Raw genomic sequence first — 57671 nt, 5'->3', positions numbered from 1 at the left:
TTTACCAATCAGTTGTGCCGTAGGATCCAGTCTGTTTTGAAGAAATGCTTTTACATAATCTTTGAAATCTACTTTTGCTTCACCAGAATAATCTTTACGATCTGGGTATTCAAAAAGTGATGCTTTATTTTTAATGCCTTTCAATAAGAATCTGTGACTTAAACTTTTATCTTCAATTTTAAGAATTAATCCGGGCAAACCATAAAATTTATAAGGCCCATCCTGAATCGGGATGTCTTTTGCAAACCATGCCGTCCAAGTTCTTCCGCCAAATTTGGTGGTGGCTTTTTGAACTTTATGATTTAATATTTCGTCAAATTCATTGATCAGATTCCATTTCAAATTTACATTTTGATTGACATTGTATCTCGAATATGCAACTTTCGTTTCAAATGTAACTTTCCTTTCAGCAGGAACTTTGTAAATGATTTCGTTAATCATTTGCTTGTTTGGTGGCATTGTCATCAACCCTTTTTTGGAGTCGGCAATTAGTGTAGAATCTGAAATGTATTTGTCTAAACTGTAGTAATGAGACTTTTTATTACCGATATTCAGAATCATGATTTCGGTATTTATACTTTTCTGGTTTGTAGAATCAGGAATGAATTGATACTCATAAATAAATTCTTTATTTTGAGCAGAAAGTAAAACGGAACATAAAATGAAAAGGATATTTAAATATAATTTCATGAGCTAAATTTTATCATAATTTAGAGGCTGTTTAAATTTGATATTTATTTTTAACATTAAGAAATTAAGATTATCGCCTTAAAAAACTTAATACAAAATCAACGTGTTGATTTCTTAATCATTTTCTGCTTAAATCAATAAATGCCTTAATGTTAAAATTAGAATAAACAAAGTTTATTTTAATTTAGAAATCGAAGATTATCTCCTTTCAGTCGATGAATGCTATTTCGACGTAGTCAAAATTAAGACAAAAGGAAATAGAAAAACATTTAATAAAAATTTAAACACGTTCTTAGTGAATTTTTTAAACATGGCATATTTTAGTTATTATCTTTTAACGAAAATTGTTTGTTATTCACTATTTATGCAACTCGTTCCGAATTGTAATTTTTCATACAAACCAGACAGTACAAATCTTCCCGCCAAATTCGGTTAACTCTATAATTTAATACCGTATTAATTTCCTGCACGATATTAATATTTTGTGCGATTTTAGATTTTTCGGTGTTTGATTTTTTATCTGATGAGTTTTTTTTATCAATATTCGCAATCATATTTTTAGAAAAATTATTCTGAATATTTGTTGAATCTTGTTTGAGTTTTTCATTTTGAGCAAAAATGAAGTGAGAGGCAAACAAAAAAATAAGATATAGAAATGATTTCATCGATGATTATTTGTAAAACTAAGGTAAGAAAAATAGATTTACTTTTCTCGTATTTGTGATTATTAAATTTATGGGATTATAATTTTGTACCGTAAATTCCGGTTGCGCAACCGTAGAAATAATTTTCTGAGTTTACATTCAGATTATATTTGCTAAATATTTCTTTTACACCGTCGCAGTTTCCAAAATTCTCAGTGTAGATCCAAAGCATTTTATAGTCACTCGGATTTCCTAAAAATAATTTACCCAAAATAGGAATGATCTTACTTAAATACAGTTTGTAAGGATAATACAAAAACTTGTTTTTAGGTTTTGAAACTTCTACAAAACTAAATTTACCATTCGGTTTAAGAATTCTGGAAATTTCTTTTGCTAAAACTTCCAATTGCTCTTCGTTAAACGTTTTCAAACCATAAGCACAGGAAATGATATCGAAAGAATTTGTTTCTAAATTACTCTGTAAAATATCTTCACAAAGAAGATTCAGTTGATTTTTAAAGACTTTATTTCCTTTGTTTTTTGATTGTGAAATCATTTCTTCAGAAAAATCTAAAGCCGAAAAACTAGAGTTGGGGAAATTTTGTTTTAGATAAGTCCAGTTTTCACCTAATCCGGAAAGCAGATCAATTACATTTAAATTTTCATCAGATTTCCCCAGTTTGTTTAAAAATTGTTTTCTCCACCGAATTGAAAAGCCAAACGAAGTAATGTAGTTCATCCTTTCATACGAACCAGACATTTGATTGAATAGCTGTTTTACAAATTTTGGTTCGTAGATATTGTTCATTGTTAGAGAAATTTAGAATAATAATTTAGTTCATTTATTTGATAATTAGGCTTTTCAGAAATAATAAAACTTGTGATGAACCATCCAATGTTTCGGTAATAATCCCATTCTCATCGATTAAATAAAGAATGGGATAACCATTAATTCCAAATTGTTTTTCAAGGTCTTTTCGGTCGGAAATTATAGTAAATCTGACTTCTTTATTGACGAAGTATTTCTTTACATTTACTTTAGAATCTGAACCGAAGATATTAACGAGTTCAATTTTTGGATTTAAATTAAAACCTGAATTTAGAACATAATCAGAAATCATTTTTGAATAGCCACAATTGGTCGAAGAAAAGAGTAGAAGAGTTTGCTTTTCTTTTTTTTGATTGAAAGAAAATTCATGACCGTTAATATCGATTGCTTCAAAAGGTTGAACTACAGTGTTTTTTGCTAAAGGTTGTAAAGAATCTTGTCTTTCGTAATATTTTAAAGCGTAATTTTTAGGAAGAAGTACTTTAAAATTGGTTGTTTTATCAAGGAAAATATAATTACTAAATAAATAGGTTACAGTTTGTCCCAATTTCCCATCGACAAAACTTTTTCTTTCAAATTTTGAAATCGTAAAATTTCCTGAAATATAAATGTGAAATTCTACTTTTATTTCTTTTCCTTCGTAATGACTGATGCTCTCAATATTTGAATAATGACTGTGAATTTTCCCGTCGATTTGGGTTTCATCAATAAAGCTCCATTTCTGTTTTAGCAATGTGGTTGGTCCAAATTGTCTGAGCCGGGAAGATGTAATTGCAACGTTTTGATTTTCTTTATTTTCGTATTCGTATATGGTTTTTTCGGCGTGATTGACTTCGTAATAAAAATTGTTTTTGTAAAATTCTTCCGAAGTTTCGTTCTTGCTGTAGAATTCAAAATCTTTATTTTGAGGTTTATAAACTGTGTATAAAACACTGAAAGCAGAAGTTGCACCCGTTTCAGGATTAGGATAATAAGCGGTGGTTTTATAGCTGATTACATTGGCTTGAAAATATTTTCGTTTTGCCTTTTCTAAATCAGGAACTTGTGCGCAAAGTTGTACGATGCTAAACAGCAATACAACAATGCTTATAATCTTCTTCATTTTTATTACAGATGACATTTGTTTTTTTGTATTACTTAAATTTATTCTTCAAAGAGTTCCTCGACATTATAAAGCACTTAACAGTCGCAAAAACCACCGTTTTCTTTTAACCAATTTATAACTACTTCTATGTTCTGAATTTTGCAGGATTCTAGGAATTGTTTTGTTAATTTTAAACTGTCATCACAATGATTTTTCTTGAGTTTTTCATCCAAAAAATCAAACAAATTTTGAAAGAGTTCGCGGGAAGTCGGAAGGCTTTGTTCGAATTTAATTCGTGCTTTTTCCTGTAATTCTCTTTGGATTTGTTTGCGTCTTGCTTTTTCTGTTTTGTCGGGCATATTTGACTGATTTATTAGATTGTTTAAAAGATTAGTTGTAAACTTTTGCAATTATTTTTGTTGCCTCATTCTTCGCTTGTTCAATATTTTCAAAATTAAGTGAATAAAAATAAAATAGCGCAACCTCAAATTTTGGCAATTCAATAAAAATAAAATCATTTATATTATGGAAAAAATGAAAACTTTTATTTTTAGTTTTAAAAATTACTAAAGAATTTAAGTTCTTAATTTTAGATTTTATAGTAACTCTTTTTTGTGCATTTCTCAGTTGAGTAATTGCTTTTACAGGAGAAAATTCGATTTCTTCTCTCATTATTGCTAGAGGAATATCTTTTAAAAATTCAATAAATTCAGCTGATTTTGCTTTCTTAAAGATTCTTCTAAACTCTAAAAGTTGGAATTTATATTCAATAATTTCTAGCCAGCGAATTATGTTTTGTATTTGTTCTAAACTATAAAATGAATCAGCTAAATTAGTATTAGTTAGAATGGAATTAATTTCATTTTCTATGTTAGCTAATAGATTATTATTGCAATTTGCACAAGCTGGAATAGTTGTTTTATTATAAGTCTGTTCAATGCCATTCATGTTGGTTATAAAGAATTTCTTAGTACAGTTTTCAAATACCCAACGTGGAATTACATGTTCTTTAGTTAAATTTAATATTGTCCCACAAAAAACACATATTTCTTTTTTAAATTTAATGTTGTCTCGACTTCTCGAAACATTACGATTTATAACATCATTGATAATATTCTTTGAGTTACGTCTTAATTGAACGCGTAGATTCTTTAGTTTTACATCAATTTCCATAATAGTAAATTTGTTTTTCACCCAATTCGTTTTGATAAACTCCAGAGATTTTATGTTGGGAAAATGAATGTATTGAAAGCAAAAAGAAAAATAGATAGTAGGTTTTTCTCACAATAAATTGTTTTTTTATTATCAAAATCAATTGAAATTAATACTCTAAATCTTCCAAAAACATCTGCAATTCGAGTGTTCTGCTTTTTACAATTTCCTTTTTCTTATTTTCGGCGATGATGTACCACATTGTTCCCTCTTTTACTTCATAATAAAGTTTAGAAATAAATTTGAATTCTTTATCCCGGTAAATAATCCATTCTTTTTGAGACGTTTTCAGGATTTCAAAAGCGTCTTTTGGAAGTTTGGATGCAAGAAGATTGTAATATTTATTCAGTTCTTTGTCCCAAGATTGTCCAGCTTTTATACTGCATTCTAACATTTGAGCATTCGAAATTTCTTTTTTGTCAAGACATTTTGATTCTTCAATATCTATAAAATGAGTTTCCTGAGAAAAAATAAATACTGAGAAGAAAACGAAAATCAAAACTATTATTTTTTTCATGATTTAGTTTCTTTTATAAAGATCAATACTTAAACAGGTTTATCATTTAACACTAACATTTTTGAGGGGAGTTCTTCAAGGTTTACTAAAATTCCATCCTCAAATAATTTATCAATTGTTTCATAGAACATTTTTTCTGAAGTGAAAATTTTTAAAATATGCTTTAAAGATTCTGTTGTTTGTACAAATTTATACAGATAAAAATAGTCGATTACCTCATAAATACATCTCGTAATATTTACATGAAGGTACTGTTTAGAGTTGATATTTTCAAACTCGCAATGCCCTCCGTGAAACCAATACTTCCATTCTTTATTTACATTTCCACGCCACAAATCATTACTTCTTGTTAAGAGTTTTGTAAATGGTGTAGAAGAGTTTAGATCTAGATTATATTTTTCTGCTAAAAGTTCAATCAGTTCTTTGGCTGTTTTGTTAAATAAAATAATAGCTTCTACTAATAATTCTTTTTGCATTATATTTTTATTTATTCTTTACTTAAAAACAATCCTCCCATCAACTTCTTTTAAAAAAACTTTTCCAATCAAATCTTCCACACAAAATTTCACCACTGCATCAATCTGAGAACCCACTTTTGCAAAACCAAAAGTTTTACAAACCGCACGAATCAATTCATCTTTATTTAAACTCAAACTCGAATGCATCAATTCCATAATAGCAACCGAAATTTCTTCAGGAGCAATCTCATCAATCAGTCTTTTTTCTACAGAATTGTCTCGGTAAACATCAAGATTTTGAGGCTGTAAATTTTCGCTCCAGTAAAATTTCTGATAACTTTCTGTGGTTTGTAAATTCGGGATAGAATTCAAAGTTTCCAAAAGATAGTTGTTCATTTTTGTACCTGCTCTTGAAGTATTCCAAAGCTTAAGGATCTTCCTGAATAAAGCATTCTGACTAATCGGTGATTCGGTATCAATAATCGTTTTAATCTGATTTAGAAGAACGGATTTATTTTCAAAAAGATAAATCGATTCTGAGTTGGCATTAATTTCCGGACTCAATTCTGCTGCAACATAAGGAATCATTTTCGAAGATATTTCAGTTTTCGAAACTTCACTCAGGTAGACTTTCTCAGAAGTTTTTAGTTCAATGATTTCTTCCTTTTTTTCTTTTACCTTAACTTTTATTTTCTCAATTTCAGCCTGAATTTTTTCAATAATTTTTTCTTTGTTTTTAATCCAATCCAGAGTCCAGATTCTGAAAACATTCCAGCCCAAACCTTTCAAAACATTCGGAACAAGCAATTCTCGGTCATTGGTCGTATTGATATTGAAATAATTTTCACTATCCAGCAAAACCGCCATCAGATATTCGCTTTCATTTTCAGGATCAATCACACCGATATCAATTTTATATTCTGAAGTTCCAATATTGGTTTTTATTTTCAGACCGCTTTCCTCCAAATGTTTCGCAATCGAATTCACCATCACTTTCTGCTGATTCTGTGTTGGATTTGAATTGTGATAAATCAAACCTTTTTCAGAAAAATTCAAAAAGTTTTTTAACCCTAAAACACCTTCCGAACTCGTTCTGTTCATATCGATTTGGTCGCCTTTTAAAGAAGAAAAAACTTTCATTTCGTAACGCGCTCTTGTTACGGCAACATTCAATCTTCTCCAACCTCCATCACGGTTGAGCGGACCAAAATTCATCGAAACTTTACCGTCTTCATCAGGACCGTAACCAATCGAAAACAGGATAATATCTCTTTCGTCGCCCTGTACATTTTCAAGATTTTTAATGAAAATAGGCTCTTCAGAATTGATAGCGAATTCTTCCAAATGCGGGTTTTCCTGAAATAATTTCTGCAGTAAATCTTCAATCAGACTTTGTTGAGTCTGGCTGAAAGTCACCACACCAATCGATTTTTTATTTTTATTTTCGAGGTGAATTCTGATGTATTCAATGATTGCTTCAGCTTCATTTTTATTGGTTCTCGTTTTTCCTTTATCGTAAAACCCATCAATAAATTCGAACGTTACTTTTCTGTTTAAATCATCCGGAGACGGGAAAGTAAGAAGTTTATTATCGTAAAAATGAGCGTTTGAGAAAGAAATCAAACTTTCATGCTTGCTTCGGTAATGTCTTAATAAATAATTTGAAGGAATTGAAAGCGCCAAACAATCATCCAAAATACTTTCCAGATCTTCCAATTCAAAATTTTCTTCATCCACTTTTTGGGAAGCAAAAAAGCTTGTCGGTGGCATTTGTTTCGGATCTCCAACAATAATCGCCTGTTTTGCTCTCGCCAAAGCACTTACTGCTTCAGAAGTCGGCAATTGCGAAGCTTCATCGAAGATCACAATGTCAAAATGCTCTTCATTCACATCAAAATACTGAGCTACCGAAATCGGGCTCATCAACATACAAGGTTTCAGCCTCGGAATTAAAGTTGGAATCTGATCAAATAGTTTTCTGATCGACAAACCACGTCCTTTATTTCTAATTGCTTTTTGCAGAATCCCGATTTCTGAACTTTGAACAGCTTCCTGAGAAAAATTCGGAATTCTATCACTGAGTTTCATCGTCAGCTGATTTTTGGTCAGTTCAGTAAATTCTTTGTGAAGATTTTTATATTGTTGGATCTGAGATTCGTAAATATTCGCATCAAAACCATTCAAAGTTCCCGAGCTGTAAATGGTTTTAATAAATAAATTCAGATGAATGATTTTTTCAAATTCAAGCTCAATAGATTCTGTATCGAGCCAGCCTTTTTCAAGGAAATTGATAAACCAGTTTAGGTTTAAGTCTTGTGCTTTTTCCTTTAAAACATTAAAATTGATCCAGTCTTCCAACTGATGAATATTTTGTACAACAGTTTGCAGTTCTGTATCGTTTGGAATTTCATCCACATATTCCAAAAGTTGAATTTCTGCATTATGGAAATCTTTCAAAGTTTCCAGAACTTCAGAAATGTGCTGACTATTATTTTGTTTTGATGAAATATCTTTTAACCATTCCGGGAAATTTGGAATTGAAATTTTTTGTGCTAAATCTTTTGCATTTTCAATGGTTTTTAAATCTTTCTCAATCGCCGAAATATCAAATGAATTTCCATTAAAATAAAGATTCGTAACCGAAGAAAGTGCATTGTAATGCAGATTGTTTAATTGATTTTTAAGTTGCTGATAATTTTCGAGCTTTTCAAAAAGTCCGTCAATCTGCACATCAGATTCTATTCCTGATTTTGCATAACCGTTCAGTTGTTGCTTTACTTTTCTTTGTTTAAACCATTTCGGAATAAACCAGGTATGTTTCGCCTGATTCCACAACAATTTTAATGAGGCGAAATCTACATTTAAAATAGAAGAATTAAAACTTGAAGTAATTTGATTTTCAATTTGTTGAAACTGCGTTTGCTGAGTCATCCAGTTTTTAAATAAATTCAACTGACCTTCATTGAAAACAAGGTCGACCAAACCAGCTTTTACCGGATTTTCTTTTAAATATTCAAGAATTTCAATGCTGTCAGAATTGGAAACTTCATCCAATTTGAACTGGCTTTTTACTTGTTCAGCCGAATTTTTCTTTTCATTAAATTGAGAAATTGCCGAAAGAATCAGATTTTTATTTTCAAACTGATGGCTTGATGTTTTAATTGGTCTTAAAGCATGAAGCGAAGGTTGTCCGATTTTCTGCACAATTGAAGCAAAAGGGATCAACCAGTCTTTCCACTGATTCCAATTGAAAACATCGGCGCTTTCCAAAGGAAAATTGATATGAAAACGTTCATCAGGTTGTACATGATTGGTTTCCAAAAAGGCAATGGTATCAAATAAACTCCAACCGATCGGGAATTTTTTGTGCAATTCATTTACATATTTCCCAAGTTCTTTTCTGCGTTCGTCGAGACGTTTTGCCTCTTCGTGATAATCGGCATTGATTTTATATTTCGGAACTTCAAGTGTTCTTTCAAATTGTTTTAAAACATCCGATTTTTTAGATTTATTAGAATGCAATTCGAGACAAAATGCACCCAAACCAATGTTTTCCAATCGGTGATGAACCACGTCCAAAGCTGCTTTTTTCGCTGCAACAAAAAGTACTTTTTTATCATTCGCCAAAGCATCGGCAATAATGTTGGTAATTGTCTGCGACTTTCCCGTTCCTGGAGGTCCATGAAGAATAAAACTTTTATTGAGATTGGCATTTTTCACTGCATTCAGCTGAGAATTGTCAGTTGAAATTGGCAATACCAATTCTGAAGCTGAAATATTTTCTAAACTTTGAGCGTCATTTTCTACGCTTTCCAAAGTTCCCGTAAGTTTGCCGTCAATCAGACTTTTTACAATCGAACTTTTCTGAATTTCTTCCGAATATTTTGAAATATCCTGCCAAAGGATCAATTTATTAAAGGAAAAAATTCCCAAAACCAATTGTTCCAAAACATCCCAACCTTCAAGATTGAGAACTGCATTTCTGATGATTGCCAAAACTTTCGGAACATCAACGCCCGATTCGTCCATCGGAAGATTTTCGAGACTGTTGATGTTGAGTTTGAATTCCTGTTTTAGATATTCAAGCAAGGTAATGTTGATCATTGTTTCTTCTTCACGGCTTCGAAGCGTAAATTTAGAATTCACAGATCTTCTCAACAGTTCGACCGGAATCAATAAAATCGGAGCCAGTCTTGGAACTTCTTTATTTTTTGGTTCAAACCATTTCAATAACCCGATTCCTAAATACAATGTACTTTTTCCGTTTTCTTCTTCGGCTAATTTTGCACTTCTGTAAAGATTGGTAAGAATATTATCGAGGTCGTTCTGATGATAATACGTTAAAAGTCTGTTGTATTTAAACTCATCTTCCGCCAGTTTGAAAAGCGGTTGCGACTGATGTAAAGGCTCACCGTAAAGATTATATTTTCTGAGAATAGTCTGATTATTGTCGGGAAGAATTGTAAATGATTTTCCGTCGGCTAAACTGTCTTCAAGCACATTAATTTTAGAATCAACCAACTGAAGCATACTTTTGGTAAACCGCAGATTCAGAAGATTATTTCTAAGCGAAAGATCGAGCAGTTTTCTTTCCCAGACTTTCTGTTTGGTGAGATTTGAAAAATCGGTCAGCTCGAGATCATCATATTGTGTTCCCAAATCAAAATATTGATCAAATTTTGCAGAGTTTTGAACAGGTTTTAAATCTTCTGTCAAATTATTTTCATTTTTCAAAAGTGGGAGAGGAGAAACTCCAGCCGATCTTGCATTTTTGATGTCTAATGAAAGCAGAAATTTTGAAGAATCCATCAATTGAGTTTCTGCAGAATTCATTGCATCTTTGAATGAAATGTTGCTTCCTTTGCACAGATTGGTCGATTCAATTAAGGCAATTTCTTTAATTCCGGAGGCAATTCTTTTAGAAATTGCAGCCTGATCAAAATTGACCATTCCATCAAATCTATGATCATCCAACCAAACTCCTACGAAAGCATGACCTTCCGTTACAACAATCAACGGATTTAAATCAATTGCTTCAAGACACGCTGCAAAAAGCAGAGAAATATCGATGCAGTTTCCAAACTTTGTTTCTAAAACCGTGTCTATAAGCCTGATTCTTTGTCCGTTTTTTTCAAAACTTGGTGGCATTGCGCTGTAAATCAGTTCCAGATTTTGGATAGATTTGTAAATGGCCGAAACCATCTGCAAAACTCTTTCCTTGCTTTTGTGCTGATATCCTTCAAACGAAGGCGTAAGTTTATTTCTCGCTAAAATATCGATCGCATCAGCTTTGATTTTGTATAAAGAAGTATTGTTTGAAAGAACATACGAAGCCAAAAGTTGCGGATACGATTGCAATCCGCCAAAATAATCCATCGGGAGAACTTCTATGCTGAAACTTTTTTCGTAAATAGATTCTCCGTCTTTAAAAACCTGAATTTTTATCTGGTCTAAATCTTTTTCCGTAAGCCTTTTCAACAAAGCATTATTAAAAACAAAGTTGAAAAGAGAAATTTTATACAGTGCATTTTGCCTTATTTTATCAATATAGATATCGTATTTTTCAAATAAACCCAAAGATGAGGTAATCTGAAGATTGAGATTTTCAAAATCTTCACTTACTTCTCTGAAAGCAATGCTTTGCAGAAAAGGATATTGGTTTAAACAAAAAGTATAATTGAAATAAGGATTGTGCTGTATCTGTAATTCAAACGGAATAATCTGCTCCATAAATGTTTTTTGTGATTGTCACTCTCTTTTTCGGGAGATAATGCAATTTAAAAATAAAACAGATAATCACAAAACAGTTTAGCTTATAGAAATAGATTTAAGATGAAATATAAATAGCGGGTTAAAAATTAATCTTCTCTCTTCTGCAAAATTCTTCCTTGCGCATCAAAAATTACTTTCCATTCCTGAGAATAATTTTTCAATTCTACGTTGTAAATTACTTTTCCACCCTCTGTAATTTTTTTAATATCATCTGTTCTGTAGCCATTAAATGATCTTTTAATTGAAGCTAAAATCGTTTTTGGAAGATTACTTTTTGAGATTTCTTCTTCATGTCTTACCAGTTTTCCGTCTTTGGAATACAAAACTTTATGGTCATCACCTAAAAGCCCGGTTTCAAATTCTACTTCATAAAGGTTGCCTTTAATTTCCCAGTCGATATCGGCTGCTTTTGGAAATGATTTTTGGAAATGATTTAAAATCACCGAAGGAACTTCGCTCTGATGAATATCCTGCGCTGAAATATTGGTAATACTTAAACCTAAAATGCTGATTGTTAAAATTAAATTTTTCATAATGTAAATATTTATACTGCTAATTTCCGACACGATTCTGGAAACATTTGGGAATAAAACTAAAGTGAATCTAGATTTTTAATCATTAAGATTTATTAAGTTGTTAAGTCGAGTTTAGGAAAATAAGCTTCTTGATAATTTATCTCTCGCTGATTAAGCAGATTAATAAAATCCGTTTTATCAGCAAAATCTGCGAGAGTTAATATTTTATCTTTGATAAAATTCTTGCGCCTTAAAGTTTGAATTGATAAAGAAAATTTTTGCGACTTTGCGTCTAAGCAATTTTTTTCATATCATTACAGAATATGGAAAGATTAAAATTTATTACAGCAATATTGGTTTGTATTCTGTTTCAACAGATTGTAGTCGCTCAAAAAACTAAAGAACCTATCAATTATACCATTGAAAATTGTGTCAACGAATTTGATGTATCGAAAGCTACAAAGACAAAAGTTGGTTATCAATATTATTTTGGAGATAAAAATTTCACGGAAGAAAATACTTTAAAAATGAGTATTGTAGAACCGGGAAAATCTACACATGCTCCCCACCGTCACCCCGAAGAAGAATTTTTCTATATTCTCGAAGGAAAAGCAGCTTTCTATCTTGATGGAAAAACAAAAACAGTCGGTCCAAATACGAGTTTGTATTGTCCGCCAAATTCAGAGCATGGAATCAGCAATGCCGGAACGACTGATTTAAAATATTTGGTTATTAAAAAGGATTTGCGATAATCTCTCGTGCGGATTATTTGCAAAATCTACGAGAGTTTAAACTTGATTTTTTGATAAAATTCTTACGAATTATAAGGCTGAAGTTATAAAATTAAAGTTCATAAACCAATCTGAAAAACGAAGAAATATTTTCTTTATCATGAGAAACAGGAATTCCCGTCACGATTCCTACAGCAAAATGAGAATCAAGCTTAATTTTGACTTGCGGACGAAGCGTTACCAACATTTTTCCGTGACTGATTTCTTTATTGACCTCCATCCCAATAAAATAACCTGAATTGGGTAAAGAATACATCACCGAACTATTGATCTGCCAATCGACCGGAGTGCTATTTTCTCCCATTTGATGCTGAATCATCGGATAGGTGTAAACCAAAGTGTGAATATGAGAACCCCACTTTTTAGCTGCTATAAAAAACGGACTGTACACTAAACCTGTAATAAATTTCCCTTTTCCATAATTTTTGAAATCTGTAAATTCGATAACCTGAGTATATCCTAAAGCTAAAGAAGTCTGAGATTTTTCCGAAACAAAAAAAGTGTACTGCGCAGAAAGTCGGAGCCCGTCTAATCGGTTTCCTGGAATTTGTTCTTTGGTTGCATTGTTTTTAGGACTGAAAAAAGAGAAATCAGTTTCTACTTCTAAACCTAATCTGTTCATCGGTGCAAACTCATATTCGGCTAAATATCCGTTTTCTCTGTAATTTTTTCCACTTGAAAAATCAGCTCCTAAATTAAATTCTTTTTCGCCTTTTCTTGCACCAAGGTCTCTCACCAAATCCTGAAAAATAGGTTCAGCATGAGATACTTTTACAGGTTTAGACTGTGTTTGTGCGAATGCTGAAAAGCATCCTAAAATATTTAAAATTCCTACTGCTAAAATTAGTTTTGTTGTTTTCATACAGCAAATCAACGGTACGAATTGGGAAAATTTTGGGAAGAAATCTGGAAAGAAATGGGAATTTTTTTATAATTAAAAATTAAAAATTAAAAATTAAAAATTAAAAATTAAAAATTAAAAATTAAAAATTAAAAATTAATTTTTTGCTAGCTTTAAATTTATTCTCTCGCAGATTTACAAAGATTTAGCAGATTTAATTGATCTGCGTAATTTGCAAAATCTGCGAGAGCTAAAATACTTTGAGAAATGAAACTTGAATTTTGCTCCGTAGGAGCAAAACCTTTGTAGAAAAGATATTATAAAAAAATGCGCTCCGTAGGAGCGCTATCTTTATAAAAAATGATAAAATTTAAACGAATATTTAGAATAGAAATACTTTATAAAAATCTAAAAATTCACCGAAAATTCATGCATTCCATTTTTAAAATCATAAAAAACTGAAAAATCATACAATTCTACAATGGCTTTTACAATCGCCAATCCCAAACCGCTTCCTGATTGATGTTGCTCAGATTTCTGAAAACGTGTAAATATCTTTTCATGGTTTAAAGAATGATCTGTTCCGGTATTGAGAACACATAATTTTTTAGCCTCAATTTTCACCTCCACTTTTCCGGATTTTATATTGTGGAAAATAGCATTTCGCAATAAATTAGAAACGATAATGTTAATCAATGCGGCATCAGCTTTTACCAAAAGTTCGCTGTTTTCAGAAAAAATGATTTCGACTTCTTTAAACTCAGCAATATCACTAAGATCTTCTATATTTTTTTCAATAATATCATTGACTTTAATTTCGTGATTGTCAAAAAACTGTTTGTTTTCAATTTTTGTAAGCAAAAGAAGCGATTTATTGAGACGAACCAATCTTTCGATAATTTCCATAACCTCGGCAATTTTTTCTGCCTGATTTTCTGTGAAATTTTCTTTTTCAATCAACAGCTCAAGCTTACTGATAGCAATTGCTAAAGGGGTCTGAAGTTCGTGAGAAGCATTTCCGATAAATTCTTTTTGCTGTTCATAACTTTTTTCACTGTATTGTAGTAGCGTAGTCACAGCATCCTGCAAATCACTGAATTCTTTAGTTTTTGTTTCAACATTCGGAAGACTTTTGCTGATTCCTAAACGGTAATTTTTAAGCTCATCAAGAAGTTCATAAAAAGGCTTCCAAAGTCTTTGTAATACAATATTGTTAATCATCAAAATACTGAAAATCAAAAGAACGTATAATCCTGCAGCATCCCAAAGCAATTCTTTTACAAGATCGTCTTCCTCAACCATATTGTTGAAGATCTTAAGTTGATAAAAGCTTCCATTTTGTTCAAAAACAGTAGTTAAAATTCTTACGGGTTCTAATTCCGGAGCTTCGTCGTCGGCATCCTGTGCATAGATTTCAGTGTCTTCATAAGTATCTTTAAAATTAAGAGCTTCTTCTTCACTTATTTTATTAACGGAAAAAAAACCTTCGTCAAAAGTTTTTTGCTGCAAAATCGTAGTATCTTTTTCTGCCTTAAAAACAATCTGTCTTTTATAGTTTTCTAATTCTTCATCTACACTTCCTTTGATTTCATCGAGCATATTGAAATAAAAAATCACTGACCATAAACTTACGATCAGCAAAAGATAGGTCATCAGATGAAGAATAGATTTATTGAGCAGTTTCATTTTTCTATCAATTTGTAACCGATTCCGTAGACTGCTTCGATCTCAATTTCGGCATTCGATTGCTGTAGTTTTTTTCTTAAATTTTTAATCTGATAATAAATAAAATCAAAATTATCTGCCTGATCAATATGATCTCCCCAAACATGTTCTGCCAAAGCTGTTTTGGTTACTAAACGTTTTTTATTAAGCAGAAAAAAATGAAGAATATCAAACTCTTTTCGGTTAAGGGTAATATTTTCCCCATCCACAATAAAAGTTCGTTCCGTAAGATCCAGCTCAATATTGGCAATCTCAATACTGTTTTTACCTTCCTGATTTTTTCTTCGGAGAACAGCTTTTATTCTGGCGTTGAGCTCGGCATTATGAAAAGGTTTGGTTAAATAATCATCGGCTCCGAGTTCCAATCCTGTCAGTTTATCGTCGAGAGAATCTTTTGCTGAAATAATGATCACATTTTCCGATTTTCCCATGTCTTTAAGTTGTTGAAGAAGTTGCAGACCATTTCCGCCCGGAAGCATTATATCCAGTAGAATACAATCGTAAGTGTATAAAGCAATTTTTTCGCTCGCTGAATGATAATTTTCTGCGGTCTCAATAAGAAACTGCTCCTGAATCAAAGAATCATGAATGGATCTTAAAAGTTCTTTTTCATCTTCTACAACAAGGATTTTCATACAACAAAGGTAGATAATGATTCTGGAAAGAGTTGGGAATTACATTTTTTTTGAATTTTCTAAATACAGCTTCAATTCATTTTGTTTCTGCGTTCCAATCAAAACCTTTTTCTCATCATTTAAAATAATTTGCAAACCCTGATTTCCTTTTACATTATAAGCTTTTCCTTTTCCGAAAAGACCTTGTCGCAATCCCCAACCTCCGTATTCTGTTAATGGTGAATATTTTCTGACATAAGCTTTTTTAATATTCCTCCAAGGATAATATCTGAATGTAATTTGAAACGGAAAAAATCGCACAGAAATTCCCTGTGCATCAATCTTGGTTTCTAATCTGATAACAAGAAATAAAATGATGACAAGAGTTGGGATAACAAATGATAAGGCTAATTCAAGGTTAGAAAAATATAGACGTTCCTCAATAAAATTATAAATGGTGTAAATCATTACTGCGGAAAGTAATAACCAAAGCCACCATTGAGTAAATCTTTGCCTTTCGGTAAATTCAAATTTGTTTTCCATGTGTTTGAAGAAAATCTAATTTACAAAATTTTCAGAGATTAAAAATCAATTTTCATCTTTTAAGAAAGTTTTAAGGTGAATAATGATTTGCATTTAGTGATTTATTTTTACTTTTGATAAAATAACATTTCATGTTTATGAATAAAAAAGGAATAATCGGATTAAGTTGTGCAATCGTTTGCATTTGTACAAATTTCATGAATGCACAAACTTTAATTCAGGTTAAAAATACTCAGGATTTTGCTCGAAATGAAATTGTTTCTCTTTCAATTGATCAGCTGAAGGTATTTTTAGGGAAAAACAAGGCAGAAGATTTAAGGATTAAAGATGCTCAAAATAATTATCTTACCATTCAGTGGATTGATAATGATGGAGACGGAAAAAACGATGAGGTTCTTTTTCAGGCAAAAGTAGATGCGAAGAAAACAAATTCTTATAAAATTATTGCTGATCCTAAAACAGCAGTTCCTGAAAGTAAATTAACTACTTATTCAAGATTGGTTCCTGAAAGAGTTGATGATTATACCTGGGAAAACGATAAAATTGCATTCAGAGTTTACGGCCCGAAAGGTCAGGCTGAAGCTTTAGCGGGAGTAAAAGGAAGCACGCTTTCGAGCGGAGTCGATATTTGGTTTAAAAGAACTGAAAAATCAGTTATCAACGAATGGTACAAAGGTTATCTTACAGATCCTATGTATTATCACAGAGATACGAGAGGAGAAGGTTACGATCCTTATCACGTTGGAGACAGCCGTGGAACAGGAGGAATCGGAATCTGGAAAGATGAAAAACTGCAGGTTTCAAAAAATTTCACAAGTTCTAAAACAATTGCTGAAGGTCCGTTGAGAACTATTTTCGAATTGACGTATGCACCGTGGAGCGATTTTGATGTAAAAGAAACGAAACGAATTTCTCTCGATTTGGGTTCTAATTTTTCTAAGTTTGAATCTATTTTTGAAACAGAAAAACAAGTTCCAAATTACACAATTGGAATTACATTACATAAAAATGAAGGCGAATCTAAACTGAATGATAAAAACGGATATTATCTTCACTGGGAAAAAATAGATGATGCTTTTGTTGGTGAAGGAATTGTAGTAAATCCTGAAATTGTAGAAAAATCTGTAGCTTTTAAATCTGAAACGCCGGATCAGAGTAATCTGTTGGTGGTTACAAAACCACAGAAAAAACTGACGTATTATGCGGGTTTTGCATGGCAGAAAAGCGGACAGATCCAAACTCAGAAAGATTGGGAAAACATTTTGCAGAAGCAATCTAAAATAGTTGCCAATCCATTACTAATTACCGTTAAATAAATTTAAAAATGATTAAATCAAAACTTTCAGTTGCTGTTTTTTGTTTGGCATTTTCAGGGATTTCGGCGCAGGTAAAAGATACTTTGGCGGAAAAAATGATGATCTATCAGCTTCCAAACGGTGGTTGGGGAAAACATAGGAGCGATAAAAAAAATGTAGACTATACTCAAAAAATAGATACTCAGCTTTTAAAAATAATTAAAGCAGGAAATAATGATCTTGCAACAATCGACAACAATGCAACGTCGAAAGAGATCAATGGATTGATAAAAGCATACAGTACAACAAAAAATCCTGCATATCTGAAATCTGCTGAAAAAGGAATCGAATATTTGCTGTCGATGCAATATCAGAATGGTGGTTTTCCACAGTATTTCCCAAACTCTGCGATTTATAGGAAGCAGGTGACCTACAATGATAATGCAATGATTAACGTTTTAACGGTTTTATATAATATTTCTGAAGGCAAAGAAGGTTTTGATGCCGTAAATTATCAGTTGAAAGATAAGTCGAAAGCGGCTTTGCAAAAGGGAATTGCCTGTATTTTGAAAACTCAGGTTCTGCAAAACGGAAAATTGTCAATCTGGGCTGATCAGTACAACGAAGTTACTTTAAAACCGGAAAAAGCAAGAGCTTTTGAACCGATGTCATTGGCAAGTGGAGAATCGGTAAACATTGTGAAGTTTCTAATGATGCAACCTTTAACTCCGGAGATTGAAAAATCAATTAAATCGGCAATACAATGGTTTAAAGAAAGTAAAATCGACGGCTATACTTACAATGTTTCCAGAGATGGTGGAAATGCTGTACGTGTTTTATCTAAAAAAGAAGGTTCGGCGGTTTGGGCAAGATTTTATGATATTCCGACCAATAAACCAATTTTTGGTGACCGTGACGGAAGCGTAAAATTCAATTATGAAGAAGTTTCTGAAGAGCGTAGAATGGGGTACAGTTGGTACAACGAAGCCGGAACCAAGCTGATTGAAAATGATTTTCCGAAATGGCTGAAAAAGAATAAAATTTCCGAATAAAAACAAAATCCTGATGCACAAAACATCAGGATTTTTTCATTAATAAAAGTACTATTTAGAACTTAGTAGCTCTCACAGATATTTCCTGATAAAGTGGCTCCTGCATTAGCAGTAACATCAGATTTTACTGAAGAAAGCGACAAAGTAGGAATAGAATATGGTGGGGTAAATGCAGTTCCACTTCCTGTTTTATTACCCGTAACATTCGTAAATGTATTGTTTGAAGTAACGGTTACCGCAGTATATCCGCTCATTAAATTGATAGGTTCTTTTACATTTTCAAATACATTTCCATCTACACGAATATTTGCCTGAACTCCCGCTGCAATACATTTGTTGCTCACAGAACTGTTAAAATAACTGTTTAGGATATGGATTTTACCAAATCTTACCCTTGGCATACGCTCTCTGCATCCCGGAGCCCACCAGCAACGTACAAAAGTTACATTTAGTTTTCCTGCATCGGCTGTTGCACCGTCGCTGGAACCAATTAAATTAGAAAATCTGTGATCATCAGTTCCACCAGAACCACCCGCTTTTGGAGTTTTTAAATAATGGAATTTGGTATAAGAAACCGTAATATAATCTGATTTGTTTTTGATGTCGAAGTTTCCATCTACACCATCTCTGAATTCGCAGTGGTCAATCCAGACATTTCGGCAATCATCCAGAATGGCATTATCCCAACCATCGGTGTCGTAAGCTCCCGGACCTTCAAAAATCAGGTTTCTAACGATAATATTGTTACATCTTTTAATGTTGATAATTCCAGAACCGTCTTTGGTCTGATTGGTTGAAACAAGTTTTGCACCGCTTATTCCGTAGATTGTTTTTCCGGTTTGATCCTGAAGAGATAATCGGGTGGTGATGGTGATAGTTCCTGTAACTTTGATGACCTTCACGGCAGTGTTCTCAATTGCCGATTTTAGCTGAGCGTAAGTTGTTACGGTAGTTTCAGCAGCAGTTCCGCCTCCTGTGGTTCCGCCATTCTGAGAAGCCCATCCCGGAGCAACACAGTTCGCAAGAGGAACGACGGTTTTCGCTGCAAATGCATTTTCAATACTGTTTTGATTAGGATTTTCAGAGAACTCACTTTTGATGTCGTCATGTCTACATCCGATTAATGCAAAAGCTGTACTGAGAGCAACTATAGATATAGTTGCCTTGAAATTGATTTTCATAGTTAAAAGTTTTGTTTATTTAGTGGTGTAAAATTATAAATATTTATTTAAAAACCAAATTTATTGATTAAAAAATATCCATAAATATTATTTGTTAAATATTAATTTAATTCAACCGATTGCGCATTGATTATAAATTAATTTTATGAAAATGATAAACGTTATTTTTTAATGTTTTGCATTCGTGGCAAAAATTACTTCACTTCAAAAATGTAAACTCCTCCTTTTTTCGTTTTAAAATCAAATATTTCCGTATCCGGAACAGCAAAACCTTTTAATTCTGATGTATTTGATTTTAAAGGAATTTTAATAGAATTTACCTGATAATATTCATTTGAATTTTCTCCTTTTGCTGCGGCAACTTTTGTTTTAGATTTTAAATTTAAATCTTTCGCCACTCTTATTCTCGCATTTCCACCTAAAGTCGATCTTACAGTTAGTTTTGTTAGTTTAGAATTTTTCCAATCCATATCAATTTCAAAACCACCTTTTCCTTTTAATCCTTTCACCGAACCATTGGGTAAAGCATCGGGAAGCGCAGGTAATAGGTAAATATAACCGTCATAACTTTGAAGTAACATTTCAGCGATTCCTGAAGTACATCCAAAATTTCCGTCGATTTGGAACGGCGGATGCGCATCCAAAAGATTGGGATAAGTTCCTCCCGATTGACCTTTAATTTCCATCGGAGCAGGACTTAATTGATCTGAAATTAATTTAAAAGCCCGATTTCCATCCAATAATCTTGCCCACCAATTGACTTTCCAACCCATCGACCAACCTGTAGATTTGTCGCCACGATAGATCATTGAATTTTTGGCTGCTTCTGCCAAATCAGGGTTTCTGAAAGGAGAAATCTGCCCCGAAGGAAACAATCCGTATAAATGCGAAATATGTCTGTGTTTGTCATCGGTTCTGTCCATATCGGCCAACCATTCCTGTAATTGAACGTGTTGCCCGATCTGCATTGGCGGAAGTTTAGATAAAGCAATTTTTATTTCCTCCGAAAGATTTGTATCCTGATTTAAAATTTTTGAAGCATTAATGAAATTATTAAATACATCAAAAACCAATTGATTATCCATCGTTGTTCCAGCCGTGATGCTTACATTTTTAAAGTATTTATTTTCAGGCGACATTGATGGTGAAATCACCAAATATTTTTTAGATGGGTCTTGCTGAAGAACATCTAAGTAGAACAATGCACAACCTTTCAAAACTTCATAGTTTTTCTTTAAAAATTCTTTATCTCCGGTATACAAATAATGATTCCAAACATGTTGTGTAAGCCAAGCTCCTCCCATTGGCCACATTCCGTAGAAACCGCCGTCAACAATACCGGTAATTCTCCACAGATCGGTATTGTGATGCATATTCCAGCCTCTTGCTTTATACATTTCTTTGGCAGATTCTTGTCCTGTGACCGACAAATCCTGAATCATATCAAACAAAGGCTCGTGCATTTCGCTGAGGTTGGTATTTTCTGCAGGCCAATAATTCATTTCGGTATTGATGTTCACCGTGTATTTGCTGTCCCAAGCTGGATTCAGCTGATAATTCCAGATTCCTTGTAAGTTGGCAGGTTGTGTTCCCTGTTGCGAAGAAGAAATCAAAAGATAGCGTCCAAACTGAAAATATAAAGCCACCAAATCGGGGTCATTCGAAGTTCCGAATTCCTTAATTCTTACTTCTGTTGTTTTCTTAGCCTGTTCGGTTGTTCCTAAATTTAAGCTTACCCGTTTAAAATACTTCTGATATTTTTCGACATGAGCTTTTAATTCATCATTATATTTTTTGCTTAAAGCTTTATTTAAATAGTCTGAAACTCTTGCGTCTGGATTTCCCGAAAGGTCATTGTATTTTTTGAAATTGGTTGCAATTGAAACATAAATTACCACCTCATCAGCTCCTGAAATTTCAAGTTTATCTTTGGTTGAGGTTAATTTTCCACCTTTTAAAACAGGAAAAGCGACTGTTTTAAAGTTGATCTTTCCGACTTTATTGTCTACCGAACCACTCGTTCCGTTAATAACCAATTGGTTTTTCTCTGTAAAAATTGAATTGATTTTGTGTGGAGTTGATGCATTGATAGAAAAATTTAAACTTCCTTTTTTATTTGAAGATAGCTTAATTATTATCACATTATCAGCAAAAGAAGAGAAGATTTCACGTTTGAAAACAACGTTATTCACTTCATAAGAAACGTTGCTGATTGCTTTTTCGATATCTAAAGTTCGGGTATAATTTTTGAAATTTTCGTGACCTTTAAAATCTAAAAATAAATCGCCCATCGTTTGATAAGGCATTCCGTAATTCAGGTTTTTCGGAGCTTGTCGGGGATAAGTTTTATTGGTTAAATCCTGTGCTTTTTCAAACTGATTTTCGTTAATCAATCTACGCACTTTCTGAATGCTGTCAAATGTATTTTTCGGAACATTATTTCCCGGTTCACCCGCCCAAATTGTTTCTTCATTCAACTGAAGATGTTCCTTAATAGCGCCTCCAAAAACCATTGCACCCAATCTTCCGTTTCCGATGGGCAAAGCTTCGTTCCAGTTTTCTGCGGGTTTATTATAAGTTAATTTTAAATTTTGCTGAGCCTGAACGGAAATTGAAACCAAAGTTCCGAAAGCTAAAAGCAAGATTTTATATTGAATGTTTTTTAACATTTTATAAATTTTGATAATAATTTGATTCGATTTTTTTTAACGCAAAGATTTTGTTTTGAGATGTGTTATTTAAGGAGCAAAGGATAATCAATGAATTGATTTTTAAGCTGATGTTTTAATTTTAATTTCAATTGCTTAAACCGGATATATTTTCAAGCTTCATCAGCGACTTGTCGCAACCTTTGCTCCTTAAATTACAAGAGGTTTAAATAAAAACCTTTGCGTTAAATTTTAATATTACTCATTACCGATTACTTATTACCCATCTCATCAAGCCAGTTCGTACACAGTTTTTTCCAATTATCCGTCAGTTCAGTTTTATTTGAAATTCCAATATTGTGTTCACCTTTTGGGAAAATAAACATTGCGCCTATCACTTTATTTTTAATCATCGCTTCGTAATACAAAATACTGTTGATTACGGGAACGGCATTGTCATTTTGAGCATGAAATAAAATTGTAGGAGGAGTTTTTTCAGTCACTCTGTTTTGCATAGAATATTCTGAAATCAATTGCTGCGAAGCATTTTGACCTAATAAATTGTCTCGGCTTCCTTTGTGTGCAAATTCTCCCAAATCAATCACCGGAGAAACCAGAATCACAAAATTGGGAACTGTAGAAATAGTTGACCAATCACCTTTCAATTCGGTGTAATCTGTAGAAATATTACTTGCCATTGCGGCTAAATGTCCACCTGCGGAAGTTCCTAAAACTCCAATCTGGTCGGGCGAAATTCCGTATTGAGCAGCGTTTTTTCTTATTAATTTTATCGCAGCCTGAATATCCTGAAGTGGACCAAGTTCTCTTTGCTTTAAATCTGGAGAAGTGGGCAAACGGTAATTCAAAACAAAAGCCGAGATTCCTAAAGTGTTGAGCCATTTTGCATAAGAATAACCACCCAAATCATACGTTAAATGTCTGTAACCACCTCCAGGAATTACAATGACAGCCATTGATTTTCTTTCTTCTTTTGCAGGCAAAAAAGCAAATAGTTCAGCTTCCTGAATTTGGGTGATTCTGCCTTCTTTTTCCTCAATGATATTTAATTTTAAACCTTTAGAATTGGGCATTTCTCCTTTTTGCCAAACCGTAATTTTCTGTTGAGCTGAAATTTGAATTCCAAGAAAAATGCTGAATACAAGGATGAATTTTTTCATTGGTAATTTTTTAAATCTGAATGATTGATACTCTTTTAATTGATGATAAATTTTGTTTTGAAGACAAATCTGCAGCCCGACTTGAACGGAGCTCTTTTTGTGAGGAACCATTGGACTTAGCTTGGGATGTGACGAACAAAAAAGCGGGAGTGGAAGGCGGAACAGCTGCCCAAATCAGTTCCTTCCAAATCTTTTTATCACCCATTACTTATTACCAATGCCCGCAAGCCAGTCTGCGTACAATTTTTTCCAATTTTCGCTCAGTGCATTTTTATCGGTAACAAAAAAACGATGACCACCTTTAGGAAAAATAAATAAAGAACCTTTCACTTTATATTTTGTCATGGCTTTATAATATAAAATACTGTTCATTGCCGGAACTGCGGTATCATCCTGATTATGGAACAAAATTGTTGGTGGTGTTTTTTCGGTCACACGATTCTGCATGGAATATTCTGTGATTTTTTCCTCTGAAGCATTTTCTCCAAGCAAACTGTTGCGACTTCCTTTGTGAGCAAATTCACCCAAATCGATGACCGGACAAAACAAAACGGCAAAGTCAGGAATAGTGGAAATATTTGCTAAATCGCCTTTTAATCCGGTGTAATCTGTACTGATATTACTGACCGAAGTCGCCAAATGTCCACCTGCAGAAGTTCCCACAACACCTATAAGATTGGGTGAAATCTTCCATTGTTCAGCATTTTTTCTAATATATTTGATAGCAGCTTGAACGTCCTGAAGCGGAGCAATTTCTCTTTGAATTAAATCTGTAGAAGTTGGTAATCTGTAGTTGAGAACAAAAGCGGAGATTCCCAAAGTATTCATCCATTTTGCGATTTGAAAAGCACCTTCGTCATAAGTGAGTTTTGAATAACCACCACCGGGAATAATGATGACCGACTTTTGATTTCTTTCTTTTATTGGAGGCAGGAAAGCAAAAAGCTCAGGTTCTTTCAATTCTGCTAAAACCTTTTTCTTTTTTGTTTTAGAAGCTAAAATTTTGGAATTGGGCATTTCGCCTTTTGGCCAGAATAGTATTTTTTCCTGTGCAAAAGTTTGTGTAAAAAGAAAAATAATGAAGAGGAAAAAGGTTTTTTTCATGATTTTAATTTTCTACTTTAAAGTGTATTAAAAGAAACCTAACAGGTTTTTAAAACCTGTTAGGTTTGAATGTTTGTAAATTAATCTTTCAGAAAATCCTCTCTGAATGGAGTGAAAGAATCAATCAATTGCCCTGCTTCCAAACATTTTACACCGTGAAAAATATTGGGTTGGGCAAAAAATCCGTCACCTTGTTGTAAGATTTTGGTTTCACCATCAATGGTTACTTCAAATTTTCCAGAAGCAACATACGTAATTTGAGAATGAAAATGTTGATGTAAAGCTCCAATTGCATCTTTTTCAAATTTTACAATTACCATCATTACCTGTGAATTGTATCCTACAAATTGTCTGGAAACTCCGCCTCCTAAATCTTCCCATTCAGAATTGCCGTCGAAAAATGGTTCTTTTTTGAAATTCATAATTTTATTTTTTACTATATTCTTTTGTCTTGAAACAAAAGAATCAAAAATTCAAGACTTGGAAACTTCCGCTAAAAATTTAAACTAAATCCTAAAATTTCCAAAACTCGCGCGGATTTAATATTTGTTTTGTTTTCATAATTTTTGCCGCGCTCAAACAGTGGAAATTTTTTAACGGATTGAATTTAAATTTTCTTAACGCTCCATTTTCCTATGTCGTTTTAATTATTTTATATACTTTTCTAAACCGATTTTTAAATCTTTCAGAGATTTTACAGCTAGTTTTGCTACGGTTTCTGCGCCTAATTTTGATAGATGGGTGTCGTCTGCTTTATCTTTATCATAATATGCATTTTCGCCTGCTTTGAAATGTAGATGCAACAATTTTGATTTTTCAGGACCGTAAGAAATTTCCATTTGCTCGGTCAGTAATTGCATATCAACAAAAGGAACTTTCATATCATTGGCAACCATTCTTACCACCAAAGGATATTCTTTATGGGTATCAATTAAAACTCCATTTTCGTTGAAATTTCTTCTTGTTATAGAAGTCATCAAAATCGGTGTTGCGCCTTTTGCCCTTGCTTCATTAACGTATCTTTCAAGATTGGCTCTGTACTGAGTATAAGGATTGGTAAACTTTGTAGAATCTTTTAATTTCTGGTCGTTATGTCCAAATTGGATAATTACAAAATCACCTTTTTTCAATTGTTTTTCAACTTTATCCCATCTTCCTTCTGTTCTGAAACTTTTTGAACTTCTTCCGTTCATCGCATGATTCTGAATTTCAATTCCGGTGGTCATAAATTGCCCTAAAACCTGTCCCCATCCATGTTCAGGATTTTTGTCAGGATTGTCTTTGTTTGCCATTGTAGAATCACCAATCAGAAATAGGGTTGGTTTTTTCTGAGCTAAAACTACTGTTGAAATTACAACGCTTAGAATTAAAAGTATTTTTTTCATTTTTAAAATTGATTTTTGTGAGATGCTTCGACAGGCTCAGCATGACATCTCTAATACTAACAGCTTTATATGAAAAGCACTTTTTGTTGCGGTGTCATGCTGAGCGAAGTCGAAGCATCTTTATTAGTTAAGATAATTACTCATTACCAAATTATTTATTACTCATACTCGGATTCCAGTTTCCGAAAATATTTTTGATGGTATATTTTTTAGCTTCTTTTTTTGTTAATTGATGAGACCACGCTACACGATTTTCAGTTTTTCCACCTTCACCTTTGCTTCCAAATTCTGCGTAATAAGCGGTTTTATCTTTGTCTGGAAACATTTTGTCGCCTTTCCAGGGATTCCAACCTTCGGGAACGATGTGATTTCCCATTTCTGTATTGATAAAAACTGTTTTTGCGTACGGTCTCCAAGGTCTTCCCAAGAATACTTTATTGATGCCTTCTTTCGCAATTAATTTACAGTCGAAAAATACATATCCAAACTCTTTACTTTGGTCTGTTGAAGCAGCGGTAATGTAAGAATTGGCTAAACTTTTAATCGTACAATTTTTGAACACTACAGTTGCCGAGCCAAAAAGAAAGTCGGTTGTTCCTTCAATATAACAGTTTTCATACAATTGTCTGCTGTGATTTCCGCCTGTATAAACAGTATCCTGACAACCTAAAATTTTAGAATTTTTAATGCTGAAACGGTCGCCTTCCACATGAAGAGCAACAGCTTGTCCCTTATTGCAAGAACTGTTTTGAATGGTTACATCAGAAATTTTAATATCATCAGACATAATTAAAAGCGTGTAGGAATTGAAAGTGGTCATTTTCTCATTCAAGGCATCGGTTTTTCCTGAGTAATCATCGTTGGTAATAATGGTATTTTCCTTGTTTTCGCCTTGTAAAGTGATCTTATGTTTTGAAGAAGGAATAACGATTTTTTCGTTATACGTTCCCGCTTTTATTTTAACCAAAGCTTCACCCGGACCTAAATCTCTTATAGAATTGATGGCTTTTTGAATGGAGGTGAATTGTCCGCTTCCGTCTTGTGCAACGGTGATTGTTATGTAAGGTTCATTTCCTGCCAATAAAAAATTGGTTATTGAAATGAGAAGTATTAAAAAAAGTTTTTTCATAACAAATTTTATGAGTGATTTTTAATTTTTTTTAACGCAAAGTTTTATTTTTCTTTACGCTTACTTAACGGAGCAAAGGATGCGAACAAGTCGCTTAAGCTTGAAAATATTGCAAGAGCTTAATCAAATCAATTTATTGATTCATCTTTGCTCACTAAAATTATACATCATTTAGGTTAAATCTTTGCGTTTTAATTTTGCCTAAACCTAAACCTAAACCTAAACCTAAACCTAAACTTATTTCAACGTTTTATCTAAAAAATCTACCGTCAGATTCAATGTTTCTGTGAACCAAGGTTCTGCAGACCAAAAGGAATGCGGTGTATCTTTTATTTCGTGATATTCGGTAAAGATATTATGACTTTTTAAAATCTTCATCATGTCGTCTCTTCCTGCATGAAATCGAGACTGAGAAGAATTGATGAATAGAGTAGGAGGTGTATTTTTACCCACAAATTCTAAAGGTGAAGCTTCTGTCCAGTTTTTTAAATTCACATTTCTGTCGCCATTTAACCAATAAGCTGCGTAAGTGCTTTCTTCGGCTTCGGGATGAATAAACGATACAATTCCGTCTACGTTAACGATTGCCTGGATTTTATTTTTAGCTTTTACACCTACCAATGTTGCGATTTGCGCTCCTGCAGATTCTCCTAAGATTGCCATTTTTTTTGTATTTAAAGAGTACTTTTTTTTGTTTTTCTTTAAAAATTTGACAGCATTTTCTACATCGTCAATTGCTGCAGGATATTTTGCCACTTCGCTCAAACGATAACCAACTGCAATGGCAACGTAACCTTTTGATGCCAATTCCTGAGCCATGTATTTTTCGTTTTCCTTAGATCCGGAAATCCAGCCACCACCGTGAACTAAAGCAATTCCGGAATATTTTTTAGACTGATCTTTAGGATAATAAATATCTGCTTTTAAAGATAATCCATTGATATTGGCATATTCTACATCTTTATCGATTAAAATATTCGATGGAACTGGTCTGTTTAAAGGAGTAATAAACGGATACTTTTTTTTCAGTTTTTCGTATGTTGCTTCATTCGTGTAAGGAGTAGCATTCGGCTTTGTCTGACCGAATGCTTTTGCTCCTACAAAAAAAACAAAAAGAAAATATAGTTTGTGAAAACTCATTTTTAAAATTAATTTGGTGTTTTGTTTAACCACAAAAGTCACAAAAGTTTTTTTAACACATTACAATCTTTTAAGTTTCAAACTTTGAAAATATTTAAGAACACATAAGATTAAAAATCAAAGATTTTTTCTGTGTTTAAATTCTCGAATCTCGAAACTAAAATTTAGAATTACAAAACTCTCAACACGAATCTCGAACCTCGAAACTTACTTCACTGCATTTTTAGCAACTTCTTTCGAAATATTTAATTGCTCACCTTTTACCTCTTTTGGAAGTTTTACCGCTGATGTTTTATTTCCTAAAACCTTAATTGTTGGTTTTTGAGAAGATTGTAACTGAAGGGTAGATAAATCTATATTTTTACTGTTGTAAACAACAGCTCCGGTTCCTTCGCTGTACGTAAGTTTTACGTTTTTCAATGTAATTCCGTCTGCATCTACAATCGTTAATGCTTTCTTTGTATCAAACTGAGAATCTTCAATCACGATATTTTTAATATTCATTTCAGCCAACCCATTGATGGTAATTGCTTCGTCAGAATTTACCGCATTGATGTTTTTAAAATAGATATTTCTAAAAATTGGAGTTTCCTCAGTTACCGGAAATACTTTTTCTGGAGCTTTATTACCCTCTTCTTTTTGTCCGTCTTCTAAAACAGGAGAAGCTCCTTCGTAGAACATATTAAAGCCAATCGTTTGAGTTGGAATATTAATCATATCGATGTTTTTTACATAAATATTTTCAACAATACCACCTCTTCCACGAGTTGTTTTGAAACGAAGACCGATATCAGTTCCAATAAATGTACAATCTGAAACATGAATATTTCTAGCGCCACCAGACATTTCGCTTCCGATAACGAAACCTCCGTGACCGTGATAAACCACATTATTTTTGATGATTACATTTTCAGTAGGCATTCCTCTTTTTCTTCCGTCTTCATTTTTTCCTGATTTAATGCAAATTGCATCGTCACCAACATCAAAAGTATTGTCGTAAATCAAAACATTTTTACAAGATTCCAAATCTACACCATCACCGTTTTGAGAATACCAAGGATTTCTTACCGTAAGATTTCTTAAAATCAAGTTTGAAGTCATCAATGGATGTAAGTTCCAAGCCGGAGAATTCTGGAAAGTCGGTCCATCCAATAAAACCTGGTCACAACCAACGATGCTCACCATTACCGGACGAAGAAAATCTTTTACAGATTCCAGTTCAGATTTTGAAATTTTATCAGGAACATTGAAGCTCGAGCTGCTTTCGAATCCTTTTTTATAACTTTCTGAAGGATACCAGTTTTTGCCGTCTGCAGAAAGAATTCCGCCAGATTTTACAATTTCTTTCCATTGAGATTCTGCCATTTTGCTTTTTTTAATGGCTCTCCATGCATCACCACTTCCATCGATTACCCCTTTTCCTGTAATTGCAATATTTTTAGCATTTTTTGCAGAAATAGGAGACTGACAACGAATCGTTTCCAAGCCTTCAAAACTTACATCAACTAAAGGATAATCGTTTTTATCTTTGCTGAAAACCACAAAAGCACCTTCTTCAATATGAAGATTAATGTTGCTTTGCAAAACAATTGGTCCGGTTAACCACATTCCTCTTGGAACTACAAGTTTACCACCTCCTTTTTTTACCAAAGCGTCGATTGCTTTTTTGAAAGCTTCTGTATTTTTTACCTTACCTCCTGCAACACCTCCAAAATCTTTGATAGAAACTGTATTTGCTGGAAAAGAAGTTTCTTTTACCTGCGGCATTTTAAACTCTATTCCTGTGTAAATATCTTTATTTTGAGCATACATCTGTCCCGAAAACAGCATCACTGCAGCAAGACTGATGATTTTAAACGACTTCTTCATTATATTTATTCTTTAATTTTCTGTTGATGATTTTATCAAACCTAACGGATTTAAAAAAACGTTAGGTTTCGTATTTTAAGTTCTCGCAGATTAAACAGATTACGCAGATTTTAGTTATTTTAAAATTATCTACGAAATCAGCAAAATTTGCGAGAGATTAAATTAATTTTTTGTTACTCTGAAATATTCAAAATCTGCGTAGCCACCACGGTTTGCTTTTTGTGTGCTTACAGAATATAAACCTACTTTAGCGCCAATCCATTTTCCTGGTTTAGCCTGAAATGGTTCGCCAACTTTTATGAAATTCTTACCGTTTTCGCTGTAACTGAATGTGCAAATTCCGTTCGGCTCGTTGACGTTCACTTTAAAATAAACTTCGTTTGATTTTAATTTAGTTTCAAACAACACTTTTTCTTCACCGCCTTTTTCAGCCTTTTCAGCTTTTCTTAACTGAACATAATATCCGTCAGTTTTGTTCGTAATAACAATTGATGCATGATCCATTCCCATTACTAAAAGTCCGGCAGTTTTTCCTTCTTTGGCATCTTCCGGAGTTAATTTAACTTTAGTGGAAGCCACAAAATTCGGAGCCGGGAATTTTTGGGTCAAAAGATTCGGAACATTCCAAAGGTTTTTATCATTTTCACCCATTTTCATGGAGAATAATCTCAGAAATTTCTGTCCTGGAAGTTTGGAAGACCAAACGATGTTTTCATTGGCGCTCCATTGCCATTGTAAACCTAATTTTTCACCATCAAACTCATCCGTTTCCGGCGGAGTAACGATTGGATAAGTTTTACCAACGTTTGGTTTTTTATACGTTAAAACAGGTTCACCAATTCCATTTTTATCATTGTCGATTCCCATTACAGGCCAATCTTTTTCCCATTTCATAGGTTGAAGATGCACGATTCTTCCACCTGCATCCACATCCTGAAAATGGTAGAACCAGTCTTCCCCTGAAGGTGTGTCAACCCAAGCTCCTTGATGAGGTCCGTTTATTTTTGTTTTTCCCTGTTCGAGAACTATTTTTTCTTCGTAAGGCCCGTAAATATTTTTAGACCTTAAAACCAATTGCCAACCTGTAGCAACTCCACCTGCAGGAGCGAAAATATAGTAATAACCATTTTTTTTATACATTTTCGGACCTTCTACGGTTGGATGAGCATCGTGTCCGTCAAAAATATGAACGCCTTTATCTAAAACTTTTGTTCCTTCAGCATTCATTTTATTGATGGAAAGCAAACTTTTTACTCCTGCACGACTTCCAGCCCAACCGTGAACTAAGTAAGCGCTTCCGTCTTCATCCCAAAACGGACAAGAATCAATCAAGCCTTTTCCTTCCATCACCAAAACAGGATCTTCCCATTTTCCCAATGGATATTTGGTTTTTACCATGTAAATTCCGAAATCAGGATCACCCCAATAAATGTAGAACTCACCTTGATGAAAACGGATTGCAGGAGCCCAAACTCCATCACCTCTTTTGGGAGTGCTGAAGTTTTTTGCGGGTAAAACATCTGGCAAAGCATAGTTGACCAATTTCCAGTTGACCATATCTTTTGAATGAAGAATTGGTAACCCTGGAGCTTCGTTAAAACTTGAAGCGGTCATATAATAATCATCACCAACACGGGTAACATCAGGATCTGAATAATCTGCATACAAAATCGGATTTCTGTAAGTTTTTCCCTGATCGGCAGTCCAGACTTCTGAAACGTATGGTTTTTCCTGTGCATTTAGATAAGTTGATGCAATAGAAAAGGCGGTTATTGAAAGTATATTTAAAAATTTGATTGTCATAAAAATTTGATTCTGTTTTAACGCAAGGAGCGCAAAGAATTTTTTATTGGCTTACTGTGTATTTTTTCGATCGCAAAGGCGTTTTACTCAGCAAGGGCTTGATGTTTTAATTTAACTATTAAGATTTAATGAAGGAGTTTAGATAAATTAAGTTGAGCTTCACTTTAAGGAATGTACCTAATGAAATTCTATGACTTTAGCCTTAATAATCTTAACTTCTTAAATCTGCTTAATGGTTCAAAAAATTATTTTTCAAACTCAAGACTTGCCAAAATGAAAGGGCCTGTTCCTTTTCCGTCGTTGGAACGAATTTCTTCATTCACATAATATTCATAAGAACCGTCTCTGTAAGGTTTTCCTCCTAAACCGGCAACCGCACAGCATTTATTTAAATTTACAACACCGTTTCCATCAACTGTAATCAGGTTTTTGATGATTCCGTCATAGCCTTTTTTAGCCGCCGCTTTGTATGATTTTGGGAGATAACCTTTGTTCACCGATTTAATCATTGTGTAGACAAACATCGCTGAAGCCGTTGCTTCTTCATAATTACCATTTGCTAATGGCTTATCTAAAACCTGATACCAAAGACCAGATTTTTTATCCTGATATTTAATAACAGCGTCAGAGTAAGATTTTATGTAAGAAATAATTCTTGCTCTTCCAGGATGGTTTTCAGGTAAATAATCCAAAACGTCTACCATTGCCATTCCGTACCAACCCATTGCTCTTCCCCAGAAATTTGGCGAGAGCCCGGTTTCTTTGTTTGCCCAAGCTTCTTTTTTGCTTTCATCCCAAGCATGATACAGCAATCCTGTCTTTTTATCTAAAAGATTTTTCTGAACAGAATCAAACTGGAAAACAATATCATCATACGCTTTTGCAGCATCTGCTCCTTTGGTGAAATCTTTTGTATAATGCGTGTAGAAAGGCATTCCCATATATAATCCATCTAACCAAACTTGGTAAGGATATATTTTTTTATGCCAAAAAGAACCTTCATTCGTTCTTGGCTGTCCGTCAATTTGTAAACGAAGTGTTTGCAGTGCTTTCAGGTATTTTTCTTTTTTCTCTTTTTCATAAAGATAAAGCAATACGTTTCCGCTATTCAACATATCGATATTGTATTTTTCGATATCGTAGGTAAGAATTGTACCGTCTTCTTTGATTAGTTTTGCACCAAAATCACTGATGTAATCGTAGTATTCTTTTTTACCTGTTTTAATATAAAGTTGCTCGGCTCCATCTAAAACAATTGCTGAAGGATACGTCCACTTTGGGCTTTTGCTGAAATCAAGCATCCATGCTTCAGGAAATCTCTGCATTTCTGAAAGCATCATTCTTTCTGACCATTTCAGATTAGTAGGAACTACTTTTCCTGACTGTGAAGTTTCTTTTGAGGCTTTTGAAGCAACTGTTGTTTTTGTTTGAGCGCAAGCTAAGAACATTCCCGATCCTAAAACTGCAACTGCATATATTTTTAATTTTTGATTAATAAAACTCATTGTCATTCGATTTTAAAGTTGATTGTTATTATCTAAAATTTCTAATTTTTTATCTAAATCTTTATAGAATTCTTCTTCAGTCTTTAAACCATTCGGCTCTTGCGACCAGGCTCCCATAAAGTAATATGAAATATTTTTTGTCTTCTTGAAAACGATGATATGTGTAGATTTTGCTTTCACATATTTATCAAAACTTTCGATAGGGTAGAACACAACCATCCCAAGATTATCTTCTTTTTTGGCTAAAGTCTGCGTTCCGTAAGTAGCGATGTAGCCCCATTTTTTGTTTTTGCTGATTCCCTGTTTCATCGGGATGTCTTTAAATGCAACAATTCCAGTACATAAACCTGAAAGTGTTTGGTCTAAACTTAAATCAACTTTCACAAAACGGTCTTTGTTGAAAATAGTCAGTTTCGATTGAAGGTCAACGGCTTTTCCCCAGGTTTTCCAACCTTTGTAATCGATGGTTGCAAAAGATTTATCGTTTTCATTAAAAACTTTTGCAGTTGTATTTTTTACGATCTTAAAAGTTTCAACAAAATCATTTTGCTCATCATATCTTCCGTAAGACCCGATTCCGATGGTACGGCCTGATTTCAAAATGTCTTGTCCCCAAGCTGCGTCGTGGTGATACGTTTCAAAACCGTCCTGACCGACTTCTGGTAACACTAAAGTATTTACTTTTTTACCAAAAATATCAGTGGCATTTCTCCAGTCTAAGTATAATCTGTAACCGAGTTGGTTGTTTTCTAAACCAATTCCTTCGTATCTGATGTAATAAGAATGGTCGGTATGCTCTGCAGGAAGAGTTAATTCATTAACATTTTTAAAAGTTCCGCCAATGTATTCGTTTCCCTGCCATTTTCCGCCTTCTTTTACAGATAATTCAGCATATGAAAATGGTTTTTTAGGATTTTTGCGTATTTTTTCAATTACATTTTGCTGAGCAAATGACATATTGGTCGCAAAAACTGCTCCAGTTAATATGATTTTGAATATATTTAATTTTATTGACATAATACTTTCGTTTTAGATAACCATTTATTTAAAAAGTTCAGTGACTTTCTACTGTTTTTCGGTTATTTTTTTCACAAGGTCATTCATGTAGACCTCAATATTATCATAATTTTTATCTAAATCTCTTCCGTTTGCATTGGCTTTTTTAGGATTGAGATTGTGCTTTGTTTCCCATTCATCGGGCATTCCGTCGTTGTCTGAATCGAGTAGCGCTTTTCCTGGTTTTAAATCTGGAAATCCTCCCACATCATTTTGTGAATCGATGATCCCGTTTTTACTTCCAAGCGAACCGTAGTACGTGAAAGTACCATTTTTTACCTCTTTTAAAATGCGTAGATCTACCGCATCTCTCATAAGACTTGCTCCTCCTATTTTTAAAACCTTCTCATAGGCTTCTTTCGGAGAATCTGTTTTTATATTATTCTGAATATCGTGTGGTTGGTTGATTTTTATTGAATTTTTATCAGCATCTGTCAAATTGTAAGAAGGTTTCATTTGATTAAAAACTCCTAAATTCCAGTTGTCTGCGGTTACATCAGGATTTCCTTCAGAAACATTTCCGTTGATGTAATATTTCCCCCAAATGTTATAAACTTCAGTTTCTGGTTTTTCGTTTTTATCAATGGCAACGATTCTTTTTTTGTTCATCGATGCGGGACCTGGTTTATAGTAATTGTTAACCATATTCACATTCATTCCTTCACCGCCGTAGACATTGTTGTGTCCCCAATTGTAAATGACGTTATTTCTAAAATCAGTTAAATCGGTCAAGGCAAATTTACTTCCGGCATATTCTCCCAATCTTGGATTTCTACTGTCGTGATGAGCATACAAATTATGATGAAAAGAAGCGAATTTTCCACCTGCAATTCCTCCGTATCCGTGAGCACCTTTTTGATGGGCTGAGTTTCTTAAACTTTCTGAAATTACACACCATTGAAGCGTAGTATTTTCGTTCACATAAATAGAAACCGTCTCATCGGTAGACCAGCTCATGGAACAATGATCGACGATTAAATCTTTCATGAATCTTGCTCCTAATGCATCGCCTTCAAATTTTTTCTGATCTCCCATTCTGAAACGTAGAAAACGAATAATTACGTTATCTGCCGCAACAAAAGTTTCGTAGTTGGCAATGGTAATTCCGTCGCCTGGAGTGGTTTGCCCTGCAATGGTGACGTTGCCTTCTTTTATTTTTAATGGAGATTCCAAGTAGATCGTTCCTGCTGTTTTGAAAACAATATATCTTGCTCCTTTTTGTTCTAAAGCATATCTTAAAGTTCCTTCTGAGCTGTCGTCTGTCAATTTTGTTACGAATAAAACTTTTCCGCCTCTGCCACCTGTTGTGTATCTTCCGAAACCTTCTGCACCAGGGAAACTCAAGGTTTTATCTTGAGCCGAAACCGACAACATAAGCATTGTAAAAATGCTAGAGGTAAAGATTTTATGTTTTAGACTTAATTTCATTTAAAATAATTAAAATTTTATTTTATTGAATTTTTAAAATATGATAAATTAACAGGTCGCTCCTACGGAGCTTCGTTTTTTTACATTTATTTTTTTCTATTAACAGCAAATCCAGATGGGATTAATTACAGCTTCAAAAAAAGAATTTTTAATTTTTCTTGGAAAAAATAATTTATTTAAAACTTTTTGTAAAGTTCCAGTCGTCTTTTCCTTTCAGAATGTTTTTTGCTGAATATTCTTTAGCTTCATTTTTCGTTAGCTGATGAGACCAGGAAACTCTTTTTGAAACATCTGAACCGACACCTTTTGAATTATATTCTCCATAGAAAGTGGTCTTCTCTGCATCAGGTTTAGACCAGTTATGCCAACCTTCTTTTTTTATTGTGGAATCGATTGCACAATTGATGTAAACAGTTTTTGCAAACGGCCTCCAAGGTCTTCCCAAATATACAGAATTTGCAGATGCATCACCTGTTAAATTACAGTTAATAAATACGTAACCAAACTCAGCACCTTCCGGAGTAGAGGCTGCGGTAACGTAAGATGCATTTTTTTTAGAATAAATCGTACAGTTTTCAAAAACGGCAGTGCCGGCTCCGAAAATATAGTCTGTAGTTCCTTCGATGTAGCAGTTTTTAAAATAGTTTCGGGATGTTTTGCTCTTATCCGGGTTATCCTGAGTTCCTTTGGTGTATAAAGTATCCTGAAATCCTAAGAATCGGCAGTTTTCAAAAGCAATTTTGTCTCCTGTGGTGAGAACAGCAACGGCTTGCCCAACTGGCCCTGCATCATTTTGAAAGGTGATATTTTTTGCTGAAAAATTATCTGAAAAAATAAATAGAGTAGATGAACCTGTAGTTCCTATATTTTTGCCTTCTGCATTTTGCTTTGAAGCATAATCGCCGTAAACTAAAATCGTGTTATCTGCTTTTTCACCGATTAAAATTATTGGGCTTTTTGTAGCAGATACAGTAATTTTTTCTCTGTAAGTTCCGGATTTTATTATAATTTTTGTTCTTACCGATGTTCCTTCCTCAACGGCATCAATTGCCTGTTGAATAGTCGTGAAATTTCCTTTTCCGTCTTTCGAAACGATGATGGTTTTTTCATCATTAGCTTTGAAAGAAAGAAGACTAATTATGACTACTGAAAAAATAAAGAAGAACGTACTATTTTTTAAACCTGAAAACTGCATAAGTTGTTGATCGTTTTTAGTTGTCAGTTGATGGGCTGAAATTTCAACTTTTAAAAATCTTTTCTGAATTTTTCTTTGAAGAAAAGTACAGACCTTCTCCCGAAAAAGGAGGAAGTCTGTACTGAAAATTAATTAATATGAATGTATATTTTTACTAATAACCATAATCCTGGGTAAGATTATAATTAGAGTTTACAACGTCTAATGCTAATGGTAATAGCTCTTTCCTGTTAGGCTGGAAATAATATGCATAACTCTTGATAGGATCTCCACTGATGTACGGCTGAGTCATTGCTAATCTCCAGTTTACTTTTGTATAACCAGATGGTGTAGCCACAGACTGATTTGGGCTGTAGAAAACATCAGCTTTTGCCACTCCGGTTGTTGTATAAAAATCAATATCCGATACATTTTGCTGAGCCGTTTTTGTTGGCACATAGGTCGGTTTTTTATAGAAAATATATTCAGGAACGTTTGCATAAGCTCCGGTACCATTCATAAACTGGGTAAGTTTAGCTCTTGTTTCATTAATTTTAGTTTCTAATAAATTCCAACGGATAAGATCATATTTTCTTAATCCTTCACCACCAAATTCAAGCTGTCTTTCTTTTACGATATAATCGAAGAAAGCTGCTTTACCAGTTGGAATGGTTCCTACCTGACCCAAATTACCTGCATAAGCTCTTTGTCTAACTGCCATCACTGCATTGATTGCATCGGCAGATGGACCACCGTGTAATTCGTTATCAGCTTCTGCGAACATTAATAAGATGTCTGAATATCTTAGCATTGGCCAGTCGATTCCTAAGTTTTGAGAAGTTCCTGTAATTGAGGTCCAAGATTTTCTGAATTTACCGTCATTCCAGTTGATAGATGTCTGAAGCTCTTCCTGCTTTGATGTACTTACTCTAAAGATTGCGATGTTAACATCTCTTCTTAAATCGTATTTTGTAAATTCATAAAAATAAACAGGAATTGCATTGATACCACCTGAAGATTTCCAATCTGTATCATCATGTCTTAAACCATTATAGTAACCAATTTTACTGTCGGTTCTTGAGTTTCCTCCAAAAGCTCCAATTGCATATATTACCTCATTTGTTACATCCTGAGAATTGGTATGCAGTGATCTGAATAATCCTTCATAGCTAGGATTAAGTTGATGCTGACCAGAATTGATAATATCTTTACACTCATCATAAGCAATCTGATAATATTTTTGAGGATTAGAACCCTGCATCATTTGTTGAGGATTTCTTCTTAAAGAATATCCAGCTCTTGCTAATGCAATTCTGGCTCTTAACCCTTTTACCGCACCTTTTGAAATTCTTTGTGCAGTAGTTCCTCCTTCAGATCTCCAAGGTACAAGAGTCTCTGCTCTAAGCAAATCTTCAAGAATCTTATCATAAATAACATCTCTGTCTGTTTTTGCAAGATACAAATCTGGAAGATCAGCAGAAGGTACATCTTGGAAAGGCACATCGCCCCAGTTTTTAATAAGATCATAATAGAAATTAGCTCTAAGCGTTAAAGCTTCACCTAAATATCTGTTCATTAATGTCTTATCTGCTGCTGAGCCAGTTTGCATCACTGGTGAAAGCGGGATGTTTTTAATGACAAGGTTGGCTCTTTCAATTCCGGCATAAGTATCTAAGAAAGGTCTTAATAGCTCAGTATTTGTAGGAATTGCACCAAAGCAGCTAATTCCTCTTCTGTCATTGGCATTATAATCACCTGAAGTTCTTAAATCGTCACCTGATTGAGTAAGGATTAAGTTCATTCTCTGACCATAAGTATTGTCACCCATAGTAGCGTTATAAACACCTACCAAAGCGGAAAAAGTATCTGGAGCAGAGTCAAATTGTTGTTTTTCGGCTGTATTAGATAAGCTTTCTACATCCAGATAATCATCACAAGAGTTTAAAGATATTACTCCTGCAATGGCAAATAGTATTGTTAAAAATTTATTCTTCTTCATAATATTAGGTTTAAAAAGTGATGTCAACTCCTGATAAGATAAATCTGCTTCTTGGGTAAGCTGCATAATCTACACCAGGTGTTAAAGGGTTTCTTCTGGTATTAGCTTCTGGATCATATCCTGAATAACCAGTAATGGTAAAGACATTATTCATTGTGAAATACAGTCTGAAGTTTGAAAGTCCTAATTGTTTAACGAAATCTTTTCCAAGAGAATACCCTAAAGTTACATTGTTTAGTCTTAGGAAAGATCCGTCTTCAATAGCATACGAATGTAAGAAATAAGCACCTGCAGGTGGAGTCCATCCTGTTGTATTAGCATTTAATGCAGCTAAAGCTGTTGGGTCATTTACTTTTACACCTGCATCATCGAACCATCTCCATCTGTCAGCCACTTCAGCTAACATGTTATTGTCTTTGTATAAATATTGTGTTGAATATTCTATTTTGTTAGCATTATACACTTTATTTCCAACAGAGAAGTTGAACATTAAGCTCATATCCCAGTTTTTATAACGGAAATTCTGGCTAAAACCACCATAGAATTTAGGTTGAGCATTTCCTAGATCGGTCATATCTTTATTATCAATAATACCGTCACCGTTTAGATCTTGAAGTTTAAGATCTCCAGGTTGTACTAGTTTTGCTCCGTTTGCAGCAGCTGCAGAACTTGGAATACCCGCTTTCAATGTATAAACCTGCGTTGCTGGATTATAATCGAAATCACTTACTTCATATCTTCCCGCTGTTTGATATCCCCAAAAAGTACCTACTGGCTTACCAACCTGTACTAAGAAGTCATTCAAACTGTTTTGCCAACCTGAAGGGTACAGATAAGAAAAAGAGCTTGGTGAAGCATTATTCCCTAAACTTTTAATGGTGTTTCTGTTAGAAGAGATATTTGCATCCATTTTCCAAGTGAAGTTTTCCTTGTTGATGATACTAGTTCCGATAGAGAATTCAATACCTTTATTCGTTGTACTTCCAGAGTTTTGATATTGATATTCGTAACCTCTGTCTTTAGGAATTTGAGCTAAAAGTAATAAGTCTTTGGTATCCGTTTGATAAACATCTAAAGTACCATATACTCTTCCTTTAAATAGGCCAAAATCTAAACCTAGATTTTTAGAAGCAGATTTTTCCCAAGTAACATTTTTGTTTGCTAAGATGTTTCCTGTTGTAGCACCAGGTGTTACATTGGTTCCAAAAGCATATCCATAATCAGATGATGTTAAAAAGAAAGTATCGTATAAGAAAGATCCGATTCTGTTATTTCCAGAAAGACCGTATCCCGCACGAAGTTTTAATTCGCTGATTGTTTGGCTCTCTTTTAAGAAATTTTCTTCAGTAATTTTCCAAGCGGCAGAAGCTGCAGGGAAATATCCCCATTGGTTTCCAGCTCCAAAAACACTTGATCCATCGGCTCTCATGGAAGCAGTAAAGATGTATTTGTTTTTGAAGATATAGTTGGCTCTACCAAAAAATGATGCCAATCGGTCAGGATTTCTTCCTGCTTTAGGAGCATCTTGTACTAATCCTCCTGGAGGAGAAGCCGACTGAATGTTAGCAAATGCTTCTTCAGCACTTATAGATTTTGGAAACCATTTGATAGTCATTCCTAATGATTCTCCATCTGTTTTTACAATTTCCTGTCCTACTAATAAATCTAATTTATGACTTCCAAATGTCTTTCTATAATTTAAAGTATTAGTATTGGTAATTCTTCTCGTTTGAGATTTGTTTAAAACAACTACAGGTTGATCATTATTCTGTCTTGCCACAGAAGTTATGGCTCCCGAAAACTGATTAATATATTCATCTCTCTGTAAATATCCAATCACACTTCTGAAAGTAAAATCTTTACTTATTTTGTATTCCAACGTTCCATTGAGCAATAGATCATTTCTTCCATTTTCTTTAATCTCATTGTTTGCTAAAAGAATAGGATTTACAAGATTGGTTTCATTCGCAAATAAAGGATCAAAATCATCTACGTTTACCGTAGAACCTCCTTCAAATGGTTGATATCTTACCGCATTCCTTAATCGGTTGGTACTTTGTGAACCTGTAGATGAAGTTCCTGCTCCGAAAATGGTTTGTCTGCTGTATCTAGTGTTTAAAGTAAAGTTTAATTTCTTCGAAATATCATAATCATATTTGAAATTGATCATGCTTCTTTTAAAACCAGACCCGATCATGATCCCATCTTCCTCTACATTATTTAAAGATAATGCAAAAGATGAATTGTCAGATCCTCCGGTAACAGCAAGGTTATGAGTGAAGTTAAATGCTTCTCTTCCAAAAACTTCGTCTTGCCAGTCTCTTTTTTGTACGTCTTTGTATTTGCTTAGCTGGTCGTAAGTTCCATATCTTGCCTTGAAAGCATCAATATCCGTCTGAACTCCACCTTTATTATATACTTCATATTGATAAAGAACATATTGATATGGATCTAATACATCGATCGTATTTTGAATTTTCCTTACTCCTAAAAATCCATTATAATTAATTGATGTTTTTGCTCTTTTACGACCTCCTTTTGTGGTAATCATAACAACACCGTTGGCTCCTCTGGCTCCATAGATATTGGTAGAAGATGCGTCTTTTAAAACTTCAATAGATTCAATTTCTTTTGGAGATAAAATAGATAGTGCATTATCCATTTGAACTCCATCTACGATGTAAAGGGGAGCATTACTTCCTGTAATAGAATTACCTCCTCTGATGACAATGTCTACATCGGCTCCGGGTGAGCCTTCACTTAATGAAACTTGTACTCCCGCCATTCTTCCCTGAATTGCTTCAGCAGCATTGGTTGAAGGCATATCTTTGATTGCTTCAGCCTTTACAGAAGATACGGAGTTAGTAACATCTTTTTTAGAAACTTTAGTATATCCTACCAAGACAACCTCGTCAATCTTGGTTTCTTTTTCCTGAGCCATACCAAGTACGGGAAGCAGGAAAACAGTTAAATATAACCACTTTATTGATTGTACCTTTTTATCCATTTATTGTATCCTTATATAGTTTAATGTGTGGTTTGAGAAGTCTTCAACTTCTCAATTTTTTTGTGGATTTTTAAGTATTCTGTTTGTAGGAATATTTTAATGATGTACGCTTTTCTGAGTGCAATCGATTGCGTAATTGTTCTTAATAAAATATCTTGGCTCCTAAACTAATATTATTTTTCATTACACAAAGAAAAAAATGTTATTTTTCTATTAATTTGACTGTTTAATTTGTTAATAATCATAAAATATTTAATTGGTTTTTAGTTTTAATTATTTGATTTACAGCCCATTGTTTTTGATTTGTGTTTTGTTTTTAATCATCAAAAAATGTAAAAATAATTTGATGTTTAATGACTGTAATGATAAGAAATCACTCCAAATTACAACATTATGACCTTCTAAAAACTCCCAAAAAGTATATCTAAACTGTAATTTTTAGAGTTGAGTCTGATTTTTATCATCTTTTTCATTCAGAAAAACTTGTGTATTTTATAAATGACAATTTTTAGCTTAAATTAACAAACAATATGTATAAATTTAATCTTATCCTTATATATAATATATTTGGTGAAGAGGTAACGAAATATTTGGCATGATTTTTTTTTTATAGTTGTTACATTGCATTTTTGTAAAAAAATATGGCTCTTTTACTTCTTTATTTCCATTTTTTTGTCATTGATTTTAAATTTATTTAATTGGTTTTCAGATAATTATAAATTAAAATTAATTTTTTGTTAACCGAATACATATAATCTATATATTTATCGACAAGTATTTCTGTGGAATTTTAGTGTAATTTAATGCAATCGATTACGCAATGTTTAACAGGTTTTTTAAAACCATAATTTAAGTTTAAAATCTAGAGTATGACAAAATCAGAATTTCGTTACGCCCATCATCCTGAAGATGTAAAAAAATATACAACTGAAGACCTGAGAAGGGAGTTTTTGATGAATGATTTATTTAATGAAGATCAGATCAATGTAGTGTATTCTATGTATGACAGAATGATTGTAGGTGGTGTAATGCCTGTAAAAAGCGCATTGAAACTGGAACCAACCGATGATCTGAAAGCGCAAAACTTCTTAGATAGAAGGGAATTGGGAATCATCAATGTGGGCGCTGCAGGAAAGGTAACGGTCGATGGACAAATTTTCGAGCTTGGAAACAAAGAAGCTTTATACATCGGAAAAGGTGCAAAAGATGTTGTTTTTGAAAACGGAAATGAAGGTCAGACTTTATTCTATTTCAATTCAGCTCCTGCGCATCACACTTTTCCTACAAAGAAAATCACTAAAAACGAAGCTGAAATTGTAGAATTGGGCGAAACAAAATATGCAAACAGACGTACAATTAATAAACTGATTGTAAACAGCGTATTAGAAACCTGCCAGCTACAAATGGGAATGACCGAGTTGCACGAAGGAAGTGTTTGGAACACCATGCCTTCTCACACGCATACCCGTAGAATGGAAGCTTATTTTTATTTTGATTTGGAAGAAGGTCAGGCGGTAAGTCATTTTCTTGGACAGCCAAATGAGACGCGTCATATTTTTATGAAAAACAATGAAGCGGTCTTGTCTCCGGAATGGTCTATTCACTCAGGAGTTGGTACTTCCAACTATACATTTATCTGGGGAATGGCAGGAGAAAATATGGATTATGGCGATATGGACGCTGTTAAAACTAACGAACTAAAGTAATTTTTTCTACATGAATTTATTCGATTTATCCGGTAAAGTTGCCGTTGTTACAGGCGGAACTCACGGATTAGGAATGGCAATGGCCGAAGGTCTTGCTGCCGCAGGTGCTGAACTGGCAATCACAAGTACAACTCCGTCAAAATTAGATGAAGCTTTAGAGTATTACCACAGTAAAGGGTATAGTGCTACAGGCTATCTTTTTGATGTAACAGACGAACGTGAGGCAGCTCAGAAGGTAGCTCTTATGGAGGCTACTCATGGGAAAATAGACATCCTGGTCAACAACGCAGGAATCATCAAACGTATTCCGGCAATTGAGATGGATGTTGAAGACTTTAGAAAAGTAATCGATGTAGATCTTACCGGTCCTTTCATCATGTCCAAATTAGTTGGGAAACACATGATTAAAAGAAAATCTGGTAAAATCATTAATATTTGCTCTATGATGAGTGAGCTTGGTCGTGACAATGTAGTAGCGTACGCTTCTGCAAAAGGCGGACTAAAAATGCTTACGAAAAATTTAGCAACAGAATGGGCAAAACACAATATTCAGGTAAACGGAATTGGACCTGGATATTTTGCAACATCTCAAACAGAACCAATCAGAGTAGACGGTCATCCGTTTAACGATTTTATCATCAGCAGAACTCCGGAAGGAAGATGGGGAAATCCTGAAGATCTTGCAGGAACGGCTATTTTCTTAGCTTCTGACGCAAGCAAATTTATCAACGGACAAATTATTTACGTTGATGGAGGAATTTTGGCAACCATCGGGAAACCTGCTAATGAGTAACACTAGAACTTTACAAATGAAATCTTTTATTACAGATAACTTTTTATTACAAAATAAATACGCTGAAGAGCTATACTTCAATTTTGCTGAAAAGCAACCCATTATTGATTATCACAATCACTTGATTCCTAAAGATATTGCAGAAGACACAGTTTTCGAAAATATCTCAAAGGTTTGGATTGCAGGTGACCATTACAAATGGAGAGCGATGCGTACCATGGGCGTAAACGAAAAGTTTATCACAGGTGACGCTTCAGACAAAGAAAAATTTGAGGCTTGGGCGAAAACGGTTCCTTATACTTTAAGAAATCCTTTGTATCACTGGACGCATTTAGAATTAAAAAGATATTTCGGAATTGATGAATTGCTGAATGAAAACAATGCTTCAGAAATTTATGAAAATATCACTTCTCAGCTTCAGACTCCGGAAAAATCGACAAGAGGTTTGCTGAAAATGATGAATGTAGAATCTCTTTGTACAACGGAAGATCCGACTGATATTTTAAATTATCATCAGGATTTGGCGAAAAGCGATTTCTCCATTAAAGTAAGTACAGCTTTCCGTCCGGATAAAGCTATTCTTATTGAAAATCACAACTTCGCAGATTATATTTCTAAATTAGGCGAGTCGGCAGGAATTGAAATCAATTCTTACCAGACTTTGTGCGATGCTTTACTAAAAAGAGTAGAATATTTCCACGAAAACGGATGCAGACTTTGTGACCACGGATTGAACAATATTTCTTTCGAAGAAGCTTCAGAAACAGAAGTTTCAACAATTTTTGCTGATAAATTAGCCGGAAAGGTGATTGCTGAAAAACAGGTAAATCAGTTCAAAACTGCCATTTTATTGTTCTTGGGCGAAACGTATCATAAATTTGGTTGGGTGCAGCAGTTCCACTTGGGAGCGTTGAGAAACAACAACGAAAGAATGCACAGAATTTTAGGTCCCGATACAGGATGGGATTCTATTGGTGATTTCGTGCAGGCAGAAACTTTATCAAAATTATTAAACGCTTTAGACGGAAAAGATAAACTCACCAAAACTATTCTATATAACCTAAATCCTGCCGACAACGAGATTTTCGCAACAATGATCGGAAATTTTAATGACGGCAGTATTAAAGGAAAAGTACAGTTCGGTTCAGGATGGTGGTTTTTAGACCAAAAAGACGGAATGATTAAGCAGATGAATGCCCTTTCAAATATGGGATTAATCAGCTGTTTCGTGGGAATGTTAACAGATTCCAGAAGTTTTCTTTCTTTCCCAAGACATGAATATTTCAGAAGAGTTCTTTGTAATTTATTCGGTGAAGAAATGAAAAACGGCGAATTGCCGGATGATATGGAACTGATTGGAAAAACAATTTCCGATATCTGTTACCATAATGCTAAAAATTATTTCGATTTTTAAATTTAAAATAATGTCTCTCGCAGATTAAGCTGATTACGCAGATCATTTTGAATCTGCAAAATTTGCTCAATCTGCGAGAAATTAAAAATATTTTTAAACCATTAAGATTATTAAGAAGTTAAGTTTGATTAAGATAAAATCAAAGATTTTCATTCAGCAAAATGCTTAAAGCGAAGCTCAACTTAATTTTTCTAAACTCCTTAATAAAATCTTAATGGTTTAAATAAAAATAATTGAATATCTAAAACTCTTTGTGGTCTTATTTAAGTGAAACGCCTTTGCGCACTTAAAAATATACATCAAGTTTTAAAAAGAAAATCTTTACGCACCTTTGCGTTAAACCAAAACAGATATTCAAAAAATTAAGGTTAGTAAAAACTTATGGGCAAAATACTTACTTTCGGTGAAATCATCATGCGACTTTCACCTCCCGGAAACAAAACGATGAGACAGAGCCACGAAATGGAATTTTTTTTCGGCGGAACCGAGCTCAACGTAGCTTCTTCATTGGCGACAATGGGTTGCGAAGTGACTCACATTAGTAATGTTTCTGACGATTTTGTGGGCGAATCTGCATTGTCTTTCATCAAAAGTTTTGGGATCAATACATCTTTCATTAATAAAAACGAGCATCCTTTAGGTTTATATTTTCTTGAAGTTGGTTCATCCGTTCGTGCGAGCAGAATTGCTTACAACAGACTAAACGGTTCTTTTGCCAACATCAAACCAGAACAGGTTGACTGGAAAAAAGCTTTAGAAGGTTGCCAATATTTCCACTGGACAGGCATCAGTCCCGGAATTTCAGAAGGTGCTTACGAAACTTTGAAAGAAGGTTTGTTGACAGCTCGTGAAATGGGAATTGAAATAACTACAGATCCTGCTTATCGTTCCAATCTTTGGAAATATGGTAAAAACGGAAATGAGGTTTTAAAAGAATTGGTTTCTTACTCAACAATTTTTATTGGTGGTGTGAACGAAATTAATGAAATTCTTGGAACTCAGTTTTCATCGGATCAAAAAGGTTTTATGGAAGCTTGTGAGGAATTAAAAAAACAATGTCCATCAATCCATAAAATTTTCGACAAAATAAGAATTGGCGTTACAGCAAGTTCTCAGCAAACGCAGGGAAGAGCTTTAGTCAATGAAAATTATTTTGAAACGGAACTTTTAGAAGTAAATCCTGTAGTTGACAGAATCGGAACGGGGGATGCTTTTGCAGCAGGTTTAATTTATGGTTTATTGAATTTTGATGACGAAAAAGCCTTAAAATTTGCCAATGCAGCTTGTGCTATAAAACACACCATTCTAGGAGACATCAATTATTGCAGCGCAGAAGATATTGAAGAAGTAATGAACGGAAATTCCGGAGGAAGGATTAAGAGATAGATCGTTGTTAGTTGCTGGTTGATAGTTTATAGCAGCTTGCTTAAAATTAAAAACTTTGTTGTCTTATTTAAGTGAAGCGCCTTTGCGAACTTTAAAATATACATCAAGTTTTAAAAAGAAAATCTTTGCACCCTTTACGTTAAAAACGTAAGTCTGGCAAATACAGCATACTAAAGGATGGATAAAATCTCATCAAAGATTATTTTAACAAAATAATTAAACAAAATGACAAAAATTCAATTAGTTACAAACACCATCATTAATCAGGGAGTTTTGCCTTTGTATTATAATGCTGATGAAACGGTAACTTTAGAAATATTGAGATCACTTTACAAAGCAGGAATTCGTGCAGTAGAATATACAAGCCGTGGAGAAGCTGCGTTGAGTAATTTCACAAAAATGGTAGAAGTTCGTAATGCAGAAATGCCAGAAATGCTTTTAGGAATTGGAACAATTAAGAATATAAAACAAGCGGAAGAATATTACAAAGCAGGCGCAGATTTCTTTATCAGCCCCGGTTTTGTGGCGGAAGTTGCAGCATTTTTAATTCCAAAAGATTTGTTGTACAGTCCGGGTTGTATGACTCCGACAGAAATTATTACTGCGGAAGCAGCAGGCGTAACTTTTGTTAAATTATTTCCCGGAAACGCTTTAGGGTCTGGATTTATGAGTGCAATTAAGGACGTTTTCCCGAACCTGAAATTTATGCCGACCGGAGGAGTTGATACCACAAAAGAAAGTATCGAAAGCTGGTTTAAAGCCGGTGTTTCTGCAGTGGGAATGGGAAGCAAATTAGTAAGCAAAGAATTGATGCTTGCGAAAGACTTTGCAACGATAGAAAGTGAAACTAAGAAAGTATTGGATATCATCCAAACTTTAAAATAATAACTAAATTCTAAAAATTAATATGAGTTCAGTTAAATCTCTTAAACCGACACAATACAGGTGGACAATTTGTTTGCTGTTATTTCTTGCAACCACGATTAATTATTTAGATCGTCAGGTTTTATCATTGACGTGGAAAGATTTTATCGCACCGGAATTTCATTGGAATAACAACGATTACGGAAACATCACTGCATTATTTTCTATATTTTATGCCGTGGGAATGCTTTTCGCAGGAAAGTTTGTGGACTGGATGGATACCAAAAAGGGTTTCCTTTGGGCAATCGGAGTTTGGTCTATTGGTGCTGTTTTACACGCATTCTGTGGAATCGCAACCTCAGGAATTCTTACCGGAAGCTGGTTTGTAGGTTTTCACGAGTCTAAAGAAATCATCGGAAATGTAGGAAGCGTTTCAGCAGTAATCAGTACCAGTGTTACCTTATTTATTTTTGCTCGTTTCGTTTTGGCAATTGGTGAAGCAGGAAATTTTCCGGCAGCAATTAAGACGACAGCAGAATATTTCCCTAAAAAAGATAGAGCATTTTCTACAAGTATCTGGAATGCAGGAGCAACGGTGGGAGCTTTGGCAGCACCGGTTACGATTCCTTTTATTGCAAAATCAATGGGTTGGGAATGGGCATTTATTATTATTGGTGCTTTAGGATTTGTTTGGATGGGACTTTGGGTTTTTGTTTATAAAAAACCTCATTTACATAAAAGAGTTAACGAACACGAACTGAACTATATCAATCAGGATCAGGATGATCTTCCGAATGAAGATACTTCTGTTCCGGAAAAAGTATTTACGTTTAGAGAATGTTTCAGTTACAGACAAACTTGGGCTTTTGCGTTTGGAAAATTCATGACAGATGGCGTTTGGTGGTTCTTTTTATTCTGGACTCCGGCATATCTAAGTTCGGTTTACGGAATGGATTCTACACAAAGTGCATTGCCATTATTTGTATTGTACATGATTACCTTACTGTCAATTATCGGTGGTTGGCTTCCAAAATATTTTGTTGAAAAGAAGGGAATGAATGCTTATACAGGAAGAATGAAAGCAATGTTAATTTTCGCATTTTTCCCTCTGTTAGCGCTTTTAGCTCAACCTTTGGGTTCAGCAACCTATTGGATTCCGGTATTAATTATCGGTGTTGCAGGAGCAGCTCACCAAGCTTGGTCAGCAAATATTTTCTCTACAGTTGGCGATATGTTCCCGAAAAAAGCCATTGCAACCATCACGGGAATTGGCGGAATGGCGGGAGGAATTGGTTCATTCATCATTAATAAATCTTCAGGATTATTGTTCGATCATGCTCACAAAGCATGGACAACCGTTGATGGAGTACCTTTACTGGAAAAATATCCTCAGTACATCAACGATCGTTTACCGGATGGTTTCTTCGAGCAGTTAGAAAAATCAGGAGCGGTAGTTGTAGACGGAATTGACAAAGGATATATGATCATTTTCTCAGTTTGTGCCGTCGCATATTTAATTGCATGGACAGTTATGAAAATGTTGGTTCCAAAATATAAAGTGATTAGTAAATAAAAATTAAACCATTAAGGAGAATTAAGAAGTTAAGAATGCTTAAGAATTTGCTTGCAAATTAAAAGTAAGCTTAAGAAATTTATTTCTCTTAACTTTTCTTAAACCCTTAATAAATCTTAATGGTTCAAATAAAAATTTTGAGTTCTTAGCTAAGTGAAACGCCTTTGCGAGCTTAAAAATATACATTAAGTTTTAAAAAAAAATCTTTGCGGACTTTGCGTTAAAAAAACACACAGTATCAAGATTTAATCGAATTAAAAACATCATTTAATTCAAATTAGAAAAATGGAAAATCAGACAAAACAGAAATTAAACCGCCAAAACAGCGGAATAGATACAAAATTACCAATCAAAATTGTACAGTTCGGTGGAGGAAACTTCATGCGCGGATTTACAGATTATGTGATTGAAAAATTAAATAAAGAAGCAGATTTCAATGCAGGAATTGTTAACATTCAGCCTACACCAAATGGCTCGGTTCACAAGCTTGAAGAACAAGGGAATTTGTACACTTTATTCTCAAGAGGAATTAAAAAAGGAGAAATCATCGATGAAAGATGTGTGATTTCAGCGATTCAGAAATCGGTTAATCCTTATTCAGATTACAACAGTTTCTTAGATTTAGCAAAAGAAGAAGAGCTTGAATTTGTATTTTCTAATACGACCGAAACGGGAATTGCTTACGACGAAACTGAAACTTCTTACGAAGGTCCGCACAAAAATTTCCCTGCGAAAGTAGCGGTTTTACTTCACGAAAGATACAAGCATTTCAATGGAGCAGCAGACAAAGGTTTAAGAATTATTCCTTGCGAGTTGATTGAAGATAATGCTTTTGTTTTAAGAGATATTATTTTAAAATATGCCCAACTTTGGAATTTAGAAGAAGGTTTTGCGCAATGGATTGAACAAAGCAATCATTTCCACAATACATTGGTAGACAGAATCGTTCCGGGATATCCGAAAGATGATGCAGCAACTTACGAAGACCAGCTGGATTATGAAGATCCGATGATGGTGGTTTCTGAAACATTCCTTTTATGGGTAATTCAGGGAGGTGAAGATTTAAAACAGAGAATTCCTTTTGATCAAATCAATGAACAGATTTTGGTCGTAGATGATATTCAACCGTACCGTTTAAGAAAAGTAAGAATTCTCAATGGCGGACATACTTTGATGCTTGCTCCTGCTATTTTATCTGGAAAAGAGTTGGTAAAAGAGGCGATCGATGACCAGTTTATCGGAACATTTTTAAGTGACTCTATTTTTTATGAAGTCAATCAGACTTTAGGTTTAGATGAAACTGAGTTGAAAGAATTTGCGGAAGAAGTGTTCGACAGATTCAGAAACCCTTTCATCAAACATCATTTGGCAAGCATTGCTTTATATTTTGTTTCTAAATTTAAAGTAAGGGTGATGCCGAGTTTGCTGACTTATGTTGAAAGAAATAACAAACTTCCGTTGAATTTAACGTTCTCTCTGGCAAGTTTAATTAGATTCTATCAGGGAAGTTTTGGTGAAAAATCTCTTCCTCTGAATGACGAAGAAGCGATCGTAAACAGATTTAAAGAAATCTGGAAAAACGAAGATTATGAAGTAGTTTCAGAACAGGCTTTAAGCGAAAAACTATTTTGGGATACCGATCTTACACAGGTTGAAGGTCTGAAAGTCGCAGTAGCAAAAGCATTGTACGAAATCGACCACAGTGACATGGAAACTGCCTACAAAAATTTCATTCAATTTTATTCTTAAAAATCATGCAAAAGAAAGTACTGAAAGTAAATCCTAAAGACAATGTTGTAGTAGCGTTGATGGATTTACCTGCCGGAGAATCGGTGCATCTAGACGGTACAGATTATACGATTCTTAAAGATATTAAAGCAAAACATAAATTCGCTGCCGTAGATTTTGAGGATGGCGACCATATTTTGATGTATGGCGTAATCGTTGGAAAAGCTAACCAATCTATCAAAAAAGGCGAAGTAATTACCACCGAAAACGTAAAGCACCAAAGTGCAAAAGTGGTTGGTAAAACCGAAACTCTGGGCTGGACTCCACCCAATGTCGACAAATGGAAAGACCGTACTTTCAACGGTTATCACCGTGAAGATGGACAGGTAGGAACAGAAAACGTTTGGTTATTTTTCCCATTGGTCTTCTGCGAAAACAAAAATATTGAAACACTGAAGGATATTTTTGAAAAAGAATTACTTCATGACAAAGCCAGCAAACATCAATTGTTATTAAGATCATTATTAAATGGCGGAACGACTGATACTATTGAGGAAGAAAAAGAAGAGGATACAAGAATATTTAAAAATATCGACGTAAGATTCATCACACATCAAGGTGGTTGTGGCGGAATTCGTCAGGATGCTGAAGCATTGGGAAGATTGTTCGCAGGATATGTCAACAATCCAAATGTTGCAGGCGCAACGGTTCTAAGTTTAGGTTGCCAGAATCTTCAGGTTCAAATTTTTATGGATGCACTGCATGCATTAGCTCCAAATAATAAAAAGCCAATCGTTGTTTACGAACAGCAAAAATCAGGAACTATCGATGAAATGCTGACTGGCGTTATCAAAGATTCTTATGAAGGTATTAAAAAAGCCAACGAAATAGTGAGAAAACCTGCATCCATCACCAAACTAAACATTGGTTTGGAATGTGGTGGTTCAGACGGTTTCTCCGGAATTTCTGCAAACCCAGTTTTGGGTGAAGTTTCAGATATTATGGCAGCAGTTGGCGGAACAACCATGCTTGCAGAATTCCCAGAATTATGTGGAGTAGAGCAAGAGTTGGTCAACCGTTGCATCAACGATGAAGACGGTGTAAAGTTCCTGAAACTGATGAAAGATTTTGAAGCCTCTGTAGTTGCAGCTGGTTCAGGATTTGATATGAATCCGTCTCCCGGAAACATCAAAGACGGTTTGATTACTGATGCCATGAAATCTGCAGGAGCTGCCAAAAAAGGCGGAGCTGCCCCAATTGTAGAAGTTCTCGATTTTACAGAATATGCTACAAAACCAGGATTAAATCTTCTGTGTACTCCCGGAAATGATGCCGAATGTACAACCGCTTTAGTGGGGTCTGGTGCAACAGTAGTTCTTTTCACAACAGGTTTGGGAACACCGATGGGAAATCCAATTTCTCCAGTCGTGAAGATTTCTTCGAACACAGTTTTGTCAGAAAAGATGTCGGATATTATCGATTTTAATGCAGGAACGGTAATCAGCGGAGATAAAACCATTCCCGAAGCAGCAGATGAACTTCTGGAGCTCATCATCAATGTAGCCAGCGGCGAAGTAAAAACCAAAGCGGACGTTCTTAATCAGAATGATTTCATTCCATGGAGACGAGGTGTCTCTTTGTAGTGGTTAATTATATTAAATATTAGGGTTGAAAATGCTTTCTACATCGTGTAGAGAGCATTTTCTTTTTTGGGTTTATGTGATTTTTTTTACCACAAAAAATACACGTGTTTTTTACGAATAAATACACAGCTAATATATATAGGAACGGACTTTAACACGTTTAAAGTAATTGCGAAATTAGTGGCTTTAGCTTTTTCCTTTATCTTTTCCAATTTTCGTGATCGTACATAAAAGTAACAGATTCATTACTATTAACAGTTATTCCACTCTTTTTATTTGGAATCCATTTTATTTTTTTTACAAAGCTAATTGCTCTTGTATTAAAATCTTTAGCAAATTTTTCATTGTAGGGTTGTCTAAAAGAAGAATTTACTCTTAGATTTCTTAATTCACCTTTAACCGTTAATACGAATTCTACTGTAGTCCACGAATATGAATCATTTTCTTTCCTATGAATATAATCTTGAGGATAGAGAAATGTTTTAAAGTAATCTTTATCATACTTTTCTAAGAAATCATCTAGATTTTTAGTGAATGGATAAATAGAATGATTTCTATCACAGTCAGATGACGAAAATATTTTATTAATATTTTTTCTTACATATGCTTTTTCCGCTTCGATTCTTTTCTCTTCAATAAAATATTTTCCAAATTTTCTCTCTATTTCTTTGTTCATTAGATCACCATAGCAGAATTGTTTATCTGATGCTGTACAAAAAATTCCCTGAGGAATTGTTTTTATGTTATATCTACTTAGAATTAAATCTAACTCAGAGTCGCTTTCATACATTTCTACCATTCCTTTTGGAATAACAAATGTGAGTTGTCCATTGCCAATTTCTTCTTTTGCGATTTTTGTTTGAGCAATACAAATTGAATCCCATATTTTATTTTCAATTTCTAAATATTTTGCAAGCTCAATACTATCATTGTAGTTTGTTTGGGCAAATAAGTTTGCTGTCAAGAAAGAGAATAGGATTATGATAAAATTTATTATTTTATGTATTTTCATAAGACATAGCTAAATTTGGCTTTACATATCGCATTAATCCAAACTATTATTTCTTTAAAAATAATGAAATAAACAGTGATAGCAAATTTTAATTTATATAAAAACTTGTCCCTCCAAGTTCTCAACCCAAATTTGATGTTTCAAACCCCATCCCGATACGTTCGTCAGAAGCCCAGCTGGGTTATTGATGCCTCCTATGGGGTAATGAATATCCGGAAACGTTATAAACCAAGGCTGGCTCGAGCATCCTGCTCGTGCCCATTTAGGAAGCTCATAAAATCCCATACCCCAATTTCCACGTTCCAAACCCCAACCGATACGTCCAAAACTTATCCCGACACGTTCCGAAGAAGTCCCGATACGTTCTGTAAAGGTTCCGGTACGTTGTAAAACCTATCCCGATCGTTCATTAGACATCCAGCGGGGTTGTTCACACCTCCGATGGGGTTCTCAATACATCCAGACAAGTTACATCATCCATCCCAACAGGTAAAAGATACGTACGGATCGGTAAAAGATCTGTCCAGACTTATCAAGAACGCATCCCGAGGAGTCAATAACCACTCCCGATCATTAAAGAACGTCTCCGGATGGCTGAAAGACGTCTCCAGACCGATGCGGAACGTGTTTGGAGGAGTATAAAACGTCTACCAAGTATTCCACAACGTATCTAAACTCGTTTAATGGAAAGTTGAAGCATAAAAATACCCCTCCGTATAATTGAAGGGGTGGTTAGTTATCGTTGTTTTACTTTTTCTCCTCAGTTGGAGCTGTAGAGGTTGAATTTTTCACAAAAAACTGTTTCAGATCTATGTATTTGTTTTCAAATCCCGGTGATGCTGTACCCGCTTTGTAGGTGGTGTATGAATAATCAACCAACGCCGACTGATAATTGTCGTAATCATGTAGCGTTTTGGCATTATTCAGTCTCGTAATCAAGCTTTCGAGTCTGCTGATCATACCCTCCATACTATTTCGGGAGCTGTGATCTTTGTTGAATTCGTCCCAATCCACTTCGGGAGAACTCAGGTTAGACTGGTTCTGATTGTAGTCGTAGACTTTGTTTACAAACAGTTTGTTTTGTTCATTGATGCTTCCGTACCGTCTGCGATCTTCAGGTGAAAGGTTGATTGTGATCTCAGCAAGAGCTGTTTCTAATGCGGCGATGGCATCCTGTGCGGCAGTGATCTTTGCACTGCTCAAATGGGTGGAGTTCAAATTTGTTAATCCCATCATTTTTGATTTTAAAGGTTAATACTATGTATATAAAATCGTGTGTTTTTATTTTGAGGAATCACTAAGTTAGGAAAAAAATTAAAATGAAAAGAAAAATTTTGAATACCTGAAATAGTTGCCAATTTTATCCACCGCAGAAATTCCCCTCCTCTGGAGGGGAATTTTTCACGTGTAAGTTTTAATCTTTCGTTTTATTTCTATTATTTGAATTTGTGAAATCTTTGATTTAATAGCAAAATAAAATTAAAGCTGAGATTCTTCCTTCGTCAGAATGACAAAGATGCTGTTTAATTAACTGTAAAAGTGGCATAGGAAATGAAAGCGTTAAGAAAATAAGCGATGCGAACGTTAAGAAAATTCTTCTGTTCGAAGCGCGACACCAATTGTGAATTGAAGAAACAATTATGAACTCGCGCAAGTTTTAGAATTTTTAGAGAGTATCGATTATTTTTAGCCTTTCAGTTCCAAGTCTTGAACTTTTGTTTCTTTTGTTTTTAAGACAAAAGAAAATTAATAAAAGAAAACTTACTTCCTTTTTGAAGATTTTCTTACACAAATCTTCGGTGCAAGAACAACCTTTTTTTCAATAGAAACCCCGGAAGAATTATCTTTAATATTATCCAAGAAAACCTGTCCTGCCATATTTCCCATAATCAAAGGAGTTTGATCCATTGAGCTCATTGGAAGTTCCATAAATTGGGTAAAAGGTTCATTCGAGAAGCCAATAACAGCAACTTCTTGTGGAATTTTAATCTTACGTTTTTTTAATTCCTGACAAGCGCCTAACGCCGCAAAATCACTGGAAGAAAATATAGCATCCGGAATAGAAGGTCTGCTCCATAAAGTTTTGATGGCTTCAATTCCTGCTTCAATCGAACTTCCGGTAGAAATGATGTTTTCTTCTTTTACCTGAAATTTGTGATCAATTAAAGCTTGTTTATAGCCATTCAGACGGTTTTGATAAATCTCAAGATTCAAATCTCCGGCAAAGTGACAGATATTTTTATACCCTTCAGAAATAAGATGCTCTGTCGCCATGTAACCGCCTCTGTAGTCATCAATGGTAACGGTGCTGATTCCCGGAATATCTTTTTTTCTGTCAAAAAATATAATCGGTGTATTTGAGGTGTTTAAAATTTGTTGAATATGTTCCGTATCTACTGTAGTACGCGAAACCGACATGAAAATTCCGTCGACTTGGGCATTTAATAAAGTGTTCAAATGTTTCTTTTCCGTTAAAACATCTTCATGACTTTGGCAGATAATCACGTGATAACCGTGAAGAGAAAGTTCTTCCTCAATTCCACGAATAACCGATGAGAAAAAGTTGGTATTAATGTACGGAACGATGATTCCCACGTTTTTGGTTTCCCCACTTTTTAGAGCTTTGGCAAGGTTATTTTGCTTATAGTTCATTTCCTTTGCCGTTTTAACCACCAAATCTTTCGTTGCCTGGCTGATTCTCGGATTATCATTCAATGCTCTGGAAACCGTTGCCACACTTACGTTTAGCTTCTTTGAAATATCATAAATAGTGGCATTTTTCTTTGTCATAGGTATTCTGGACTAACGTTAATTTTCCATCCGTATTCCTTGTATGGAATGGTGGTAAATTTAATCAAATTATGAATACCAATAGCGCAGAAGCTGTAATTTTATAAGTTATTGATTAAATAGTGCTAACAATCTATTTCTAAAGCTGTTGTAAATTGATCGTAGTTCTACTACACGAAATCGTAGAATTACTACAATTTTCGAAATAATGGGTTGAAAGTTTTAAAAATATTTTTGGTGTTTCTATCTTTGGGTTATAGAAATCACAAAAATACTAACGATTTAAAATTTACTTATTATGGCAGCAAATTCAAGAGGAATCTTAAAATTCAACGGCAGCGAAGGTCAAAAATTATTAAAGCTGAACTACAGCGTTTCAAGATCTACAGATGTTTCAGGTAGAGTAGCATCAGATCCGTCAAACGCACTGATCAAATTAACAATCGAGGCAACAGAAAAATCTGACATCCTTGAGTCATTGTTAAATGGAAAATACAAGCCTACAACAGGTGAAATTACTTTCAACAAATCTCACGAAGAAGGTACTTTAATTACTTTAAACTGGGAAAACGGT

Annotated in this window: 45 protein-coding genes (1 of these 45 running past the window's edge); 12 read left to right on the top strand and 33 right to left on the bottom strand. The window is 34.1% G+C overall.

From position 1 onward, the window contains the following. The 10 genes from OEW74_RS14550 to OEW74_RS14505 all read right to left on the bottom strand — a co-directional run. A protein-coding gene (locus tag OEW74_RS14550; RefSeq protein ID WP_265429172.1) for a GLPGLI family protein crosses the window boundary here: on the bottom strand, nucleotides 1–690 show its 5' portion. Its footprint begins 144 nt before the window's first position; only the first 690 of its 834 coding nucleotides appear in the window; it begins with the start codon at nucleotides 688–690; its stop codon lies off the left edge, out of view. Nucleotides 691–1052: 362 nt separating this feature from the next. After that, the gene (locus tag OEW74_RS14545; RefSeq protein WP_265429171.1) at nucleotides 1053–1355 is read right to left on the bottom strand and encodes a hypothetical protein; all 303 of its coding nucleotides are present in this window, start codon (nucleotides 1353–1355) and stop codon (nucleotides 1053–1055) included. Between the two features lie 76 nt (nucleotides 1356–1431). Further along, the gene (locus tag OEW74_RS14540) at nucleotides 1432–2142 is read right to left on the bottom strand and encodes a class I SAM-dependent methyltransferase (RefSeq protein ID WP_265429170.1); all 711 of its coding nucleotides are present in this window, start codon (nucleotides 2140–2142) and stop codon (nucleotides 1432–1434) included. A gap of 34 nt (nucleotides 2143–2176) precedes the next feature. After that, a complete protein-coding gene (locus OEW74_RS14535) occupies nucleotides 2177–3265 on the bottom strand; it encodes a TlpA family protein disulfide reductase (protein ID WP_265429169.1) in 1089 nt (362 codons plus the stop codon). Nucleotides 3266–3342: 77 nt separating this feature from the next. Continuing rightward, nucleotides 3343–3606, bottom strand: a complete 264-nt coding sequence (locus OEW74_RS14530; protein WP_265429168.1) for a DUF2695 domain-containing protein — start codon at nucleotides 3604–3606, stop codon at nucleotides 3343–3345. A gap of 31 nt (nucleotides 3607–3637) precedes the next feature. Continuing rightward, nucleotides 3638–4420, bottom strand: coding sequence for a hypothetical protein (locus OEW74_RS14525; RefSeq protein ID WP_265429167.1), 783 nt, complete (start codon nucleotides 4418–4420; stop codon nucleotides 3638–3640). 148 nt (nucleotides 4421–4568) lie between these two features. After that, the gene (locus OEW74_RS14520) at nucleotides 4569–4976 is read right to left on the bottom strand and encodes a lysozyme inhibitor LprI family protein (protein WP_265429166.1); all 408 of its coding nucleotides are present in this window, start codon (nucleotides 4974–4976) and stop codon (nucleotides 4569–4571) included. A 29-nt stretch (nucleotides 4977–5005) separates the two neighbouring features. After that, nucleotides 5006–5452 (bottom strand): DUF6896 domain-containing protein, encoded by a 447-nt coding sequence (locus OEW74_RS14515; protein ID WP_265429165.1) that lies wholly within the window; start codon nucleotides 5450–5452, stop codon nucleotides 5006–5008. Between the two features lie 18 nt (nucleotides 5453–5470). Then, nucleotides 5471–11164, bottom strand: coding sequence for a DUF3320 domain-containing protein (locus OEW74_RS14510; RefSeq protein ID WP_265429164.1), 5694 nt, complete (start codon nucleotides 11162–11164; stop codon nucleotides 5471–5473). Between the two features lie 128 nt (nucleotides 11165–11292). After that, nucleotides 11293–11739, bottom strand: a complete 447-nt coding sequence (locus tag OEW74_RS14505; RefSeq protein WP_265429163.1) for a PepSY-like domain-containing protein — start codon at nucleotides 11737–11739, stop codon at nucleotides 11293–11295. Nucleotides 11740–12044: 305 nt separating this feature from the next. Here OEW74_RS14505 and OEW74_RS14500 point away from each other — a divergent pair, with 305 nt between their 5' ends. Continuing rightward, nucleotides 12045–12473 carry a cupin domain-containing protein gene (locus OEW74_RS14500; RefSeq protein ID WP_265429162.1) on the top strand — a complete coding sequence of 143 codons (429 nt, stop codon included), beginning with the start codon at nucleotides 12045–12047 and terminating at the stop codon, nucleotides 12471–12473. A 91-nt stretch (nucleotides 12474–12564) separates the two neighbouring features. On the opposite strand, the gene OEW74_RS14495 is transcribed toward OEW74_RS14500, so the two are convergent. The 4 genes from OEW74_RS14495 to OEW74_RS14480 all read right to left on the bottom strand — a co-directional run bounded on the left by OEW74_RS14495 (nucleotide 12565) and on the right by OEW74_RS14480 (nucleotide 16235). Further along, entirely contained in the window at nucleotides 12565–13374 is an 810-nt protein-coding gene (locus OEW74_RS14495; protein ID WP_265429161.1) for an HAEPLYID family protein, read from the bottom strand. Between the two features lie 387 nt (nucleotides 13375–13761). Further along, entirely contained in the window at nucleotides 13762–15039 is a 1278-nt protein-coding gene (locus OEW74_RS14490; protein ID WP_265429160.1) for a sensor histidine kinase, read from the bottom strand. Further along, complete coding sequence (locus tag OEW74_RS14485; RefSeq protein WP_265429159.1) at nucleotides 15036–15713, bottom strand: response regulator transcription factor; 678 nt, start codon at nucleotides 15711–15713, stop codon at nucleotides 15036–15038. Before OEW74_RS14485 ends, OEW74_RS14490 begins: the two co-directional genes overlap by 4 nt. 39 nt (nucleotides 15714–15752) lie before the next feature. Further along, on the bottom strand, nucleotides 15753–16235 hold the full coding sequence (locus tag OEW74_RS14480) for a hypothetical protein (protein ID WP_265429158.1): 483 nt from the start codon (nucleotides 16233–16235) through the stop codon (nucleotides 15753–15755). A 137-nt stretch (nucleotides 16236–16372) separates the two neighbouring features. On the opposite strand from OEW74_RS14480, the gene OEW74_RS14475 reads away from it, so the two are divergent. Further along, nucleotides 16373–17551 (top strand): DUF4861 family protein, encoded by a 1179-nt coding sequence (locus tag OEW74_RS14475; protein ID WP_265429157.1) that lies wholly within the window; start codon nucleotides 16373–16375, stop codon nucleotides 17549–17551. Between the two features lie 8 nt (nucleotides 17552–17559). Beyond that, the gene (pelA, locus tag OEW74_RS14470; protein WP_265429156.1) at nucleotides 17560–18582 is read left to right on the top strand and encodes a pectate lyase; all 1023 of its coding nucleotides are present in this window, start codon (nucleotides 17560–17562) and stop codon (nucleotides 18580–18582) included. Nucleotides 18583–18644: 62 nt separating this feature from the next. Here pelA and OEW74_RS14465 read toward each other — a convergent pair whose 3' ends face one another. From OEW74_RS14465 to OEW74_RS14390, 16 genes are all read right to left on the bottom strand, one after another. Then, nucleotides 18645–19763, bottom strand: a complete 1119-nt coding sequence (locus tag OEW74_RS14465; protein ID WP_265429155.1) for a pectate lyase family protein — start codon at nucleotides 19761–19763, stop codon at nucleotides 18645–18647. A 194-nt stretch (nucleotides 19764–19957) separates the two neighbouring features. Further along, entirely contained in the window at nucleotides 19958–22432 is a 2475-nt protein-coding gene (locus OEW74_RS14460; RefSeq protein WP_265429154.1) for a glycoside hydrolase family 95 protein, read from the bottom strand. Nucleotides 22433–22683: 251 nt separating this feature from the next. Beyond that, nucleotides 22684–23589: an alpha/beta hydrolase gene (locus OEW74_RS14455; protein WP_265429153.1), complete on the bottom strand. Its 906-nt coding sequence runs from the start codon at nucleotides 23587–23589 to the stop codon at nucleotides 22684–22686. A 204-nt stretch (nucleotides 23590–23793) separates the two neighbouring features. After that, complete coding sequence (locus OEW74_RS14450; protein ID WP_265429152.1) at nucleotides 23794–24693, bottom strand: alpha/beta hydrolase; 900 nt, start codon at nucleotides 24691–24693, stop codon at nucleotides 23794–23796. Between the two features lie 80 nt (nucleotides 24694–24773). Then, complete coding sequence (locus OEW74_RS14445; protein WP_265429151.1) at nucleotides 24774–25115, bottom strand: cupin domain-containing protein; 342 nt, start codon at nucleotides 25113–25115, stop codon at nucleotides 24774–24776. Between the two features lie 225 nt (nucleotides 25116–25340). Beyond that, nucleotides 25341–26078 carry a rhamnogalacturonan acetylesterase gene (locus OEW74_RS14440; protein ID WP_265429150.1) on the bottom strand — a complete coding sequence of 246 codons (738 nt, stop codon included), beginning with the start codon at nucleotides 26076–26078 and terminating at the stop codon, nucleotides 25341–25343. A 151-nt stretch (nucleotides 26079–26229) separates the two neighbouring features. Then, the gene (locus OEW74_RS14435; RefSeq protein WP_265429149.1) at nucleotides 26230–27207 is read right to left on the bottom strand and encodes a pectinesterase family protein; all 978 of its coding nucleotides are present in this window, start codon (nucleotides 27205–27207) and stop codon (nucleotides 26230–26232) included. A gap of 237 nt (nucleotides 27208–27444) precedes the next feature. After that, the gene (locus tag OEW74_RS14430) at nucleotides 27445–28347 is read right to left on the bottom strand and encodes an alpha/beta hydrolase (RefSeq protein ID WP_265429148.1); all 903 of its coding nucleotides are present in this window, start codon (nucleotides 28345–28347) and stop codon (nucleotides 27445–27447) included. Nucleotides 28348–28554: 207 nt separating this feature from the next. Further along, entirely contained in the window at nucleotides 28555–30216 is a 1662-nt protein-coding gene (locus tag OEW74_RS14425; RefSeq protein ID WP_265429147.1) for a glycoside hydrolase family 28 protein, read from the bottom strand. 162 nt (nucleotides 30217–30378) lie between these two features. Next, nucleotides 30379–32019, bottom strand: a complete 1641-nt coding sequence (locus OEW74_RS14420) for a glycoside hydrolase 43 family protein (RefSeq protein ID WP_265429146.1) — start codon at nucleotides 32017–32019, stop codon at nucleotides 30379–30381. 245 nt (nucleotides 32020–32264) lie between these two features. Further along, complete coding sequence (locus tag OEW74_RS14415) at nucleotides 32265–33524, bottom strand: glycoside hydrolase family 88/105 protein (protein WP_265429145.1); 1260 nt, start codon at nucleotides 33522–33524, stop codon at nucleotides 32265–32267. A 12-nt stretch (nucleotides 33525–33536) separates the two neighbouring features. Next, nucleotides 33537–34541, bottom strand: a complete 1005-nt coding sequence (locus tag OEW74_RS14410; protein ID WP_265429144.1) for a DUF4861 family protein — start codon at nucleotides 34539–34541, stop codon at nucleotides 33537–33539. 48 nt (nucleotides 34542–34589) lie between these two features. Further along, nucleotides 34590–36008, bottom strand: coding sequence for a pectate lyase family protein (locus OEW74_RS14405; RefSeq protein ID WP_265429143.1), 1419 nt, complete (start codon nucleotides 36006–36008; stop codon nucleotides 34590–34592). A gap of 172 nt (nucleotides 36009–36180) precedes the next feature. After that, nucleotides 36181–37203, bottom strand: a complete 1023-nt coding sequence (locus OEW74_RS14400) for a pectinesterase family protein (RefSeq protein WP_265429142.1) — start codon at nucleotides 37201–37203, stop codon at nucleotides 36181–36183. A gap of 154 nt (nucleotides 37204–37357) precedes the next feature. Then, nucleotides 37358–39181 (bottom strand): RagB/SusD family nutrient uptake outer membrane protein, encoded by a 1824-nt coding sequence (locus OEW74_RS14395; RefSeq protein ID WP_265429141.1) that lies wholly within the window; start codon nucleotides 39179–39181, stop codon nucleotides 37358–37360. 10 nt (nucleotides 39182–39191) lie between these two features. Then, nucleotides 39192–42188 carry a SusC/RagA family TonB-linked outer membrane protein gene (locus OEW74_RS14390; protein WP_265429140.1) on the bottom strand — a complete coding sequence of 999 codons (2997 nt, stop codon included), beginning with the start codon at nucleotides 42186–42188 and terminating at the stop codon, nucleotides 39192–39194. 869 nt (nucleotides 42189–43057) lie between these two features. On the opposite strand from OEW74_RS14390, the gene kduI reads away from it, so the two are divergent. From kduI to OEW74_RS14350, 8 genes are all read left to right on the top strand, one after another. Continuing rightward, nucleotides 43058–43894 carry a 5-dehydro-4-deoxy-D-glucuronate isomerase gene (gene kduI, locus OEW74_RS14385; RefSeq protein ID WP_265429139.1) on the top strand — a complete coding sequence of 279 codons (837 nt, stop codon included), beginning with the start codon at nucleotides 43058–43060 and terminating at the stop codon, nucleotides 43892–43894. Nucleotides 43895–43904: 10 nt separating this feature from the next. Beyond that, nucleotides 43905–44687, top strand: coding sequence for a gluconate 5-dehydrogenase (locus tag OEW74_RS14380; protein WP_265429138.1), 783 nt, complete (start codon nucleotides 43905–43907; stop codon nucleotides 44685–44687). 16 nt (nucleotides 44688–44703) lie between these two features. Continuing rightward, nucleotides 44704–46101: a glucuronate isomerase gene (gene uxaC / locus OEW74_RS14375; protein ID WP_265429137.1), complete on the top strand. Its 1398-nt coding sequence runs from the start codon at nucleotides 44704–44706 to the stop codon at nucleotides 46099–46101. A gap of 381 nt (nucleotides 46102–46482) precedes the next feature. Beyond that, nucleotides 46483–47487 carry a sugar kinase gene (locus tag OEW74_RS14370; RefSeq protein WP_265429136.1) on the top strand — a complete coding sequence of 335 codons (1005 nt, stop codon included), beginning with the start codon at nucleotides 46483–46485 and terminating at the stop codon, nucleotides 47485–47487. 225 nt (nucleotides 47488–47712) lie between these two features. Beyond that, nucleotides 47713–48372 carry a bifunctional 4-hydroxy-2-oxoglutarate aldolase/2-dehydro-3-deoxy-phosphogluconate aldolase gene (locus OEW74_RS14365; RefSeq protein WP_265429135.1) on the top strand — a complete coding sequence of 220 codons (660 nt, stop codon included), beginning with the start codon at nucleotides 47713–47715 and terminating at the stop codon, nucleotides 48370–48372. Between the two features lie 22 nt (nucleotides 48373–48394). Beyond that, entirely contained in the window at nucleotides 48395–49924 is a 1530-nt protein-coding gene (locus tag OEW74_RS14360) for an MFS transporter (RefSeq protein WP_265429134.1), read from the top strand. A 285-nt stretch (nucleotides 49925–50209) separates the two neighbouring features. Then, entirely contained in the window at nucleotides 50210–51673 is a 1464-nt protein-coding gene (locus OEW74_RS14355; protein ID WP_265429133.1) for a tagaturonate reductase, read from the top strand. 5 nt (nucleotides 51674–51678) lie between these two features. Beyond that, nucleotides 51679–53295 (top strand): UxaA family hydrolase, encoded by a 1617-nt coding sequence (locus tag OEW74_RS14350; RefSeq protein ID WP_265429132.1) that lies wholly within the window; start codon nucleotides 51679–51681, stop codon nucleotides 53293–53295. Between the two features lie 199 nt (nucleotides 53296–53494). Here OEW74_RS14350 and OEW74_RS14345 read toward each other — a convergent pair whose 3' ends face one another. From OEW74_RS14345 to OEW74_RS14335, 3 genes are all read right to left on the bottom strand, one after another. Beyond that, nucleotides 53495–54307, bottom strand: coding sequence for an energy transducer TonB (locus tag OEW74_RS14345; RefSeq protein ID WP_265429131.1), 813 nt, complete (start codon nucleotides 54305–54307; stop codon nucleotides 53495–53497). A gap of 747 nt (nucleotides 54308–55054) precedes the next feature. Further along, nucleotides 55055–55540, bottom strand: a complete 486-nt coding sequence (locus tag OEW74_RS14340) for a hypothetical protein (RefSeq protein ID WP_265429130.1) — start codon at nucleotides 55538–55540, stop codon at nucleotides 55055–55057. A gap of 528 nt (nucleotides 55541–56068) precedes the next feature. After that, nucleotides 56069–57097 (bottom strand): LacI family DNA-binding transcriptional regulator, encoded by a 1029-nt coding sequence (locus OEW74_RS14335; RefSeq protein ID WP_265429129.1) that lies wholly within the window; start codon nucleotides 57095–57097, stop codon nucleotides 56069–56071. Nucleotides 57098–57395: 298 nt separating this feature from the next. Here OEW74_RS14335 and tssD point away from each other — a divergent pair. Next, nucleotides 57396–57671: type VI secretion system tube protein TssD (tssD, locus tag OEW74_RS14330; protein WP_265429128.1), on the top strand; the 276-nt coding region annotated here is incomplete at its 3' end.

Source organism: Chryseobacterium sp. YIM B08800 (genome assembly GCF_026163565.1).
Taxonomy (GTDB): domain Bacteria; phylum Bacteroidota; class Bacteroidia; order Flavobacteriales; family Weeksellaceae; genus Chryseobacterium.
This window is presented reverse-complemented; position numbering and strand designations above follow the sequence as displayed.

Bases quoted from the DNA above. Each gene is read 5' to 3' on its own strand.
- OEW74_RS14545 (WP_265429171.1), bottom strand. From the start codon at position 1,355: ATGAAATCATTTCTATATCTTATTTTTTTGTTTGCCTCTCACTTCATT.
- OEW74_RS14540 (WP_265429170.1), bottom strand. From the start codon at position 2,142: ATGAACAATATCTACGAACCAAAATTTGTAAAACAGCTATTCAATCAA.
- OEW74_RS14535 (WP_265429169.1), bottom strand. From the start codon at position 3,265: ATGAAGAAGATTATAAGCATTGTTGTATTGCTGTTTAGCATCGTACAA.
- OEW74_RS14530 (WP_265429168.1), bottom strand. From the start codon at position 3,606: ATGCCCGACAAAACAGAAAAAGCAAGACGCAAACAAATCCAAAGAGAA.
- OEW74_RS14525 (WP_265429167.1), bottom strand. From the start codon at position 4,420: ATGGAAATTGATGTAAAACTAAAGAATCTACGCGTTCAATTAAGACGT.
- OEW74_RS14520 (WP_265429166.1), bottom strand. From the start codon at position 4,976: ATGAAAAAAATAATAGTTTTGATTTTCGTTTTCTTCTCAGTATTTATT.
- OEW74_RS14515 (WP_265429165.1), bottom strand. From the start codon at position 5,452: ATGCAAAAAGAATTATTAGTAGAAGCTATTATTTTATTTAACAAAACA.
- OEW74_RS14510 (WP_265429164.1), bottom strand. From the start codon at position 11,164: ATGGAGCAGATTATTCCGTTTGAATTACAGATACAGCACAATCCTTAT.
- OEW74_RS14505 (WP_265429163.1), bottom strand. From the start codon at position 11,739: ATGAAAAATTTAATTTTAACAATCAGCATTTTAGGTTTAAGTATTACC.
- OEW74_RS14500 (WP_265429162.1), top strand. From the start codon at position 12,045: ATGGAAAGATTAAAATTTATTACAGCAATATTGGTTTGTATTCTGTTT.
- OEW74_RS14495 (WP_265429161.1), bottom strand. From the start codon at position 13,374: ATGAAAACAACAAAACTAATTTTAGCAGTAGGAATTTTAAATATTTTA.
- OEW74_RS14490 (WP_265429160.1), bottom strand. From the start codon at position 15,039: ATGAAACTGCTCAATAAATCTATTCTTCATCTGATGACCTATCTTTTG.
- OEW74_RS14485 (WP_265429159.1), bottom strand. From the start codon at position 15,713: ATGAAAATCCTTGTTGTAGAAGATGAAAAAGAACTTTTAAGATCCATT.
- OEW74_RS14480 (WP_265429158.1), bottom strand. From the start codon at position 16,235: ATGGAAAACAAATTTGAATTTACCGAAAGGCAAAGATTTACTCAATGG.
- OEW74_RS14475 (WP_265429157.1), top strand. From the start codon at position 16,373: ATGAATAAAAAAGGAATAATCGGATTAAGTTGTGCAATCGTTTGCATT.
- pelA (WP_265429156.1), top strand. From the start codon at position 17,560: ATGATTAAATCAAAACTTTCAGTTGCTGTTTTTTGTTTGGCATTTTCA.
- OEW74_RS14465 (WP_265429155.1), bottom strand. From the start codon at position 19,763: ATGAAAATCAATTTCAAGGCAACTATATCTATAGTTGCTCTCAGTACA.
- OEW74_RS14460 (WP_265429154.1), bottom strand. From the start codon at position 22,432: ATGTTAAAAAACATTCAATATAAAATCTTGCTTTTAGCTTTCGGAACT.
- OEW74_RS14455 (WP_265429153.1), bottom strand. From the start codon at position 23,589: ATGAAAAAATTCATCCTTGTATTCAGCATTTTTCTTGGAATTCAAATT.
- OEW74_RS14450 (WP_265429152.1), bottom strand. From the start codon at position 24,693: ATGAAAAAAACCTTTTTCCTCTTCATTATTTTTCTTTTTACACAAACT.
- OEW74_RS14445 (WP_265429151.1), bottom strand. From the start codon at position 25,115: ATGAATTTCAAAAAAGAACCATTTTTCGACGGCAATTCTGAATGGGAA.
- OEW74_RS14440 (WP_265429150.1), bottom strand. From the start codon at position 26,078: ATGAAAAAAATACTTTTAATTCTAAGCGTTGTAATTTCAACAGTAGTT.
- OEW74_RS14435 (WP_265429149.1), bottom strand. From the start codon at position 27,207: ATGAAAAAACTTTTTTTAATACTTCTCATTTCAATAACCAATTTTTTA.
- OEW74_RS14430 (WP_265429148.1), bottom strand. From the start codon at position 28,347: ATGAGTTTTCACAAACTATATTTTCTTTTTGTTTTTTTTGTAGGAGCA.
- OEW74_RS14425 (WP_265429147.1), bottom strand. From the start codon at position 30,216: ATGAAGAAGTCGTTTAAAATCATCAGTCTTGCTGCAGTGATGCTGTTT.
- OEW74_RS14420 (WP_265429146.1), bottom strand. From the start codon at position 32,019: ATGACAATCAAATTTTTAAATATACTTTCAATAACCGCCTTTTCTATT.
- OEW74_RS14415 (WP_265429145.1), bottom strand. From the start codon at position 33,524: ATGAGTTTTATTAATCAAAAATTAAAAATATATGCAGTTGCAGTTTTA.
- OEW74_RS14410 (WP_265429144.1), bottom strand. From the start codon at position 34,541: ATGTCAATAAAATTAAATATATTCAAAATCATATTAACTGGAGCAGTT.
- OEW74_RS14405 (WP_265429143.1), bottom strand. From the start codon at position 36,008: ATGAAATTAAGTCTAAAACATAAAATCTTTACCTCTAGCATTTTTACA.
- OEW74_RS14400 (WP_265429142.1), bottom strand. From the start codon at position 37,203: ATGCAGTTTTCAGGTTTAAAAAATAGTACGTTCTTCTTTATTTTTTCA.
- OEW74_RS14395 (WP_265429141.1), bottom strand. From the start codon at position 39,181: ATGAAGAAGAATAAATTTTTAACAATACTATTTGCCATTGCAGGAGTA.
- OEW74_RS14390 (WP_265429140.1), bottom strand. From the start codon at position 42,188: ATGGATAAAAAGGTACAATCAATAAAGTGGTTATATTTAACTGTTTTC.
- kduI (WP_265429139.1), top strand. From the start codon at position 43,058: ATGACAAAATCAGAATTTCGTTACGCCCATCATCCTGAAGATGTAAAA.
- OEW74_RS14380 (WP_265429138.1), top strand. From the start codon at position 43,905: ATGAATTTATTCGATTTATCCGGTAAAGTTGCCGTTGTTACAGGCGGA.
- uxaC (WP_265429137.1), top strand. From the start codon at position 44,704: ATGAAATCTTTTATTACAGATAACTTTTTATTACAAAATAAATACGCT.
- OEW74_RS14370 (WP_265429136.1), top strand. From the start codon at position 46,483: ATGGGCAAAATACTTACTTTCGGTGAAATCATCATGCGACTTTCACCT.
- OEW74_RS14365 (WP_265429135.1), top strand. From the start codon at position 47,713: ATGACAAAAATTCAATTAGTTACAAACACCATCATTAATCAGGGAGTT.
- OEW74_RS14360 (WP_265429134.1), top strand. From the start codon at position 48,395: ATGAGTTCAGTTAAATCTCTTAAACCGACACAATACAGGTGGACAATT.
- OEW74_RS14355 (WP_265429133.1), top strand. From the start codon at position 50,210: ATGGAAAATCAGACAAAACAGAAATTAAACCGCCAAAACAGCGGAATA.
- OEW74_RS14350 (WP_265429132.1), top strand. From the start codon at position 51,679: ATGCAAAAGAAAGTACTGAAAGTAAATCCTAAAGACAATGTTGTAGTA.
- OEW74_RS14345 (WP_265429131.1), bottom strand. From the start codon at position 54,307: ATGAAAATACATAAAATAATAAATTTTATCATAATCCTATTCTCTTTC.
- OEW74_RS14340 (WP_265429130.1), bottom strand. From the start codon at position 55,540: ATGGGATTAACAAATTTGAACTCCACCCATTTGAGCAGTGCAAAGATC.
- OEW74_RS14335 (WP_265429129.1), bottom strand. From the start codon at position 57,097: ATGACAAAGAAAAATGCCACTATTTATGATATTTCAAAGAAGCTAAAC.